Source organism: Rhodopseudomonas telluris (assembly GCF_042432815.1).
GTDB classification, from domain to species: Bacteria; Pseudomonadota; Alphaproteobacteria; order Rhizobiales; family Xanthobacteraceae; genus Rhodopseudomonas; species Rhodopseudomonas telluris.
In genome coordinates this window covers 227,185-282,866 of record NZ_JBHLWM010000004.1, presented here as the reverse complement: position 1 = coordinate 282,866, position 55,682 = coordinate 227,185, and the positions used below count along the sequence as shown (strand labels likewise).

Below are 55,682 nucleotides of genomic sequence, written 5' to 3'. Positions count from 1 at the left end.
GTCACTCCCGCCTGACCTTCCGACCATACCTCCACCTTCTGGCGGATGGCCTCGGCGATGCCCTGCGCGTCCGCCGCGTGCAGTTCGGGTAGCAGCACCGCGAACTCCTCGCCGCCGAGCCGTGCGGCGCAGTCGCCGGCGCGGTTCGCCGAATCGGCGATGCACAGCGCGATCCCGACCAGCACCTGATCGCCGGCCGGGTGCCCGAAGCTGTCGTTGAACGACTTGAAGTGATCGGCATCGATGATCAGCAGCGCGATCGGCGTCCGGGCCCGCACCGCCCGGCGCCATTCGCGATCCATCACCAGATCGAACTTGCGGCGGTTGGTGAGCCCGGTCAGCGCATCGGTGGTGGCGAGTTCCTCGAGGCGGCGCTCGGCCGCCGCCCGGCGGTCGATCTCACGGATGAAGAACACCGTGAAGCCGGCGACGATGATGGCCAGCCCGAGCAGGATGGCGCCGATCCGGAGCGCTTCGTTACGCCACATCTGGAAGACGTCGCTCCATGACCGGCCGACCAGCGCGATCAGTGGGCGGCTGCTGTCGGCCCAGACATACATCCGCGAAATCTTGTCGACCTTGCCCTCGCCGCTGAACCAGCCGCGGCGCTGGCCCAGCATCCTGTCCATGCCGATCCGGGCCATCATGTTCTTGCCCAGCAGTTCGGGGGCGAACGGCGTCCGCATGATCAGGGTGCCGTCTCGGGCCAGCACGGCGATCACGTCGTGCGGCGCGAGCCGCAGCCGGCTGAACAGGTCCTGGAAATAGCTGAACCGGATCGATCCGGCGACGACGCCCGCGAAGCTGCCGTCCGGGGCGGTGATCCGCCGACTGAGCACCAGCGCATAGGCATCGCCGTGCTGCATCGGCCGGCTGATATACAGGCCGAAGTCGGGCTGCGCGACATGGATGCGGAAAAACGGCTCGTCGGCCCGATTGATGTGCGCGGGCGTCAGGGTTCCCGAATCCAGCCGCAGGTCGCCTTTGGCGTCGAACACCTGCAGCTGACCGAAATGCTGCGCCGTGGCGGCGTGGTCGAACAGGATCAGGTTGCGGATGGTCGGATCGACCTGCGAAAGCTGCGGCAGCGCCAGACTGCTGATCACCGAGCGCAGCGACAGGTCGTACAGCTCGATGTTGCGGTTGACGTCGGCGCTGATCGTGGAGGCGAGATTTTCCTGGGTCTGGCGCGACAGCTCCTGGGCGCTGCGCCGCATCTCCAGCATGATGCTGCCGCATACGCCGGAAAAGCCCAGCACGGTGACGACGGACGAGATGATCAGCAGGCGGGCCGACATCAGCCGGCCCTGCCTGAGTTGGTGTCTGATCCGCTCGAAAAGGCCGCCGCTGTCCATCGTCCGAGGCTAGCCATCCAAAGCTTGCGGAGCGCTTAAGTTGCGACCATGACAGGGCCGGCGGTTAACGGTCGATTTCACCGACAGCCGCCGTCATTGCACCCAAAGTGCCCGCGCGTGCCGCCCGCGCCGCGGCCGGCCTCGCTCGAACAAGGACCTGCAGACGTGAGCAAATTCGATCCGCTCCGCGATCACCTCAAGCGGCAGACGGCACCCGAACTGGTGCTGAGCATCGACGAGATCGAGGAGATGCTCGGCTTCGCGCTGCCCCGTGCCGCGCAGCGCGCGTCGTGGTGGGATTCGACCCGCGCGCCGGAAGAGAAGATGCCGCAACGCGAAGCCTGCCTCGACGCCGGCTACATCGCCACGCGCCTGCCGGACGGCACCGGCGTCCGGTTCCGCAGGATCAAGGCGCAGCGACGGCCTTATTGACAGCAACAGGCTGGCCTTTCTCGCCATTTGCCCGGCCCCGCGCCCCGCACAAACCGCATTGACAGAATGCCGCACCCGGTCCCTGATGCGGCCCGCTGCCGCGCCTGCAGGACGAGCCGAAGGCTCCCCGGCCCGGCCTCTCGCTCCGGGGAAACGCTGATGCGCAGACTGCTTGCCGCGATTTTTGTTGCCGTCCTGTCCGTGCTGCCCGCGGCCGCGCAGACGCCGCTGAAGATCATGGTCGGCGGCATCGACAAGCAGATCTATCTGCCGGCCAAGCTCGCGGCGCAGCTCGGCTTCTTCAAGGAGGAAGGGCTCGACGTCGAGCTGTTCAACTCGACCTCGGGCTCGCAGGCCGCGACCGCGCTGCTGGCGCGCGAGGTGCAGGGCGTGGTCGGGTTCTACGACCACACCATCGATCTGCAGTCGAAGGGCAAGCTCATCACCGACGTGGTGCAGTTCGCCGTCGCGCCGGGCGAAGTCGTGCTGGTGAAGGCCGCCGAGGCCGACAAGCTCAAGGACCCGGCGAACTGGAAGGGCCAGGCGCTCGGTGTCACCGGGCTCGGCTCGGCGACCGATTTTCTGACGCGTGCGCTCGCCGCCAAGGCCGGGCTGAAAAATCAGGACTACACGCTGGTGCCGGTCGGCGCCGGAGACACGTTCCTGGCCGCGATGCAGCAGGGCAAGATCGCCTCCGGCATGACCACCGAGCCGACCGTGCAGCGCGCGCTGAAATCCGGCAGCGCCAAGGTGGCGATCGACCTGCGTTCGCCGGAAGAAACCCGCAAGGCGCTCGGCGGCGACTACCCGGCCGCCTGCCTGTACATGGAGCGCGGCTGGATGGAGGCCAACAAGCCGACCGTGCAGAAGCTCGTCAACGCCATGGTCAAGACGCTGAAATGGATGGCGGCGCACTCCGCCGACGAGATCGCTGACAAGATGCCGAAGGACTACTACGCCGGCGAGCGCGAGCTGTATGTGCAGGGCCTGAAGGACGGCAAGGTTCAGTACTCGGTCGACGGCCTGATGCCGGCGGGCGGCCCCGAGTCGGTCAACAAGATCCTGGCGAGCTTCTCGCCGAATCTGCAGGGCAAGACCATCGACCTGTCGAAGACCTACACCACGGAGTTCGTGGTGAAGGCGAATGCGGGGCAGTGAGGACTTGCTGAGTCAGCACCCGCGTCGCCCTCACCCCAGCCCTCTCCCGCACGCGGGAGAGGGAGCGGGCCGTGCCCTGCTCCCCTCCCCCTTGCGGGAAGGGGTCGGGGGTGGGGGTCCACACCGGGACGCCATCCTTGTGGCGCCCTCACCCCAACCCTCTCCCGCAAGCGGGAGAGGGCGCGCGCTGTGCAGCGGGGGAGACTCTGCGTCCCACCCCTGATCGCCTCTCGCACGCGCGCACCCCGGAATGACGAACGATAGGTCGGCGAACTCACGCGAGCTCCGTATCACTCATGACCCCTTCCGCACTCCCAACCGCCGCCCCTTCCGCCATCGAACTCCATCACGTTGCCCGGCGCTTCGTCACGCCGTCGGGCGATGTGTTGTCCGCGCTCGAGGACTTCGACCTCGCCGTCGCGCCGGGGGAGTTCTCCGCCATTGTCGGCCCAACCGGCTGCGGCAAGTCGACGACGCTCGGACTGATCGCCGGGCTGGCAAAGCCGCAGGCCGGGCGCGTCACGTTGTTCGATGCGCCGGTCGCCGGCGTCGATCGGCGGGTCGGCTTCGTGTTCCAGCAGGACGCGGTGTTTCCGTGGCGCGACGTGCTGCACAATGTGATGGCCGGGCCGCTGTTTCGCGGCGTCGGCAAGCAGCAGGCCGAGGCCGAGGCGCGCGACTGGATCGCGCGGGTCGGGCTGAAGGGCTTCGAGCATCACCATCCGCATCAGCTCTCCGGCGGCATGCGCAAGCGCGTGGCGCTGGCGCAGACCTTCATCAACAAGCCGCAGGTGCTGCTGATGGACGAGCCGTTCTCTGCGCTCGACGTCCAGACCCGCGAGCTGATGCAGGAGGAATTGCTGCAGCTCTGGGCCGAGGCGAAGTCCGCGGTGCTGTTCGTCACCCACGATCTCGACGAGGCGATCCTGCTGGCCGACCGCGTCGCGGTGCTGACCACGCGGCCGGCGCGCGTGAAGTCGGTGCACAGCATCGACCTGCCGCGCCCGCGCGACGTCGCCACGCTGCGCTACGACGAACGCTTCATCGCCATCGCCCGCAACATCAACGACGACCTGCGCGAGGAAGTGCTGCGCGCGAGGGCGGGGCAATGAGGAGGATTGACTTCGCCCGGCATCGCCACACGTCGCAGCATCCTCATCCTGAGGAGCGGCGTCTTCGCCGCGTCTCGAAGGATGAGGGCCGCACGCGCTCATGGTTCGAGACGGCGCTGACGCGCCTCCTCACCATGAGGGCCTCGCATGGGGCCGGCGATGCGCGAGGAATGTGCTGATGGCTGATACGACAATCAGCAAGCCGGAGACGGACATCCCCGCCGAATCGCTCGCGGTGCGGATGCGGAGGCGGGCGCGGCTTGTCCTGGCGTTGCGGCTCGCTGTGCTGATCGTGCTGGTGGCGGGCTGGGAATTCGGCGTGCGGTTCAGCCTGATCGATCCGTTCTTCTTCGGCCAGCCGAGCGGCATCGTGCTGAAGCTGATCGACTGGACGCAGAACGGCACCTCGATCGGGCCGCTGTGGAAGCAGATCTGGGTGACGATCTACGAGGCCGGCGCCGGCTTCCTGATCGGCGCGGTGCTGGGCGTGCTGTGCGGCATCGCGCTCGGCCGCAATCACCTGCTGTCCGACGTGTTCTCGATCTACATCAAGGTCGCCAACTCGATCCCGCGCGTGGTGCTCGGCTCGATCTTTATCGTCGCGCTCGGCCTCGGCGCGGCGTCGAAGATCGCGCTCGCTGTGGTGATGGTGTTCTTCGTGGTGTTCGCCAATGCGTTTCAGGGCGTGCGCGAGGCCGACAAGAACCTGATCGCCAATGCGCGCATCCTCGGCGCCAGCCCGTGGCAGGTCACGACCTCGGTGGTGATCCCCTCGGCGCTGTCGTGGATTCTCGCCAGCCTGCATGTCAGCTTCGGTTTCGCGCTGGTCGGCGCCATCGTCGGCGAATTCCTCGGCGCGCGCGAAGGCATGGGCCTGCTGATTGCCACCGCGCAGGGCTCGTTCGACAGTAACGGCGTCTTCGCCGCGATGATCGTCATCGCCGTGGTGGCGCTGCTCGCCGAATGGCTACTGACCACGCTGGAGAACAGGCTGCTGACCTGGCGGCCGGAGACCAACGTCCACGATTAGTTGCGGGCAAGCGCAGTGCTCGCGTCGCCCTCTCCCCAACCCTCTCCCGCGCGCGGGAGAGGGCGCGCGCTGGGCTCTTCTCCCCTCCCCCTTGCGGGGAGGGGTCGGGGGTGGGGGTCCCCAGGCACGGTGCTCGCGTCGCCCTCACCCCGGCCCTCTCCCGCGAGCGGGAGAGGGAGCGCGCTGGGCGACGGGGGGATGTCGTGCATCAATAAAGAAGAACTCATCAGTTCTGCAAGCGCACCCCGAGCATCACCACCGTGGCATTGTAGCTGCCGCCGGTGACGTTGGAGTCGAGCTGGTCGCGGCGCAGCGTGCCCTTGACCCAGACCTGGCGGCTCATCTTGTAGATCAGATTGCCTTCCAGCGAATTGAAGCGGTCGCTGCGGCCGGAGCCCTGATAGTCGTAGGTCGCGTAGGTGAACTTGCCGACCGCGGTCAGCCAGCGGCGGAAGTCGTGGTCGACTTCGGCCGTGTAGGTGCGGGTCAGCACGCCGGAGACGCCGGCGAGCGGCGATTCGTCGATCGAGGTGTCGGCGTTGATCTTGAACTTGGTCAGCGGCGTGACGGTCCAGATCAGCGACGCGCTGGTGAGCAGGCCTTCGAGCTTCAGCAGCCGCGGATCGCTGTAGGTGCGCGCCGCCCAGCCGATCGAGGCCTCGCCGGTCAACAGCCGGGTCAGCTCGAAGCTGGTGCCGCCCTTGACGTAGCCGCCATTGCTGTCGCGCATGTAGCCGTAGCGGTCGACCGGGGTATCGTGCGTGCGCGTATCGGCCTGACCTTCGACGAACGGCTTCAGGCCCGGCAGGATCTCGTAGCTGACGCGGCCGGTGCCGGCATATTGGTTGAAGTTACGATCATTGTTGGGATCGGTGCTGCCGTCGGTGAACACCGACTGCTGATAGGTCCGGCGGTCGGCGCTGCCGATCGCCGTGACCTGCAGGCGGTTGAAGGTCTGGTCGATGCCGCCGGACACGCCGGTCTGGGTGTAGATCGGAAATTTCTGCAGGCCGAACAGGTTGTTCGGGCTGCCGGGATTGTCGGTGCCGACGATCAGACGGCCCTGGCCGAGCAGCCTCGTGTCGCGGGTGACGTCGATGCGGCCGTCGATATGGCCGTCGAAATCCGGCCGGTCGAGCACGCGCGGCGCCGAGGTGACGCCGCTGGCCGGGGTGTTGAATTCGTGGCCGTAGCCGGTGAACGAGCCGCGCAGGTCGGCGACCAGCGCGTGGCGGTCCCAGTCCGACGTCACCATCAGTTCGGGCGAGACCTTATAGAAACCGGAGGCCTGCGGGGTGGCGATGCGGCCCGGATTGGTGTCGTAGCCGCCGTTGAGCTCGACCGCGCCCTTGATCAGGAAGCTGCCCGCATAGTCGCCGACCGGACCGAACGGATCGTCGTCGGCCTTGAGTCGGCGGCGCAGCGGCTGGCCGGGCAGCGTGCCGTTGAAGGCGGCCGCGACCGGCGGCTTGGCGGCGGCCTGCGACGGCGGCAGCGGGCGGGCCGGCGGCGGCGCCGGCGTCACCACCGGCGAGCCGGGGCCGATCGATTTGGGGCGGGGGGCGCCGGGGCGCAATTTGGGCTGCTGCCGCTTGCGGCCGAGCGCGTCATAGCCGGTGCCGGACGGGCCGAGGCTGGGCCGCTGCAGGCCGAATTCCGGCGTCGCGCCGAGCCGCGCGTTGCGGCTGCCGCGCATGTCATCGGTGTCGTAGGGATCGGCCCGGCCGGGGGGAACCGGCGCCGGCGTGTTTGCGGTCGCGGCCGTCGGCTGCAGCGGCAGGTTCTGTGGCGAGACGAAGCCGCCGCGCTCCGGCCTGAACAGGTCGCGGGTCAGGCTCTGCGCATGTGCATGACCGGCGGTGCCGGCCAGCAGGCACGTCGCCGCCGCCCGCAGCCAGGCCGCGCGGCGGAAGGGGCCTGTTGCTGACGACGCCGTCACGATCACAAAACCTCAGGAAAACAATTGCTTACGACGATCGACCGGCATCCTCGGCAAAGCCTGGGGACCGATCATCGTTAATGGAGTAAAAACGTTTATGGTTAAGGAGGGGTTGAGAAACGCCCCCAACGATCGGTTGAGAACCTTTCCGGACGGTATCTGGGCGCGTCGCTTCCCGTACCGTGGCATGCTAGGAAAGCGCCGGTCGCTTAATGGCTGAGGATTCGGGACCCCGATGGCTCTTTCCAAACCCCGCACCACGAAAACCGCGATGACCGAGTCCGCCGCTGCCGCCATTCCCTCGGCCCTGCGCACGCTGGAGTCCGAAGCCGAGGGCGTCACCGCGCTCGCCGCGGCGCTGCGCGGCGATCTCGGCAGCGCCTTCGTGGCCGCCGTCGAGATGATCCAGACCGGCAAGGGCCGCCTGATCATCACCGGCCTCGGCAAGTCCGGCCATATCGGCCGCAAGATCGCCGCGACCTTCGCGTCGACCGGCACGCCGGCGTTCTTCGTTCACGCCTCCGAAGCCAGCCACGGCGACCTCGGCATGATCACCGCCGACGACGTCATCCTGGCGATGTCGTGGTCGGGCGAGCAGCCGGAAATGAAGAATCTGATCAGCTACGCCAAGCGCTTCAAGATCGCGCTGATCGCCATGACGTCGGACTCCGGCTCGACGCTGGCGCAGGCGGCGGAGATCGCGCTGACGCTGCCGAAGGCGCGCGAGGCCTGCCCGCACAATCTGGCGCCGACCACCTCGTCGCTGATGATGCTGGCGCTTGGCGACGCGATCGCGATCGCGCTGCTGGAAAGCCGCGGCTTCACCTCGACCGATTTCAGCGTACTGCATCCCGGCGGCAAGCTCGGCGCGATGCTGAAATACGCCCGCGACCTGATGCACACCGGCGACGCCATCCCGCTGAAGCCGCTCGGCACCAAGATGTCGGACGCGCTGGTCGAGATGTCCGCCAAGGGGTTCGGCTGCGTCGGCATCGTCGATGCCAATGGTGCGATCGCCGGAATCGTGACCGACGGCGACCTCCGCCGCCACATGCGCCCGGACCTGATGACCGCCACGGTCGACGAGGTGATGACCAAGCGCCCGAAGACGATCAGCCCGAACCTGCTGGCCGGCGAGACGCTCGAACTGCTGAACTCCTCGAAGATCACCGCCCTGCTGGTCACCGAAGGCAAGAAGCCGGTCGGCATCGTGCACCTGCACGATCTGCTGCGCGCCGGGGTGGCTTAAGGGCGAGTCGGAAGTCTTCCGGTCCCTCGCCGCATTCTGCGCCGTCATCCTGAGGCGCCCGCCCGCAGGGCGGGCCTCGAAGGATGCGGATACGCGGGCGACGTCTTTCCCTTGGCCCATCCTTCGAGGCCGCCGCTGCGCGGCGGCGCCTCAGGATGACGCTGAGTGTTTGGCGAAGACCAAAGGCCGCTACACCGCCGCCACGATCAGGTTCACGCCGTCCGCCTGCACGATCTTGACCCGGCTGCCGGCCGGGGCATCCGGCCCGGTGACGCGCCAGAAGGTGTCGTCGATCCGCACCGTGCCGACGCCGCCGACGATCGGCTTTTCCAGCGTGAACTCGCGGCCGACCAGCGCGTCGGTGCGGCGGTTGAGGAACGGGTTGGTGGCGTTGGATTCGGCCTCGCCGCCGCGCGCCATCCGCCGCCACAGCGGCACGGCGGCGACCGCCAGCACCGCGAACAGCAGCGCCTGCGCCTGCCAGGACAGCGCCAACACGGCCCCGAACGTGAAGGTCGCGATCCCGGTCAGCAGCGCCGCGAGGCCGAGCCAGAACAGGAACACGCCCGGCGCCAGCAACTCAAGCGCCATCAGGATGAAGCCGGCGATCAACCAGTTCCAGGGGCCGAGCGAGATGAAGAGGTCGGTCATGGTCGCACCTTGCAGAGGCGCTCAGTGTAGACCGTCATTGCGCGCGAAGCGAAGCAATCCGGAGCCGTGCACGGGGCTGGATTGCTTCGTCGCTGCGCTCCTCGCAATGACGGGGAGAGGTGGTCGGCCCTGCTCGGACACTGCTTATTTCGCCTGCCTAACCCCGTCATGGCCGGGCTTGTCCCGGCCATCCACGCCTTTGTCGCAACTGAGGCAGCAAGGCGTGGATGCCCGGGACGAGCCCGGGCATGACGGTGGAGAGGGCTGCTTCACATCGAAAGGCGTCGCCTTTTGCGGGCGTCACGATGTCTTGGTCGTCGGCGGCACCGAGCCGCCGCGGCGGGCGGCGGCTTGGGCGGAGGCGGCGCTCTCGCCGAAGGTGGCCTTGGCGATTTCGCCGATGCCGGCGAGCGAGCCGAGCATGCTCATCGCCTCGACCGGCAGCATGATCACCTTCTGGTTCGGCGACTCGGCGAGCTGGCCGAACGCCTTGATGTATTTGTCGGCGATGAAGTAGTTCAGCGCCGCGACGTCGCCTTTCGAGATGGCCTCGCTGACCATCTGGGTGGCGCGCGCCTCGGCTTCGGCGCTTCGCTCGCGCGCCTCGGCGTCGCGGAACGCGGCTTCGCGGCGGCCTTCGGCCTGCAGGATCTGACCCTGCTTGGCGCCTTCGGCTCGCAGGATCTCCGACTGCCGCGCGCCTTCGGCCTGCAGAATGTCGGCGCGCTTGACGCGCTCGGCCTTCATCTGCCGGCCCATCGCCTCGACCAGATCGGCCGGCGGCACGATGTCCTTGATCTCGATGCGGTTGACCTTGACGCCCCACGGCGACACCGCGGCATCGACGACGCGCAGCAGCCGCTCGTTGATCTCGTCGCGATGCGACAGCACCTGGTCGAGATCCATCGAGCCCATCACCGAGCGGATGTTGGTCATCGTCAGCACGATGATCGCCTGCTCGAGATTGGCGACCTCGTAGCTGGCTTTCGCGGCGTCGAACACCTGGAAGAAGGCGACGCCGTCCACCGTCACGGTGGCGTTGTCCTTGGAGATGACCTCCTGCTGCGGGATCTCGATCACCTGCTCCATCATGTTGATCTTGCGACCGACGCGATCGAAATACGGGATGATCAGATTGAGGCCCGGCACCAGCGTGCGGGTGAACTTGCCGAACCGCTCGATCGTCCAGTTGAAGCCCTGCGGCACGGTCTTGACGCCGGCGAACAGCGTCAGGATCACCAGCAGCACGACGAGGATGGAGAAGATATCGAAGCCGGACAGGTTGTACATTCAGCGTCTCCTCGGGCCGGCCGCGCCTGCATCGGGCCGCCCGGGCGACGGTGACGATGCGATCACGGTGCCGGCGAAACCGGCCACATCACCGGCAGCTCAACAGCGGTCATGGGTCGTTGTTCAGGGATGTAAGGTTCGAGCGCGGCGAAAGCGAGCAGGATCATGACGACAGGGATCGCCTGCGTCAGCGCGGCGCAGCGGTTACAGCCAGCCTTGCAGCTCGCGCATCACCAGCTGATGGATGACGTCGATGCCGTCGTCGCTGTCGTTGAGGCAGGGGATCGCCGAGAATTCCTCGCCGCCATTGTGCATGAAGATCTCGGCGTTCTCCTGCGCGATTTCTTCCAGCGTCTCGAGGCAGTCGGCGGCGAAGCCCGGCATCACCACCGCGAGTTTGCGCACGCCGTCCTTGGCGAGCTTCTCGATGGTCTTGTCGGTGTAGGGCTGCAACCATTGGTCGAAGCCGAAGCGCGACTGGAAGGTCAGTAGCAGTTTCTTGTCGTCGAGCCCCATCCGCTCGCGCAGCGCCTCGACGGTGGCGACGCATTGCGACTGATAGGGGTCGCCCTTCTCGATATAGGCCTGCGGCATGCCGTGGAACGACGCGACGATCATTTCGGGCTCGAACGGCAGCGTCGCGAGGTGCTTGTTGATCGAGTTCGCCAGCGCATCGATATAGGCGACGTCGCGGAAATAGGGCGGCGTCACCCGCAGCGTCGGCTGGGCGCGCAGCTCGCGCAGCACGCGGAACGCCTGGTCGCAGACGGTCGCAGAGGTCGCGGCGGAGTATTGCGGATACAGCGGCACCACCAGCAGGCGCGAGCAGCCCTGACGAACCAGCGCCTCGATCCGGTCACGCATCGACGGGTTGCCGTAGCGCATCGCCCAATCGACCACCAGATGGCTGCGGCCGGTCAGCGAGGCACCCAGCTTCTCGGCCTGCGCGCGCGTGATGGTCTTGAGCGGAGACTCGTTCTTTTCGGTGTTCCAGATCTTCTGATAGTCCTTGGCCTTGCGGGCCGGACGGGTGTTCAGAATGATTCCGTTGAGCGCCAGCTTCCAGAAGATGCCCTGGTTCTCGATCACCCGCGGGTCCGACAGGAACTCGCGCAGATAGATCCGCACGCCCTTGGTGTCGCAGGTGTCGGGCGTGCCGAGATTGACCAGCAGCACGCCGACGCGCTCGGGCTCGGGGGCCGGAACGGGCGCGGGGCCGTGGATGGGAACAATCACCGTCATGATGCTGGTTGGCTTCGCGCTTTGGCCTATCGTTGTCAAGACGACGCAGTGACTTCGCAGTGACCTAACCACCGCGCTGATCGCGCCGCTCCGTAGTTACGAGAAGTCCTACGAACGACAATCGATCCGGTTTTGCTGCAGTCGCTCAATTGCTCGATTTTACGGCTCTGTGGTTAAAGACAGGTCACGCGTTCGGCCGCCACATAACCCAGTAGAAGCCCGATGCCGAACAGCAGCACGAGCCCGGCGGCGCCGAATTCGATGCCGCGCATCACCAGCGCGCCGCCGCCCGCCTGACCGGCCGACAGCCGCTGCGCCAGCCCCTTGGCCGACACCGCGATGGTGGCGATCGTCGCGACCGTGATGGCGGTGCCGAGCCCCATCATGAAGGTCGCGGCGACGCCGGCCCAGAACAGACCCTGCGCCAGCGCGAACACCAGCACCAGGATCGCCCCCGAGCACGGACGGATGCCGACCGTCAGCACCGCGCCGAGCCCGCGCCGCCAGCCGCCGGGGCCGGCGAGTTCCGCCGGCTCCGGGCCGTGCGAATGGCCGCAATGATCGCAGGATTCGCCATGGGCGTGGTGGTGATGATCGTGGCCGTGAGGATCATGATCATGGTGAGCGTGAGCATGACCGTGATCGTCATCGTGGTGATGATCATGACCGTGGGCGTGGCCGTGATCGTGACGATGGTCGTGCCCGGCATGGGCCTGCAGCGCGTGGCTGTGGCCATGGTCATGAGCGTGATCGTGGTGCGCATGGTCGTGGTGGGTGTGGCCCGCATGCGCCAGCGCCGGCGCCGGGGTGAGCGGCAGGCCCGGCCGCCGCATCGTGCCCTGCAGCGCGCGGAAGAAGCCGCCGCCCTTGCTCCACACCAGCCGGGCGCCGAACGCCGCGATCAGGCCATAGCTGGCGATCTCGATGACGCGCTCGGCGCTGCACATCGTCTTCGCGGTGGCGTTGAGCAGCCAGGCGCAGATGCCGACGATCAGCACCGCAACCAGCGCCTGCAGCATCGCCGAAACGAACGACAGCACGATGCCGCGCCGCGCGGTTTCCTCATTGGCGATCATGTAGGACGAGATCACCGCCTTGCCGTGGCCGGGGCCGGCGGCGTGGAAAATGCCGTAGGCGAACGAAATGCCCAGCAGCGTCCAGACCGCGGTGCCGTCCGCCTTGGCGGCCCGGATGGTCGCCGACATCTGCTTGTAGAATGCCGATTGCTGCGCCAGCAGCCAGCCGATCAGGCCGCCGGCCTGCGGCTCGGCCGCGGCCTTGGGCGCGCCGAACGGATTCTGCGCCAGGGCGCTGTGCAGCGCGGCGTCTGCGAAGAGGCCGGCGGCGAGCAGCGCAACGCAGAGCAGCGCCAACGACTGAACCGACCACCCCTCCCGGTCATTGCGAGGAGCACCCGGATCAGCGCGACGCGCTGTCCGGGCACAGGCTCCGCGACGAAGCAACCCAGCGCCGCCCGCGCTGCCCGTGGATCGCTTCGCTGCGCTCGCGATGACGGTAGGGGACCGTTGGGAGCTCAAGCGTCTGATGGCTTTGCTCGATCGCTTCACGGGCACTTGACCTCGATCTTGTTGGCGAACATCGCGCCGTAGTTCGAATTATCGCCGTTCAGGAAGTTGTCCTCGGACATCCGTTGCGCGTTGGCGCTGCCGTCGGTCGGGCGCTCGAATTTCATCGCGCAGCCGGCCGGCGCGCCGGCGAGCTTGACCGGATCCTTGTCGGCGAAGGTGAAGTCGATGAAGTAGGTCGGGTCGAACACTTCGACCGCGAGCTCGGGGCTCTTCACCGGCGTCTTCAGCGGCAGGTAGAAGTGCAGCATCAGCACGCCGTCCTTGTGGGTCAGGTAGTAGTCGACCGGCTCGCCGAACTTCTGCTTCTTGCCGTTCACCTTGGCGAAGGTGAAATACGCGAACTCCTTCAGCGACTCGACATTAGTCTGCGCCAGCGGCGCCAGATCCTCGCGGGTGTAGACGCCTTTCTGCTTGGTCTCGATGCCCTGCAGCGCATAGGTCGAGAACATGTCGTCGAACGCCCAGGCATGCCGCACGCCGGTGAACGAGCCGTCGGGCCCATAAACCAACTCGCTGGTCGCAGTGATCCAGACGTGAGGGTGGGCGTGGGCGGTGGCTTGCCCAATTCCAAAGGCGAGAATGATCGCTATCACCAACCGTCTCGTCATTGCGAGGAGCGAAGCGACGAAGCAATCCAGCGCCGAGCGCGGAGCTGGATTGCTTCGCTTCGCTCGCAATGACGGAGGAGTGCGCTGACCTGACGCGGACAACATCGCCTAAGCGGCCTCCGGCGTGTCGAGCAGGCCGCGGCGGCGCAGCAGCGCGTCGGGCTCCGGGGCGCGGCCGCGGAACGCGATGTAGGCCTCCTCCGGGTCGCGCGAACCGCCAGACGCATAGATGTCGTCGCGCAGCCGCTTGGCGACCTGCGGATCGAAGATGTTGCCGGCTTCCTCGAAGGCGCCGAACGCGTCGGCGTCCATCACTTCGCTCCACATGTAGCTGTAGTAGCCCGAGGCGTAGTGATCGCCGGAGAAGATGTGGCCGAACTGCGTCGGCCGGTGCCGCATCGCGATCTCCTCGGGCATGCCGATCTTGGCGAGCTCGCGCTGTTCGAACGCGCGGACCTCGCCGACGCTCGCGGCCGGCTGGGTGTGGAACTCCAGGTCGAGCAGCGCCGACGACACGAACTCCACCGTGGCAAAGCCCTGGTTGAATTTCCGCGCGGCGATGAAGCGCTTCAGCAGATCGTCGGGCAGCGGCTCGCCGGTCTGGTAGTGGCGGGCGAACTGTTGCAGCACCTGCGGCTGCTCCTGCCAGTGCTCGTAGAGCTGCGACGGCAGCTCTACGAAGTCGGTGAACACGCTGGTGCCCGACAGCGACGGATAGGTGACGTCGCTCAGCATGCCGTGCAGGCCGTGACCGAATTCATGGAACAGCGTGCGGGCATCGTCGGGCGACAGCAGCGACGGCTCGTCGCCCGAGCCCTTGGCGAAGTTGCAGACGTTGATGATCAGCGGCGAGACGTTGCCGTCGAGCTTCTGCTGGTCGCGCAGCGAAGTCATCCAGGCGCCGGAGCGCTTCGACGGCCGGGCGTAATAATCACCATAGAACAGGCCGCGATGGCCGCCGTCGGCGTCCTTCACTTCCCAGACGCGGACGTCGGGGTGCCACACCGGCACGTCCTTGCACTCTTCGAAGGTGACGCCGAACAGCCGCGTCGCGGTGTCGAACGACGCGGCGATCATGTTGTCGAGCGACAGATACGGCTTGATTGCCGCGTCGTCGAAATTGGCGCGGCGCTGCCGCAGCTTCTCGGCGTAATAGCGCCAGTCCCACGGCGCCAGCTTGAAGTTGCCGCCTTCCTCGGCGACCAGCTCCTGCAGCGCGTCGCGGTCGGCGAGCGCGCGGGCGCGCGCCGGCTTCCACACCCGCTCGAGCAGGCCGCGCACCGCCTCGGGAGTCTTGGCCATCGAATCGGCGAGCCGATAGGCCGCGAAGGTCGGATAGCCGAGCAGCTTGGCGCTCTCCTCGCGCAGCTTCAGGATGTCGCCGATCAGCGCGTTGTTGTCGTTGGCGTTGCCGTTGTCGCCGCGGGCGATGAAGGCGCGATACACCTTCTCGCGCAGGTCGCGGCGGCTCGACATCTTCAGGAACGGCTCGACCGAGGAGCGCGACAACGTGATCACCGCCTTGCCGGGCATGCCGCGTTCGTCCGCCGCGGCCTTGGCGGCGGTGACGAAGCTGGCCGGCAGGCCCTCGGTGTCGCCCTCGCCCAGTTCCATGAACCACTCCTGCTCGTCGCCGAGCAGATGGTGGCTGAAATTGGTGCCGAGCTGCGCCAGCTGCTCGTTGATCTGCGCCATGCGCGCCTTGGCGGCGTCGTCGAGACCAGCGCCGGAGCGGTGGAAGCGGGTGTAGGTGCGCTCCAGCAGCCGCTGCTGCTCGGGCGTCAGGTTCAGGTCGTTGCGCTTGTCGCGCAGCGCGGCGATGCGGCCGAACAGCACCGCGTTCATCATGATCGGATTCCAGTGCCGCGCCATCCGCAGCGACACCTCCTTGTCGATCTCCAGCAGCGCCGGATTCGAGTGCGCCGAAACCAGATCGTAGAAAACCGCCGCGACGCGGTTCAGCAGCTTGCCGGAGCGCTCCAGCGCCGTGATGGTGTTGTCGAAGTCGGGCTCGGACGGATCGTGGGTGATGGCGGCGATCTCCGCCGCATGATCCGCAAAGGCCTGCTCGAACGCCGGCATGAAATGCTCCGGCGCGATGGCGGTGAACGGCGGCGTCTCAAATGGCGTGGTCCAGGCATCGAGCAGCGGATTGTCCGCGCGCGGGGCTGCGGCAATCGGTCCGGAAGCTTCAGACATCAAGAAATCCTGCGTTGGCGTCGCGACTTGCGAACATATAGCACCCGGTGGGGCTTTTTTGCGCCATCCGGCCCGACTGGCGCGCGATTATTCATCGCAGTGCCCGGCGCCCCGGTTGAGCGCCCAAGTGCTGACACTTTGGAGGATCATCGCCTTGCGCTTGCCGCGGCGGCCATTTTCGGAGAGATTGCGCGCCGCCCGAGAGGATTTGAGACCGATGAGCAAGACTTCCGCCCCGACCGCCTCCCGCCAGATCGCCTGGCCGAGTGTCGTCACCGTCATCAGCGCCGCGATCCTGATCGGCGCGGAGGTGTTCGGCGCTGCTTTCGCCGGCGGCTGGGCGCTCTCGATCCTGTTCGGGCTCGACACTGTCTCCGAGCATATCCTGCAGGCGGTGCTGTTCATCCTCGGCGTCGTCGTGATGGCCGGCTTCATCCGCAACGCACAGCGCATCGAGCCGTTCTTCAAGCGCTCCTGAGCACGCAGCCGCGCGAAGCCGCCGCTGTTAACTTCATCTTCATTCCTCGGCCGGGAAACTCCGCGCTAAGCGTGAGTTGTGCCTGTGGCACAGCGATTTTCTGAGACTGCGCGCGCGACCACGCGCCTCCGCAAACACCGCCATCTGTTAGTCATCTTGAACAGACGTTCATGTTGAGCCGTGTTGTTCGTGGCTCATTAGCAACGCTGAGCAACGACGTCGGAAAAAACGCCGCGGCGACCAAAAAAATTGTTGCGGACCCGGACTGAAACACCTATCTCCCGTCTTGCCCAATTTCGCACGTGCCTGTGGTCGTGTGTCGATCGGTAGGTATCCGGACAAGAGGCCGGACAGCCGCCAAGGGATGAAGAAGCCGAGGGTCGTTCGATCGTGAGATCAAAGCGGCCAGCATCTCTCTCAAGAGATGCCGTTGAAGGTAACTTCTTCTCTTGCAACCGTGATCGGCAGCCGGAGGCGAACCGGCGCACCCCGCTCTCAACGGGGGACGCGACTTAAAGCAACGACGGAGCGGGCTTTTTTGGTCTCTGCTGGCTTTCCATCAGCCAGCGCGAATACCGAAGAGGCTTGTCCTTCATTGCCAGGCGAGCGGGCGGGATCACTCCCAACCAATCGACGGCAGCACTGTCTACCCGAGCTGATCGCTCGTCGCGCCTCCATCGCGTGACGGCGCCGCAGTCGTCGGGCCGACGTCACTGTTGAACGCGTCCGTCGCTGGGCGTTTGGGAGAGTGCCATGACCGAACGTATTCGGGAATTTCTGCGCGACCGTCGCACCCAGGGTCTCGATGTCGAGCCGTGCCTGGTCGTCGATCTCGACGTCGTGCGCGACAACTTCACCAGCTTCGCCCGGGCGCTGCCGGACAGCCGCGTGTTCTACGCCATCAAGGCGAACCCGGCGCCGGAAGTGCTGTCGCTGCTGGCCTCGCTCGGCTCGTGCTTCGACTGCGCCTCGGTGCAGGAGATCCAGATGGCGCTGGCCGCGGGCGCGACCCCGGACCGCATCTCCTTCGGCAACACCATCAAGAAGGAGCGTGACATCGCGCGCGCCTACGAGCTCGGCATTCGCCTGTTCTCGGTCGACTGCACCCCCGAGGTGGAGAAGATCGCGCGCTCGGCGCCCGGCTCGAAGGTGTTCTGCCGCATCCTGTACGATTGCGCCGGCGCCGAGTGGCCGCTGTCGCGCAAGTTCGGCTGCGATCCGGAGATGGCGGTGGACGTGCTCGACAACGCCAAGCGTCTCGGCCTGGAAGCCTATGGCATCTCGTTCCATGTCGGCTCGCAGCAGCGCAAGGTGAAGGCGTGGGACCGTGCGCTGGCGATGGCCGCGCAGGTGTTCCGCGACTGCGCCGAGCGCGGCATCACGCTCTCGATGGTCAACATGGGTGGTGGCTTCCCGACCAAGTATCTGAAGGAAGTCCCGCCGGTGGTGCAGTACGGCCGCTCGATCTTCCGGGCGCTGCGCAAGCACTTCGGCAACCAGATCCCGGAGACCATCATCGAGCCGGGCCGCGGCATGGTCGGCAATGCCGGCGTGATCGAGACCGAAGTCGTGCTGATCTCGAAGAAGAGCGACGAGGACGACGTGCGCTGGGTCTATCTCGACATCGGCAAGTTCGGCGGCCTCGCCGAGACGATGGACGAGTCGATCCGCTACGCCATCAAGTCGCGCCACGACGGCGCCGAGATGACGCCCTGCGTGCTCGCCGGCCCGACCTGCGATTCGGCCGACGTGCTGTACGAGAAGATGCCGTACCCGCTGCCGGTGACGCTCGAGATCGGCGACAAGCTGCTGATCGAAGGCACCGGAGCGTATACGTCGACCTACTCGTCGGTGGCCTTCAACGGCTTCCCGCCGCTGCGGACCTACCACATCTGAGGACCGATCCTCCGCGCCGCGGAGGTCGGATACCAGGGTGAGTCGGCGACTCGTGTCGTCCTCACCCGGCTCTCTCCCGCGAGCGGGAGAGGGAGCAGAAGAATTGAGGCCGGCTTGCCGGCCTCTCCCTGTCACATCGCTGTTTGCTGACAACATGCTGCCGGCGCGGTTCGCCGGACAGCGTGGGGATCGACGTGCCATGACGAACGCACTCGCCACCTTGACTGCCTTGGACGTCGCAGCCGTTCCGTTCGCGATCCGTGCGGAAAAGAGCTCCGACATTGCTGCGCGTGAGCGCCTGTTGGATGCGTGCTTCGGCGAAGGCCGACATGCGCGCACCTGCCAGCGTTTGCGTGATGGACGCGCGCCCGCGGAAGGCCTCGCCTTCTCCGCGGTCCGCCAAGGCCGCCTGGTCGGCACCGTTCGGCTCTGGCATGTCGACGCAGGGGGCCGGGCCGCACTCGTGCTCGGCCCCCTCGCCGTCGATCCGTCGTGCCGCGAATTCGGCGTCGGCGGCGCGCTGATGCGCGCGGCGCTGGCGGAGGCTGCCGCGCGCGGCCACGGCGCGGTGATCCTGCTCGGCGACGCGCCGTACTACGTGCGGTTCGGCTTCACGACTAATAAGATGGGCGCTCTGGCGCTGCCGGGTCCGTTCGAACGCGACCGCCTGCTCGGGCTCGAGCTGCGGGAGGGCGCGCTCGATGGCGCGGCCGGCCTGATCGTCGCCACCGGCGCGGTTGCCAAGCCGGCGCGCGCCGAGCGGGCGCGTCTTCGTCGCGCCGCCTAAGGAGGGTCCAATGCGTTTTCTGCGTTTCCCACGCCCGACCCATCGCGTCTTCGCACCGCGCGATCCGGCCAAGCGGCCGCGCGTCACGGTGCTGGTGCTCACCGTGTTCGTGCTCAAGATCGCCGTCGATGCCTGGCGCCGGCGTCGGACCCGTGGGGCCGAGACAAGCGCAGCCTAACCCAATCGTATGTCAGGGCTGAGACAGTCTCGGCTCTGATTGGCTTGGCCTTGATTTGCCGGACCAGACGCGGCATTGGCTGCCGATCTCCCCTCAGTTCCAGGATTGTTTCGATGTCGCGTCGCCTGATTTCCACCGGATCGCCGTTCGAGAAGACCGCGGGCTACAGCCGCGCCGTGGTCGATGGCGATTTCGTCTTCGTCTCCGGCACCACCGGCTACGACTACTCCACCATGACGCTGCCCGAGGACGTCACGTCGCAGACCCGCAACTGCTTCAAGACGATCGGCGCCGCGCTCAAGGAAGCCGGCTTCGCGATGGAAGACATCGTGCGCGCCACCTACTACATCACCGACCCGAAGGACGCCGACGCGGTGTTCGCGGTGTGCGGCGAGAACCTCGCCGAGATCCGGCCGGCCGCGACGATCGTGGCGGTCGCGGGCCTGTACAAGCCCGAAATGAAGATCGAAATCGAAGTCACCGCCAAGCGCCGCAGCTAAGCCACGCTACTTGTTCGATAATCGGCTCCCCGTTGACTTTGCGGCGGGGAGCCCCCAGGTTTCCTGAACCATGACGAATTTGCCCCGCAACCGTTTGACGCTGCGCGCTGGTCGCCTTCAAGCAGGAAGGTGACCCGGACGCGCGTGCGCGCGATCCGGGCAACTGCAATTTCGTCGCTCTCTCCAATCCCATCGCATTCGTTTTGACACCATCCCGAGATGCCGGCGCTCGCGCGTCCGGCATGACAGGAGCCGTAAAATCATGATCCAGTCACTTGCCCATCGGCGCCCGCCGATCACACTGCGCAATCGCGACGCCGAGCGCCTCGGCCAGCTCGCCGAAGTCGCCGCGCAGCGCCATCCCGCGACCGCCGATTTTCTCGCCGGCGAAGTCGCGCGCGCCAAGGTTGCGCCGGACAGCGCGCCGCTTCCCGGCGTTGTCTGCATGGACTCCGAGCTGACCTTCCGGGACGACTCGACCGGCAAGGAGAAGCACGTCACGCTGGTCTATCCGCCGGAGGCCGACGTCGAGGCTGGCCGCATTTCGGTATTGACCCCGATCGGAGCCGCGCTTATCGGCCTCTCCGTCGGGCAGTCGATCACTTTCGAAACCCCGTCGGGCGAGCGGCGCTCGCTCACGGTGCTGAGCGTGTCCGAACCGAACTGACTGCACGAATAGCTGCTGCAAGAGCCGACTGCTGCCCGAGGTGACATCCGAATTTCACCCCGCCGTCGTATTCCCTTACCGAGCTGACTGCCAATCGCGGCGGTCTCCTGCCGACCTACCCGTCAACCCCTTCCTCAACCCTTGCCCCGGAGTTCATCCCTGATGTCGTCCACTTCGAAGATCCACGCCAAGATCACCGGCCCTATCGTCATGATCGGCTTCGGCTCGATCGGCAAAGGCACCCTGCCGCTGATCGAACGGCACTTCGAGTACGACAAGACGCGGTTCGTGATCATCGATCCGCACGAGGACGGCGAACTCGCCAAGAAGCACGGCGTGCGCTTCATCAAGCAGGGCGTCACCAGGGACAACTACCGCGAGCTGCTGATCCCGCTGCTGACCGAAGGCGGCGGCCAGGGCTTCTGCGTCAACCTGTCGGTCGACACCTCGTCGGTGGACATCATGACGATGTGCCGTGAGATCGGCGCGCTCTACATCGACACCGTGGTCGAGCCGTGGGCCGGCTTCTACTTCGACAAGAGCGCCGGCCCGGAGAAGCGCACCAACTACGCGCTGCGCGAAACGCTGCTCGCCGCCAAGGCGAAGAACCCGGGCGGCACCACCGCGGTCTCCACCTGCGGCGCCAACCCCGGCATGGTGTCGTGGTTCGTCAAGCAGGCGCTGGTCGATATCGCGCGCGACACCGGCACCGAATTCAACGAGCCGAAGAGCCGCGACGGCTGGGCGCAGCTCGCCCACAAGCTCGGCGTCAAGGGCATCCACATCGCCGAGCGCGACACTCAGCGCGCCAAGACGCCGAAGCCGATGAACGTGTTCGTCAACACCTGGTCGGTCGAGGGCTTCGTCTCCGAGGGCCTGCAGCCGGCCGAACTCGGCTGGGGCACGCACGAGACCTGGATGCCGGACAACGGCCGCACCCACACCGAGGGCTGCGGCGCGGCGATCTATCTGCTGCAGCCCGGCGCCAACACCCGCGTCCGCACCTGGTGCCCGACGCCGGGCGCGCAATACGGCTTCCTCGTGACTCATAACGAGTCGATCTCGATCGCCGATTACTTCACGGTGCGGGACGGCCAGAACGTGGTGTACCGCCCGACCTGCCACTACGCCTATCACCCGGCCAACGACGCCGTGCTGTCGCTGCACGAGATGTTCGGCGCCACCGGCAAGATGCAGCCGAAGTGGCATATCCTCGACGAGAACGAGATCGTCGACGGCATCGACGAACTCGGCGTGCTGGTCTACGGCCACGCCAAGAACGCCTACTGGTACGGCTCGCAGCTCTCGATCGAAGAGACCCGCGAGGTCTGCCCGTATCAGAACGCCACCGGCATGCAGGTGTCGTCGGCGGTGCTGGCCGGCATGGTGTGGGCGCTGGAGAATCCCGAAGCCGGCATCGTCGAGGCCGACGAGATGGACTACAAGCGCTGCCTCGAAGTGCAGATGCCGTATCTCGGCCCGGTCAAGGGCTACTACACCGACTGGACCCCGCTGACCGACCGCCCCGGCCTGTTCCCGGAGGACATCGACACCAGCGACCCGTGGCAGTTCCGCAACGTGCTGGTGCGCTGAAGCGCCTCCCCGACCGCTACGCGCTCCCTCTCCCGCTTGCGGGAGAGGGCTGGGGTGAGGGCGACGCGGGCACTGACTCAGCGACTCGTTGATAGGAGTGCCCTCCCGGGATCGCTGCGCGATCCGGCCTCTCCGGCAAAGCGGAGAGGTTACGCGGTGCCTCGGGCGAGGCTGGGTGCCATCTCATCAGCGCCAAAAAAAAGCCGGGCTCGCAATGCGAGCCCGGTGAGGTGGTATTCGGTCGTTTCTTGGTGCCGGCGATTAGCCGCCCTTCGGTTGAATGGGTTCGCCGACCTTCTCGGGCGGTGCCGGCGGCAGCGCCGGCTTGGCGCCGGACTGCACGGCGTCCGCATCGGGGCGTGCGGGCTGCGGCGCGATGTCGTGGGGGCGGGATTCCGACTTGTTGGTTTCGGCCGACGGTGCCGCCGGCTTGCTGTCGGCCCCCGGAGTCGATTGCGGGGGCTGCGGAGTCGCCTGCGCGAATTGCTGGGGCGCCGACTGGACCAACGGAAGCCGACCGCTCCGGTCGAGCTGCGTCAGCGCCATTCCGGAGATGGCGACGCCGGCCACGATCAGCGCTCCGGCGAGCAGCAGATCCCGCTTCAAACCGCTTTGTTTCTCGATCTGGGTCATTGTCCTCATCCCTTGCACGGGAGGACAACCGGAGCGGCGGGGCATCGTTCCGGGTTCCTCGACCGCAGACCGGGAACCAGCGGCCGCATTTAGCGACAAAGTGAATCAATCTTTAGTGCTGGTTTCCCAGCTGGCGTGATCGACATCCGGGCGGCGCTCGAGATCGGCCACGACCGCGTCGAGTTCGTCCGGCTCCACTGCGGTGGAGACCAGCGTCGCGACGATCTCGACCTTGTCGTCGCCGTGTTCCACGGCTTCGACCTCGACATCGGCGACCGGATAGTCGGCCTGTTCGAGGCGTTCCTCGAGCTCGTCACGCAGCCTGTCGGCCGCGGCGCTGCCGGCGGTGAGCCGCACCGAATAGGTCGCCTCCGAGGTGCGCTCGTCGAACGGGATGCGGTTGATGGCGTTCACCAGCGGCCGCAACAGCGTGTTGCCGGCGATCACGAACACCGTCACGGCGACCGCCTGTGCGGCAAGATCGGCGCCGGCGCAGGCGCCGACCGCGGCCGAACTCCACAACGTCGCGGCGGTGTTGAGACCGCGGACGTTCATGCCTTCCTTCATGATCACACCGGCGCCGAGAAAGCCGATGCCCGACACCACATAGGCGATCACCCGGACCGCGCCGTCAGCGCCGGCCAGATGCATCGCGAGATCGACGAAGGCGGCGGCGCCGACCGCCACCAGCACATTGGTCCGCAGCCCTGCGGCGCGCGTCCGATACTGGCGTTCGGCACCGATCAGCATGCCGAGCACGAAAGCGACGGCGAGGCTGAACAGCGTGTCGAAGAAGTCGGTCGTCTGGAAGGTCGCGAGGAAGCGCATGAGAACCGCCGGTCTTTGGAACCGGCTTTCTCTTACAGCGGAAGAATGCCCGCCGCACCCTCTTCGTCGGCAAAAGCCAGCAGCGTGCCCTTGGCGTTCCAGGCGAGCGCCGAGATCGGCGCGGTGCCGTTGCGGCGGACCAGGATCTCGGCGCCGTCAGTGAGCCGCACCATCAGCACCGTGCCGTCGGCGTAGCCGCTGGCCATGATGTCGTTCCTGGGATGACACGCCACCATGCTGACGCGCGCCTGCAGCGGCGCCAGCATCGCCGGCTCCTTGCCCATCGGCCCGTCCTTGCTGGCGAACGGCCAGACGATCACCGCATCGGCGCCAGCCGTCGCGAGGCCCTTGCCGCCCGTCGTCCAGGCCATCGAGCGCACGCGGCCCGGATAGCCGGTCATCCGCATGTGGCGCGAATCGGCGAGCCGCCAGCCGTGCAGCGCCGGCTCGTGCATCGCGGTGACCAGGAAACGGTTGTCCGGACTGAACATCACGCCGAGATGCGAGCCGGCCCATTCGAGGAATTCGGCATTCGCCGCCATGTTGGGAAACCACAGCGTCACGCCGTTGTAATGCGCGATCGCCAGCCGCATGCCCTTGGGCGCAAAGGCGAGACCGCCGACGGTCGAGGGCACCTCGAAGAACTTCTCTTCGGCCTTGGGCGCGCGGACGTAAGCGACCTTGCCGACCGACCACGCGACCGCGCCGTCCGGATGCAGCGCGACATTGTCGACCCAGCGCCGCTTGGCGTCGGTGGCCAGCACCTCCGTCTTGCCGGAGGCATCGAGCTGCATCACCTTGCCGTCGTCGCCGCCGCTGATCAGGCGCTTGCCGTCGGTCACCGCGCTCAGCACCGCGCCGCCGTGCAGCGCGACCGTGGAGGTCTCACCGCTCAGCGTCGCCAGCGTGGCGTTCTCCTCGGCGCCGACGAACACCGCGGTGTCGCCCAGGAAATGCGCAGCCGTTACGGCGCCGCCGGTCGCAACTTCCACCACGCGATCGGTGACGGAGGCGATCGAGGCAGCCTCGCCCGAAGCCTCGAACCCGCTCATTGCACGATGCACTTGGCGAAGCCGTCGCGGATCGCCTGTTCGGGCAAATCGCGACCGATGAACACGACGCGGCTCTCGCGCGGCTCGCCCTCCTTCCACGGACGCTGATGATCGCCTTCGAGCATCATGTGCACGCCCTGGAACACGTAGCGGTCGTCGTCGCCCGCGAAGGCGAGGATGCCCTTGGAGCGCAGGATCTTGCCGCCCTCGGTCTGCACCAGCTGCTGCAGCCAGGGCATGAATTTCGACGGGTCGAGCGGCTTGTCGCTCTTCAGCGACAGCGATTGCATGTCCTCGTCGTGATAGTGCTTCAGGCCGTGGCCATGGTCGTGGTGATGATGGCCGTGACCGTGGTCGTGATCATGATGATCGTGATCGTCGGCCTCGAGGAATTCCGGCTCGATTTCGAGAATGCGGTCGAGATCGAACGCGCCGCGCTCCAGCACGTCGGCGAGCGCCACCTGGCAGCGCTCGGTCCGGTGCAGCTTGGCGTAGGGATTGATCGCGCGGATCCGGGCTTCGACCTCGGCGAGTTCGGCCGGGGAGACGAGATCGGTCTTGTTGAGCACGATGACGTCCGCGAAGGCGATCTGGTTCTTGGCCTCGGGCGCGTCCTTGAGACGGTCGCTCAGCCATTTCGAATCGGCGACGGTCACCACCGCGTCGAGCCGCGAGCTCGCCATCACGTCCTCGTCGACGAAGAAGGTCTGCGCCACCGGCGCCGGATCGGCGAGGCCGGTGGTCTCGACGATGATCGCGTCGAACTTGCCCTTGCGCTTCATCAGGCCGCCGAGGATGCGGACCAGGTCGCCGCGCACCGTGCAGCAGACGCAGCCATTGTTCATCTCGAACACTTCTTCGTCGGCGCCGATGATCAGATCGTTGTCGATGCCGATCTCGCCGAACTCGTTGACGATCACCGCGTACTTCTTGCCGTGGTTCTCCGACAGGATGCGGTTGAGCAGCGTCGTCTTGCCGGCGCCGAGATAGCCGGTGAGCACGGTGACGGGGATCTTCGAGGAAGCGGACGTCGTCGACATCAGGCAGGCACTCCAGCGCGAGGCCCAGACCCGAGGCGCACACGGCTGCGCGCATTGTCACGGGACGAGGCCGGAAACGGGGGCCGCCATCCGCAGCGACGCCCGCCGGGCGGCGGACCTCGCGGGATCGGGCGGGACGAGCCCGCCTAGCCGGCGAGGGCGCTCGTCAGCGTCCTTATATTGTGCCTGACCATGTCAATGTAAGTGGGGGCGTCGCCGTTTTCGGCCGTCAGGCTGTCGGAATACAGCGTGCCGCCGATCTTGGCGCCGGTCTCGGCGGCGATCCGCTGGATCAGCCGCGGGTCGCTGATGTTCTCCAGGAATACGGCCGGGATCTTGGACGCGCGGATCTGCTTGATGATCCGGGCGACGTCGCGGGCGCTGACCTCGGATTCGGTCGAGACGCCCTGCGGCGCGATGAAGGTGATGCCATAGGCGTCGGCGAAATAGCCGAACGCGTCGTGGGTCGAGATCACCTTGCGGGCCGTGGGCGGAATCTTCGCCACCTGCTCGCGAACGTCGCGGTCGAGCGCGTCGAGCTTGGCCAGATAGGCCTCTGTGTTGGCGCGATAGCTCGCCTCACCGGCCGGATCTGCCGCGATCAGCGCATCGCGGATGTTCGCCACATAGATCCTGGCGTTCGGTACCGACTGCCAGGCGTGCGGATCGGTGTGTTCGTCGTCACCGTGGCTGTGGCCATGGGCCTCGCCGTCCTTGTCGGCCTCGCGGGTCTTGATGCCCTTGGTGACGGTGACGATCGTCGCCTTGCCGCCCGACGACTGCACCAGCCGCGGCAGCCAGCCTTCGAGGCCGAGTCCGTTCACCACCACCAGCTTGGCGTCGGCGATCTGCTTGGCGTCGCGGGGCGACGGCGTGTAGACATGGACGTCGCCGGTCGGCCCGACCAGCGTGGTCACCGCGACCCGGTCGCCGCCGACGCTGCGGACGAAATCCCCGAGAATCGAGAAGCTCGCCACCACGCCGATGCGCTCCTGCGCACCGGCGGGCAGCGCCGCGGCCAGCAGCGAAAGAACGACGACGGCAATTCGGATCATGGCATCAGGCCTCGAGGTGGCGGCCGGTGAACAGCTTGTGCACCACGCCGCCGTTCCGGCCGAACAGCAGCGAGGCGAGATACAGCAGCGCCGCGATCAGGATGATCGCCGGCCCCGACGGCACGCGGGTGAGAAACGACAGCACCAGCCCGGCATAGCCGGACAGCATGGCGCTGCCGACCGCGACCATCATCATGCCGGTGATGTCGCGCGCCCAGAATTTGGCGATGCCGGCCGGCAGAATCATCAAACCCACCGCCAGCAGCGTGCCGAGAGCGTGGAAGCCGTTGACGAGGTTGATCACCACCAGCGCCATGAAGGCGAGATGCGCCGGCGCGCCGGCGCGGCTCACGGTGCGCAGAAACAGCGGATCGACGCATTCGATCACCAGCGGCCGATAGATCACCGCGAGCACGATCAGCGTCAGCGTGGCGTTGAAGGCGATCACCAGCAGGGTGCGATCGTCCATCGCCAGGATGTTGCCGAACAGCACGTGCAGCAGATCGATATTGGTCCCCTTCATCGACACGATGGTGACGCCGAGCGCCAGCGACACCAGATAGAACGCCGCCAGCGAGGCGTCCTCCTTCAGCTCGGTGACGCGCGACACGACGCCGGCGAGAATCGCCACCGCGAAGCCGGCGATCAGTCCGCCGAACGTCATGGCGAACAGATTGAGGCCCGACAGCAGAAAGCCAATCGCCGCGCCGGGCAGGATCGCATGCGCCATCGCGTCGCCGACAAGGCTCATCCGCCGCAGCATCAGAAACACGCCGATCGGCGCGCCGCCGAGCGACAGCGCGATCACGCCGGCAAGCGCCCGGCGCATGAATTCGAATTCGGTGAAGGGCGCAATCAGCGTCTGATAAGCCAGCATCGATCAGGCTGCCCGCGATGGCGACACGTCGGCGGTGCAGGCGGCAGCGCCGTCGTCGAACGCCTCGCACATCCGCCGCGCTTCGGCCTGGTTGGCGGCGGTCAGCACCTCGTCGGTCCGGCCCCACGCCACCGCGGTGCGGGCCAGCAGCAGCGTGTCGGGAAAACTGGCGCGAACCAGATCCATATCGTGCAGAGCGGCAATCACCGTGCGGCCCTCGGCGTGCCAGCGTCCGACCAGCCCCACCAGATCGTCGATCGTGCGCGCATCGACGGCGTTGAACGGCTCGTCCAGCACGATCACGCGCGCATCCTGCAGCAGCACCCGCGCAAACAGCATGCGCTGGGTCTGACCGCCGGACAGCGTGCCGATGTTGCGATTCTCGAAGCCCGACAAGCCGACGGCGCCGAGCGCCTGCACGATCTTCGATCGCGCCGCTTTGCCGAGGCCGCCGAACGCCCCGCTGGTGCGCCACAGGCCGGTGCCGACGAAATCGAACACCGAGATCGGGAAGCTGCGGTCGATGTCGGCCGATTGCGGCAGATAGGCAATGTCCCGGACATCCAGGCCGCCGCGATCGATCGAGCCGGACAGCGGCTTGAGGATGCCGACGATGCCCCTGAACAACGTGGATTTTCCCGCCCCGTTGGGGCCAACCACCGCCAGCAGCGCCCCGCCCGGGACCTCGCCGCTCAGATGGTGGACGGCGGGATGGCGGTCGTAGCCCAATGTGACATTATTAAAACGGAGCTGCGCGGCCACAGGTCACCTCATCGCCAGCAGGACGATCGCCCACAACACGGCGCTCACGGCGACCGCGGCCGCCAAACGCGTGGCCAGCGTCATCCGCAGAATCGACCACGGTGGCGTTTGCCCAGGATGCGGCAAATTGGCGCCATGAACGTGCATGTGGACAGACTTTGCCGCCGCTGAGGGCGGCAAATCGGGGTTTGAAACGTCCATTTTCGACCGTTTGCGTGCGAGGCCTGTCGGCCTCTCTGTTACACTATAACAGCAAAATGCACAGGCTGATCAACCGGCCCGGTATTTGAGGAATGAGACGGCCTCGTGGACTAGTTCCCTATGCCTTAACCATGTGCATTTAGAAAAAAATGGCCAAAAATGCACTGCCGGTAGGCAATTTTTCGGGAACCCGATTAAGGCAGATTTAAGGTTTCTTTTAGGTTCCATTAAGCAAGAAAAATTGTTGAAACTCATGCGGTTAGTTCAACCCCCACTGTTGCCTCTTGGTGACAGCATTTTGCGCAGGACCGCGCTAATCCTGATGCAGATGGTGACGACACACGTCGCCTCTGTTGAAGACTCCTGGAGAACCACAATGAAAAAGATCCTTCTCGGCACCGTCGCGCTGGTCGCCCTCGGCGCGGCTCCGGCTCTCGCCGCCGACCTCGCGGCTCGCCCCTACACCAAGGCCCCGGCCTATGCGCCGCCGGCCCCGATCTACAACTGGACCGGCTTCTACATCGGCGGTCACATCGGTGGTGCGTTCGCCGGCGACAACAGCATCGGCACTGGCGTCACCGCCAGCAACAACGGCAAGTTCCTCGGCGGTGTGCAGGCCGGTTACGACTGGCAGTTCGCCCCGAACTGGGTGCTCGGTGTTGAAGGCCAGTACTCCTGGCTGAGCGGCACCAACCAGTCGGTTAGCTTCGCCGGCTTCAACGGCGTCGTTCCCGGCACCTACACCTACGCCGACAACCAGCGCGGCCTGGCTTCGGTCACCGGCCGTCTCGGTTACACCTGGGGTCCGGCGCTGCTCTACGTCAAGGGCGGTTGGGCCTACGCCGACTACACCTCGAGCCTGACCTTCGCTGCCGTTGGCGGCGGTGCTGTCGGCGTCGCGGTGGACAGCAAGACCGACGGTTACACCGTTGGTGGCGGTCTCGAATACCTGTTCGCTCCGAACTGGTCGGGCAAGATCGAGTACCAGTACTACGACTTCGGCAACGTCACCCTCGCTCCGGGCTTCACCGCCAAGAACGACGAGCACGTTGTCAAGGCCGGCCTGAACTACCGCTTCAACTGGGGTGGCCCGGTCGTCGCCAAGTACTGATCTCTTCTGAGATTACCCTCTCGGGGGTTGAGAAGGGCCGGCCTCGCGCCGGCCCTTTTTATTTGGCCAAACACGTAGCAGCCGGTACGTGCTTGCCGAAAACCTAGGATTTTCCCGAGCAAATTGTTCAAAACGACACGCCCAAAATCGCACAAAAATTAACGCCCTACCCCGATAGTGCACTCAGCCTGGTCACACACCGGCACAGATAGAGTGGAAGCGTTTGGGGGCGGGAATGTTTGGACGACAAGGAAAGGGCGCGCGTGGGCGCGTTCGAATGCCGCAATTCGGAATCCGCGGCAGTCTGTTCGCAGCCTTTGCGGTGATCGCCGGCATGGCGATCCTGATCAGCGCCGGCGCCGGCGTCAGCCTGCGGAGCCTCGGCATCACGATGTCGGACCTGAGCGGCCGTGACATCCCGAAGCTGACCGCGAGCCTGCAACTCGCAACCGAAAGTGAGCGACTGGCCAGCCTGGCGCCGATGCTGCTGGTGTCGGCCACGCCCGACCAGCTCAAGGAGCGCTCCGCGCAGATGAAGCAGGCGCAGGGCGTCGCTTCCGAAAAACTCGCCGAACTCACCAATTATGGGTCCGACAAGGCCGTGGTCGCGGCGATGTCGGAAACCCTGCGCAACATCGCGGACACGATTCGCAGCCTCGGCGCGGCCGCCCAGGAGCGGCTCGATCTCGCCCAGACTCACAACAAGGTCTACGACGCCCTGCGCAAGTCGCACGACGAGTTCATCGCGGTCGCCAATCCGGCGATGCTGAACGCGCAGACCCAGATGAACGCGGTGCTGTCCTCGGCCAACCTGTCGCAGGACGACGCCACCGAGGCCGGCCAGCGAATCGAGCAGCTCGGCAACGTGATCGCGCTCAGCAATCTCGCCGCCTCCAACCTGATGGCTGCGCTCTCGGCCCGCGACGCCGACGCGATCGAGCCGGTGGAAACCTCGTTCAAGGAGGCGAGCCAGCAGGTCCGCGCCAACCTCGACGCGCTTCCAGCCGGCGAAACCACCGCGGCCATCAAGACGGCGGCGCAGAAGCTGCTGGCGCTGGGCGAAGGCAAAACCAGCATCTTCAAGATGCGCCAGAAGGAGCTCGACGCCAGCGACTACGGCGACCTGATCCTCGACGAGACCCGCAAACTGAATATCGGCCTCGGCATCAGCGTGAGGCAGCTGGTCGACAATGTCCGCACCGCCACGACCGATGCGGCGGCGGAAGCCCAGCAGCAGATCACGCTGTCGACGCAGATCATGATCGGCCTCGGCGCGCTGACGCTGATCGGCTCGGCGATGTTCGTGTGGCTCTATGTCGGCCGCAGCATCCTGCGCCGGATCGGCGGCCTGCAGCGCTCGATGCAGTCGCTGTCCGCCGGCAATCTCGACACCGCGATCGACCGCGGCAACCGCCGCGACGAGATCGCCGTGATGGCCGAATCGCTCGAAGTGTTCCGCGACAACATGATCCAGGCGCGGACGTTGAGCGAGGAGCAGGACAAGGATCGCGTCGCCAAGGCCGAGCGCACCGCCCGGATCGAAGCCCGGATCGCCGAATTCGAGGCCGCAGTGCGGGCCGCGATGGCGAAACTCGAAGCCTCGACCAATGCGATGCAGCAGACCGCCGAGAGCATGGCGACCACCGCCGAGCGCTCCAGCGCGATGATCACCGCGGTCGCCTCCGCGGCCGAGGAGACTTCGGTCAACGTCCAGACCGTCGCCTCCGGGACCGATCAGCTCACCTCGTCGATCAACGAGATCAGCCGTCAGGTGACCACCTCGGCCGAGATCGCCAACCGCGCGGTGCAGGAGGCCGGCGCCACCGACGCCACGATGCAGGGTCTGGCCGAAAATGCCGAGCGAATCAGCGCGGTGATCGACCTGATCCAGAGCATCGCGTCGCAGACCAACCTGCTGGCGCTGAACGCCACCATCGAGGCGGCACGCGCCGGCGATGCCGGCCGCGGCTTCGCCGTCGTCGCCGCGGAGGTCAAGGATCTGGCCAGCCAGACCGCCAAGGCGACCGAGGAAATCCGCGCCCAGATCGTCGATATGCAGGGCGTCACCACCACGGCGGTCGGGGCGATCCGCAACATCAGCCAGACCATCACCTCGATCAACGAGGTGACCACCGCAATCACCGCCGCGGTCGAGCAGCAAGGCGCCGCAACCCGCGAGATCGCGCGCAACATCCAGCAGGCCGCCGGCGGAACCACCGAGGTCTCCGGCAATATCGTGGGCGTCAGCGCGGCCTCGACCCAGGCCGGCTCGACCGCCTCCGAGGTGCTGGCGGCGTCCGGCGCGCTGCGGGAGGAAGCCGGCCTGCTGCGCGGCGAGATCGACACCTTCCTGGCCAGCATCCGCGCGGCCTGATCGACGACGCATGAACTTAAAGCCGGCGGCCCCGTGCCGCCGGCTTTTTTCATGTGGCGGTCGTCGATCCAGGCAGGTGGCTCCTGCGGTTTTTCGGCTGGCGCCTGCGGGCTTGCCCGGTTAAGCCGGGTGTGGGAGCCTGCGCCAAATGCATAAGAAAAACGACGCCCTCGACCACTCACACGACGACCTGCGCTTTCCGCTGGAAAGCCATCCCGGCCCGGACCAGGCCATCGAGATCGCGCCCGGCGTGCTGTGGCTGCGGCTGAACCTGCCGTTCCGGCTCAACCACGTGAACATCTACTTGCTGGCCGACGGCGACGGGTGGGCGATGGTCGACACCGGCTTCGGCAACGACGCCACGATCGAAGCCTGGGAGACGCTGTTCGCCGGCGCGCTGCAGGGCTTCCGGATCAGCCGCGTGATCGTCACACACGCCCATCCCGATCACGTCGGCATGGCCGGCTGGATCGTCCAGCGCTTTCGCTGTCCCTTTTATATGTCGCAGATCGAGTATCTGCAGGGCGTCTACCACCAGAACCGGCGCACCGAAGAGCGCGTTGTCAATTCGCGCGAATTTTTTCAGCGCCACGGCATGGACGAGGCGATCACCGCGCAGCTGCTCGGCCGCGGCCAGGACTATCTGAAAAAGACGGTGCCGCTGCCTGCCGCGTATCGACGCCTCAGCGCCGGCGACGACATCCGGATCGGCGCGCGCACGTTTCGCGTGCTTACCGGCGCCGGACATTCGCCCGATCAGGTGATGCTGTATTGCGCTGCGGAAAAATTGTTCCTGTCCGCCGATCAGGTGCTCAGCAAGATCTCGCCGAATGTCAGCGTCTGGGCGCACGAGCCGGAGGAAAACGCGCTCGGCTCCTACCTGAAATCGCTCGCAGCATTGACGGCGGTGTTACCCGACGACGTGCTGGTACTTCCGGGCCATGGCCTGCCGTTTTATGGCGCCAAGACCCGCATCAAGCAGCTCGCTGATCATCACCAGGAACGCTGCGGCGTCATTGCCGACGCTTGTCGCGATGCACCAAAAACCTCGGCGCAGCTCGTCCCGGTGGTGTTCCACAAGCACGTGCTGGATCCGCATCAGACCGGCTTCGCAGCCGGCGAGCTGATCGCGCATGTCAACTACATGCTGGCGGAAGGCCGACTGACGCTGGTCGACAGCGGCGACGGCGTGCTGAGGTTCAAGAGCAGTTAACGCCTGTCCGAATGATTCCGGACAAATCACCTCCTGCTGCAATTCATTGATCTTCATCAAGCTTTGACCTGCGCGAAGCGCAGTATAGGTCGCTGCGGGCGCAGACAAATGGTCCAATTGCGCCTCGACATCGTCGGTGGAAGAGTTCTAATTAGGCGGTCACTTATATCGCTTGGTCCCTCGAAAACCTTCGTTGTTCGGCCCCGTTCGTTCCCAATCAGGTCATCGCGATGCAGTACAATCAGTTCTTTCAGGACGCTCTCACCCGCCTGCATGACGAGCGTCGCTACCGCGTGTTCGCCGATCTCGAACGGATCGCAGGCCGGTTCCCGCACGCCGTCTGGCATTCCAATTCCGGTCCTCGCGATGTCGTGATCTGGTGCTCGAACGATTATCTCGGCATGGGTCAGCACCCCAAGGTGATCGGCGCGATGGTCGAGACCACCACTCGCATCGGCACCGGCGCCGGCGGCACCCGCAACATCGCCGGCACCCATCATCCGCTGGTGCAGCTCGAGCAGGAAATCGCCTCGCTGCACGGCAAGGAAGCCTCGCTGCTGTTCACCTCGGGCTACGTCTCCAACCAGACCGGCCTGTCCACGCTCGGCAAGCTGATCCCGAACTGTCTGATCCTGTCCGACGCGCTCAACCACAACTCGATGATCGAAGGCATCCGCCAGTCGGGTTGCGAGCGCGTGGTCTGGCGCCACAACGACACCGTGCATCTCGAAGAGCTGCTGATCGCCGCCGGTCCCGACCGGCCGAAGCTGATCGCGTTCGAGAGCCTGTACTCGATGGATGGCGACACCGCGCCGCTGGCGAAGATCTGCGATCTCGCCGAGAAGTACAACGCGATGACCTATTGCGACGAAGTCCACGCCGTCGGCATGTACGGCCCGCACGGCGCCGGCGTCGCCGAGCGCGATGGCGTGATGGCGCGGATCGACATCATCGAGGCGACGCTCGCCAAGGCGTTCGGCTGCCTCGGTGGCTACATCACCGGCAAGGCCGAGGTGATCGACGCGGTGCGCTCCTACGCGCCGGGCTTCATCTTCACCACCGCGCTGCCGCCGCCGATCTGCGCCGCTGCGACCGCCGCCATCAAGCATCTGCGCGCCTCGACCTGGGAGCGCGAGCGCCACCAGGACCGCGCCGCTCGCGTCAAGGCCGTACTCAACAACGCCGGCATCCCGGTGATGCCGACCGACACCCACATCGTCCCGGTGTTCGTCGGCGATGCCGAGAAGTGCAAGAAGGCCTCGGATCTGCTGCTCGAACAGCACGGCATCTACATCCAGCCGATCAACTATCCGACCGTCGCGCGCGGCCTCGAGCGTCTGCGGATCACGCCATCGCCGTATCACGACGACAAGCTGATCGACGCTCTGGCCGAAGCGCTGGTCTCGGTCTGGGGTCAGCTCGGCCTGCCGCTCGGCGCCAAGGCGATCGCGGCGGAGTAATCCGTCGCGCCACTGCGCCTGGGTTTTCGGCGGGGCGCCCGCGACCGGGACAATCCGGTTGCCGGCGCCCTTCGCATTTTTGGCGTTTCGCACGCGACCGCCGTGGCCGGCCAAAGACACAGACAGCGCCCGCCTCCGTAATCCACCGCTCAGGTTCTGATACAAACGGGACTTCAGCTCGGTTAAACTGCCGGGCGCTCCCGCAGCCAAGTGTCCGATCCGCGGAGAGTTTCTGGCCGGCTTTCGGCCGAGGGCCTGACGCGAGGGAGCACGACCGCGATGCTGCACGATTGGGGCGTGATCGCAGCGGCGCTCGCCTATATCGGCTTCCTGTTTTACGTCGCCAGTTTCGGCGACCGGCTGTCGCAGCAACAGCGCGAGCGCGCCGGCGGATTGATCTATCCGCTGTCGCTGGCGATCTACTGCACCTCCTGGACGTTCTTCGGTTCGGTCGGCTTCGCCAGCCGCACCAGCGCCGACTTCCTCGCGATCTATGTCGGCCCGATCCTGCTGATCGCCGTGGCGACGCCTTTGCTGCGCCGCGTGATCCGGCTGGCGAAGTCGCAGAACATCACCTCGATCGCCGACTTCATCGCCGCGCGCTACGGCAAGAGCCAGCGCGTCGCCGCCACAGTGGCGCTGATCGCGATCGTCGGCTCGGTGCCGTATATCGCGTTGCAGCTCAAGGCGGTGGCGTCGTCGCTGCAGACGATCCTGGGCGACGACCACAACATCGCCGACATCCCGATCGTCGGCGATATCGCGCTGATCGTCGCGCTCGCGATGGCGCTGTTCGCCGTGCTGTTCGGCACCCGGCGGGCCAGCGCCACCGAGCATCAGCACGGCCTGATGCTGGCGATCGCCACCGAGTCGATCGTCAAGCTGGTGGCGTTTCTCGCCGCCGGGATCTTCGTCACCTTCTGGATGTTCAGCCCTCACGAGCTGATCGAACACGCCTTGAAGATGCCGGAAGCGATGCGCGCGCTGGAATCCACGCCGTCGCCGGCCACTTTCGTGACCATGACGGTGCTGTCGTTCTGCGCCTTCCTGATGTTGCCGCGGCAGTTCTATGTGGGCGTGGTCGAGAACACCAATGACGCCGAGGTCAGCCGCGCGCGCTGGCTGTTTCCGCTGTATCTGGTGTTGATCAATCTGTTCGTGATTCCGATCGCGCTGGCCGGGCTGGTGCGGTTTCCGTTCGGCGCGGTCGACAGCGACATGTTCGTGCTGGCGCTGCCGATCGACGCCAATGCGCCGATGCTCAGCGTCGCGGTGTTCATCGGCGGCCTGTCGGCCGCGACCGCGATGGTGATCGTCGAATGCGTCGCGCTGGCCGTGATGGTCTCCAACGATCTGGTGATGCCGCTGGTGCTGAAGCGCCACGGCGCGCCGCGCGACGATCAGCGCAGCTTCGGCAGCTTCCTGCTGACGGTGCGGCGGGTCGCGATCTTCGCCATCCTGATCCTCGCCTATTTCTACTACCGGGCGCTCGGCAACACCCAGCTCGCGGCGATCGGTCTGCTGTCGTTCGCGGCCATCGCGCAGTTCGCCCCGGCCTTCTTCGGCGGCCTGGTGTGGCGGCGCGCCACAGCCCAAGGGGCGATCGGCGGCATGATCATCGGCTTCGCCGTCTGGGCCTATACGCTGTTCATCCCGAGCTTCATGGAGAGCAACACGGCCGGACTGATGCTGCTGCAGCACGGGCCGTGGGGGATCGAGGCGCTGCGGCCGCAGGCGCTGTTCGGCGCCGATCTGCCGCCGCTGGTGCACGGCGTGGTGTGGAGCCTGTCACTCAACCTGCTGCTCTATGTGGCGCTGTCGCTGCTCAGCCAGCCGTCGTCGATCGACCGGCTGCAGGCGGAGGTGTTCGTCCCCGATACGCTGACGCCGATGACGCCGGCGTTCCGCCGCTGGCGCACCACCGTCACGGTGCAGGACATCGTCGGCGCGGTGGGCCAGTATCTCGGCCCTGAACGCGCCCGGGAATCCTTCCGGACATTCGCCATCGGTCGCGGCCTGACCCTCGATCCGACCGCGCCGGCGGATTTCGAACTGCTGAAACACGCCGAGCACCTGATCGCCTCGTCGATCGGCGCGGCGTCGTCGCGTCTGGTGCTGTCGCTGCTGCTGCGCAAGCGCACGGTGTCGGCCGAGGCCGCGCTGAAGCTGCTCGACGATTCCCACGCGGCGCTGCATTTCAACCGCGAGATCCTGCAAACTGCGCTGAATCACGTCCGCCAGGGCATCGCGGTGTTCAACCCGAGCCTGCAACTGATCTGCTCCAACCGGCAATTCGGCGAGCTGCTCGGGCTTCCGCCGCACATCGTGCAGATCGGCATTCCGCTGATCGAGATTCTCGAATTCCTGGCCACCACCAGCGGCAGCCAGGTCGACGCCGAAGCGCAGACCCAGATGCGGCTCGCCTCCTACACCACCGAGGGCGAGCCGTTCCTGGAACGGCTGCACGACCGGCATCTGGTGATCGAAGTCCGCGCCAACCGCATGCCGGACGGCGGGCTGGTGATCACCTTCTCGGACGTGACGCCGAGCTTCGAAGCCGCCGAAGCGCTGGAGCGCGCCAACGCCACGCTGGAACGGCGCGTCCGCGAACGCACCGAAGAGCTGACCCGGCTGAACTCGCAGCTCGCGCTCGCCAAGAGCACCGCCGAGGAAGCCAACATCTCCAAGACGCGCTTCCTCGCCGCCGCCAGCCACGACATCCTGCAGCCGCTCAACGCGGCGCGGCTCTACGCCACCAGCCTGGTCGAGCGCCAGCAGGGCGGCGAGGATTCGCGGCTGGTCGAAAACATCGACGAGTCGCTGGAGGCGATCGAGGAGATCATCGGCGCCCTGCTCGACATTTCGCGGCTCGACGCCGGCGCGATGACGCCGTCGCTGTCGAACTTCGTGATCGGCGACCTGATGCGCTCGCTGGAAATCGAATTCACCCCGGCGGCGCGCGCCAAGGGGCTGAAGCTCAGCTTCGTGCCGTGCTCGCTGCCGGTGCAGTCCGACCGGCTGATGCTGCGCCGGCTGCTGCAGAACCTGATCTCCAACGCGATCAAATACACCCCGCAGGGCCGCGTGCTGGTCGGCTGCCGGCGGCAGGGCCAGTCGCTGCGGATCGGTATCTACGACACCGGCGTCGGCGTTCCGATCCTGAAACGCGGCGAGATCTTCAAGGAGTTTCACCGGCTCGAACAGGGCGCGCGGATCGCCCGCGGCCTCGGGCTCGGCCTGTCGATCGTCGAGCGGCTGGCCAGGGTGCTGAACCACGGCATCGCGCTCGATGGCAATCGCGGCGGCGGCTCCTGCTTCTCCGTCACCGTTCCGGTGGCCGAGGTCGTCAACCACACCACGGCCGTGACCAGCGCGACGCCGCTGTCGCGCGCCTCGATGAGCGGCAGCCTGGTGGTGTGCATCGAAAACGACCCGGCGATCCTCGACGGCATGAAGACGCTGCTGACCACCTGGGACGCCAGCGTGATCGCGGTCGCCGATCCGGAAGCGGCCATCAAGGCGATCGAAGCCGCCGACCGCCGCATCACCGGCCTGCTGGTCGATTATCACCTCGATCGCGGCAACGGCATCGCGGCGATCCGCGACATCCGCCAGCGCTTCGGCGCTCACATGCCGGCGATCCTGATCACCGCCGACCGCAGCCCCGGCGTCCGGGCCGCCGCCCGGCAGGAGGAGATCGCGGTGCTGAACAAGCCGGTGAAAGCGGCGTCGCTGCGCGCCCTGCTGAGCCAGTGGCACGCACAGCAATCGGTCGTGGCGGCGGAATAGGCTCCGTCGGCCTCGCCACCGACATTGCGAGCGGAGCGAAGCCACCCAGCGCGGCATCTGCCGGATTCTGGATTGCTTCGTCGCTTCGCTCCTCGCCATGACGGACGTCCGTGCCTGATCGTGCGGCAAAGGCTTGCTCACAGCTCATGATTCGAGACGGCGTCACGCGCCTCCTCACCACGAGCAGCCGACGCTGGGTTCAAACTCTGCCTATGCAAGTGATCGTGTGCATCTCGCCGTCATGGCCGGGCTCGTCCCGGGCATCCACGAATTCTGCCGAGAGGCTGCAAAAACGTGGATGGCCGGGACAAGCCCGGCCATGACGAATTTGATGAGCACAGAAAGCCACTTGACCGACACCGACGCCGGTCGGGCGCTCAGCGGCGAGCCGGGGTCGCGATCGCTACGCTACCGGCTCGTCCTGGCGCCACTGGCTGCCGGAGATCTTGGCGGCGGCGATCACCGCCTGGGTGCGGCTTTCGACGCCGAGCTTTTGCAGGATCGCCGAGACGTGGGCCTTGATGGTGGCCTCCGAGACGCCGAGCTCGTAGGCGATCTGCTTGTTGAGCAGCCCCTCGGACAGCATCATCAGCACCCGGACCTGCTGCGGCGTCAGCGTCACCAGACGGTCGCGCAGCTTGCTGGTCTCCGGATCGGCGGCCGCCGACAGATCGACATCCGGCGGAACCCAGACATCCCCGTCCAGCACCCGCAGGATCGCGTCGCCGAGCTTCTCAACCCCGAACCGCTTGGGCACGAAGCCCGAGGCGCCGAAATCGAGCGAGCGGCGGATGGTGTCGACGTCATCGCTGGCCGAGACGACGACCACCGGGATGGCGGGGTACTGTGCCCGCAGGTAGATCAGTCCGGAGAATCCGCTGATCCCCGGCATTTTGAGATCGAGCAGGACCAGATCGACGTCCCCCTCGCGCTCGAGCAGCGCGGTGAGGTCCTCGAAAGAACCGACTTCGCCGATTTTTGCGCCGGGAACCACGCCGGAGACAGCGAGCCGGAGGGCATCGCGGAACAGCGGGTGATCGTCGGCGATGATCAAATGCGTGCTGGCGGGCGTGCTCATGATGTCCCTTGTGCGCAAGCGATAATCAACAGTCTCGCATTCAGGCCCGCGCGCGCGCAGGTCGGATGAAGTGTCGCCCTAAAGGTCGACGGCTGGCAAGGCGTCATCGGCTGCCTTGGCTTACCATCCTGCCCCTAGTTGCGACCCAAAACATTGAGCAAGCGCAAGAACGGAGACGGAACACGGGCCGAAAGTCGTAATGCCTGACAATCTTGGCGATGTTACCTTGCATCTAACGTACTGTGTCCGGCTACTGCCGCACGGCAAGAACAAGAAAAACAGCATGGTTTCAATGTCAGAGGGAGGTATTCGCTAATGTCGACTTATGCCGCGACCCCGGTGCGGTCTGGCGGGATGACGAAGGACGAACGTTTCGTCATTGTCGCTTCGTCGCTCGGTACTGTTTTCGAGTGGTACGACTTCTATTTGTACGGGTCACTTGCCGCCATTATCGGCGCGCAGTTCTTCAGCGCCTATCCGCCGGCCACCCGGGACATTTTCGCCCTGCTGGCGTTCGCCGCCGGGTTCCTGGTGCGTCCCTTCGGCGCCATCGTGTTCGGCCGGGTCGGCGACCTCGTCGGCCGTAAATACACCTTCCTGGTCACCATCCTGATCATGGGTCTGTCGACCTTCATCGTCGGCCTGCTGCCGAATGCGGCGACGATCGGCATTGCGGCGCCGATCATCCTGATCGGCCTGCGCCTGCTGCAGGGCCTCGCGCTCGGCGGCGAATATGGCGGTGCGGCGACCTATGTGGCGGAACACGCGCCGCCCGGCAAACGCGGCTACTACACGTCGTTCATTCAAACCACGGCCACGCTTGGTCTGTTCCTGTCGCTGCTGGTGATCCTGGCGACCCGAACGATCCTCGGCGAACCCGAATTCGCCGCCTGGGGCTGGCGCATTCCGTTCCTGGTGTCGGTGGTGCTGCTCGGCGTGTCGGTCTGGATCCGGCTGCGGCTGAACGAATCGCCGGTGTTCCAAAAGATGAAGGACGAAGGCAAGAGCTCGAAGGCGCCCTTGACCGAAGCCTTCGCCAACTGGGGCAACGCCAAGATCGTGCTGATCGCGCTGCTCGGCGCCGTGATGGGCCAGGGCGTGGTGTGGTACACGGGCCAGTTCTACGCGCTGTTCTTCCTGCAATCGATCCTGAAGGTCGACGGTTACACCTCGAACCTGCTGATCGCCTGGTCGCTGCTGCTCGGCACCGTGTTCTTCATCTTCTTCGGCTGGCTGTCGGACAAGATCGGCCGCAAGCCGATCATTCTGGCAGGCTGCGCGATCGCGGCGCTGTCGTTCTTCCCGATCTTCAAGGCGATCACCTCCAACGCCAACCCGGCGCTGGAAAAGGCGATCGAGACCGTCAAGGTCGAGGTCGTGGCGGACCCGGCGCAGTGCGGCGACCTGTTCAACCCGGTCGGCACCCGCGTCTTCACCGCCCCGTGCGATACGGCGCGCGCTTACCTGTCGCAGTCGTCGGTCAAGTACACGACCGCGAAGGCGCCGGCGGGCTCGCCCGTCAAGGTGGTGGTGAACGGCACGGATATCCCCTACGCCGACGCCAAGACCTCCAACCCGGCGGTGCTGGCGGCGATCCAGGCGGCGGGCTATCCGAAGGCCGGCAACCCGGACATCATCAAGATGTCGAACCCGTTCGACATCTTCAAAGCGCGCACCGCCGCGGTGATCGGGCTGCTGTTCGTCCTGGTGCTGTTCGTGACGATGGTCTACGGGCCGATCGCCGCGATGCTGGTCGAACTGTTCCCGACCCGCATCCGCTACACCTCGATGTCGCTGCCCTACCACATCGGCAACGGCTGGTTCGGCGGCCTGCTGCCGGCGACCGCCTTCGCGATCGTGGCTTCGACAGGCGATATCTACGCCGGCCTCTGGTACCCGATCATCTTCGCGTCGATCACCGTGGTGATCGGCCTGATCTTCCTGCCCGAGACCAAGAACGTCGATATCAGCAGAACCTGATCTCGCGCGGTCCGGCGCCCTGCGCGCCGGACTATCCGGATAACCGAACGGCCGCGGAGCAATCCGCGGCCGTTTCGTTTGAAGCAAGCGTCGCGCCTTGGGGCGCCCTCACCCCTGCCCTCTCCCGCAAGCGGGAGAGGGAGCGCGCTGCGGCTGATTTGGGTTCTGGCGCCAACAACCATCGCCTCGTCATTGCGAGGAGCGAAGCGACGAAGCAATCCAGGAGCGCCTAACGTGGCGCTGGATTGCTTCGCTCCGCTCGCAATGACGCCAGGACCTTGGCGACGATTACTCCATCGTCCCCAGAAACTGCAGCACCACCTCACGCCGGTGCGGGCGGCGGCGGTGTTCGATCAAGTAGATGCCCTGCCAGGTGCCGAGCGCGAGGCGCCCCTGCACTACCGGGATCTGTAGCGAGGTCGCGGTCAGCATCGACTTCACATGCGCCGGCATGTCGTCCGGCCCTTCGGTGTCGTGCGCCCAGCCGGCGTTCTCCGGCGCGAGCCGGTTCAGCACCGTGGTGAGATCGACCAGCACGGTCGGATCGGCATTCTCCTGGATGGTCAGCGATGCCGAGGTGTGGCGCACGAACAGCGTCAGCGCGCCATCACGCGCCCCCGCCTCCGCCACGAACTTCGCGACCTCATGGGTGATATCGAGAAAGCCGGCCCCAGCGGTCTGCACCGTCAGCAGCGACGATGCGACATGCGTCACGGCGGCGGCCGCGACGGGACCGCGGGTCATCGTGCGGGCTGAACTCATCGGAACCTCGTGAGCCGAACTAATAAACTCTGCGAGCGCCGCCGGCTCCCGGCCTCACCCCTCTTGCGGCAAGACCATCGCCAGATCTGGCGCTCAGGTTTTGCCGTCGCCGGTGGTGTCGCGCTGGATCCGGTTGGCCATGTCGATCAGCCGCCGCCAGGCGCGCTCGAGGAAGCCCATCACCCGGTCAACGTCCTGATCGCTCGGCAGCGGAATCTCGAGCTTGCGCTGTCCGTCCTTGGTGGTGACTTCGGGCACCGGCAGCTTGTCGGTCTTCGGCATCGCCTCGTCGATCTTGCCGGACACGCCAGGGCCTCGCTGCGCGAGCTGCGCCTTGAGGCTGTCGTTCTCGACCCGAAGCGCCTCGGCTTCCTTCTTCAGCCGGTCGTTGTCGGTCTGCAGCCGGCCGACCTCGGCGTCGAACGCGGCGCGCTCGTCGGCGACCTCATAGCAGGCCCAGCCGTTGCCCTTGTCGGTGCAGGTCGAGACCTTGCCGGTGCGGGTATCGAGCCGCGTCACGCCGTCGGCATTCGGGGTGAAGGTATAGCGGCCGTTCTCGCTGTCCGGCAGGGTGTCCGCCAGCGCCCCGCCGCCGCCGAGCGCGATCACGGCGGACAGGGCTGCGATCCGCAGCCGGCGCTGCGCCGGGGCGGCGGCGATCGCTTCAGGAAAGGCGAGGATCATCGGAAGCTCCGCAGACAGATGAAGACCCGCCCGATATGGGATCTCAGGCCGGCGCGCGGTACGGCCCGCGACCGGATTTCAACGCATCGCCCAGAAGTTCGATCCGGTCCTGGCCCCAGAACACCTCGCCGTCGAGCACATAGGCCGGCGAGCCGAACACCCCGACGGCGATCGCGTCCTGGCGGTTCTGTTCATAAACGGCGCGGATCTGATCGGAGGCGGCGTGCGCCACCAGCTTTTCGCCCGGCAATCCGGCCGCGTCCGCGATCTCGGTCAGCACCAGCGGATCGGCGAGATCGCGCTCGGTCTGCCACACCGCCGAATAGGCGCGCTGCATATAGGGCTCCGGATCGAGCCCCGCGGCGAGCGCGGCCAGCACCACGCCGTCGGCGAGGCGCGCGTCGAACGGCCAGTGCTTCGGCCACAGCTTGAAATCGAGGCCGCGCTTGTCGCGCCAGCGCTGCAGTTCGATCAGCCGGTAGCGCTGCCGCGCCGGATGGCGCTTGGCGAGCGGCAGCCCGCCGGTTTCGGAGAACAGCCCCGTCAGCAGCACCGGCTTGTAGTTGACAGCGAGGCCATGGGCCTCGACGAGCTGCCGGAACGGCGCGTGACCGATATAGGCCCAGGGGGACTGGAACGAGAAATAGTAGTCGATCTGACGCGCCATGCGTGCTCCGGCTGAAGGCGGCCGGACAAGGAATGCGAAGCGGTCGCCGAGTTCGTCATATCGGATCAGAGCCGATCCCGCCGCGCAAGCCGGATCGTCGGCGAAATGCCGTCGCAAACGCTGCGGACAAGTTATCGCAGAGAGTCGCGAATCCTCAATAAAATCAGCCAAAACAACAATGTAATAGGCTGCGACCGAATCTTGACTTGCCAACAGGCGGTCAGTATGGTCCGCCCGGCTTTTCAAGGGTCACGGGGCGTTAACTCACTATCTACGGCACCTTTTTCGGGTCTCCACGACATGGCGGACGACACGCATAAGGACAGCCGACGGAGTGACGGGAGCAGCACCGGGTCGCCTGAGGAAGCTGCGCTTTCCGCTAGGCTCGGAAGCCTGGAACAACGGCTCGCCCATTCTCGGGAGAATCGGAAACTCCAGACGGATCAATCCGGATCAGGAAGTGAAGACGGACCTGCCAGAGCCTCGGCCATGGCACTCGGTTTTCGCCTTTCCTCCGAATTGGTCGCGGGCGTTCTCGGCGGGGCGGCTCTCGGCTGGGGTTTCGATCGTTTGTTGTCGACCTCTCCCTGGGGCCTCATCGTGTTCTCGCTGCTCGGCTTCACCGCCGGCGTGATCAACGTGATGAGGGCAGCGGGTGTGATGGCGAAGCAGTCCGAGCGGCTCTGAACGGGACCGAAGTGCACGCAATCGTTCGAATCCCGCGCAAGCTCGCGACACCGACAGACTGAGAAACGAATGGCCGCCGATCCGATCCATCAGTTCCAGATCACCAAGCTCTTCTCCCTCGGTCACATTGGCGGACAGGAAATCGCGTTCACCAATTCGTCCGCCTACATGTTCGGCACCGTGGCAGTGATCGCCGTGCTGATGCTGGCGCCGGGCCGTCAGCTCGTTCCGGGCCGCATGCAGTCGGTCGCCGAGCTGTCCTACGAATTCGTCGCCAACATGATCCGGTCGACGGCCGGCAAGGAAGGCCTCAAGTTCTTCCCGCTGGTGTTCTCGCTGTTCATGTTCATCGCGGTGTCGAACCTGATCGGCATCATCCCCTACACCTTCACGGTCTCCAGCCACCTGATCGTCACCGTCGCGCTGGCGATGCTGGTGTTCCTGACGGTGCTGATCTACGGCCTCTCCAAGAACGGCCTGAAGTTCTTCAAGCTGTTCGTGCCCTCCGGCGTGCCGATCTACATCCTGCCGCTGGTCGTGTTCATCGAAGTCATCTCCTTCTTCCTGAAGCCGGTTTCGCACTCGGTGCGTCTGTTCGCCAACATGCTGGCGGGCCACATCGCGCTGAAGGTGTTCGCGAGCTTCATCGCGATGCTCGGCGCCCTGGGCGTGATCGGCTGGTTCGGCGCGGTTCTGCCGCTCGGCCTGACCATCGCGCTGACCGCGCTGGAGCTGCTGGTCGCATTCCTGCAGGCCTATGTGTTCGCCATCCTGACTTGCATCTATCTCAACGATGCAATTCATCCGGGTCACTAAGGCCCATTCCTCGACGTCAAACCAAAACCCCAACAGGAGTTCGTTACATGGATCCGATTGCCGCGAAGTACATTGGCGCTGGTATTGCCTGCATTGGCATGGGCGGCGCCGGCGCTGGCGTGGGCATCATCTTCGGCAACTATCTCGCCGCTGCGGTGCGTAATCCCTCGGCTGCCCAGGGCCAGTTCGGCAACCTGATTTTCGGCTTCGCGGTGACGGAAGCGCTCGGCATCTTCTCGCTGCTGATCGCGCTGCTGCTGCTGTTCGCCCTCTAAGATCCAACCCGGTCGCAGCTCTGCCGAGCATGTGACCGGCCCCCGAACAGGAGAAGCCCGTGGCTACAGGTCATGGCGACGCCAAGGGAACCACTGCTCACACGACGGCGGATGGCCACAAGGCCCCGTTTCCGCCGTTTCAGCAGGAGACCTTCGCTTCGCAACTCGTGTCGCTGGCGATCGCGTTCGTCGCGCTCTACCTGCTCGTTTCCAAGATCGCACTGCCGCGCGTCGGCGGTGTGATCGAAGAGCGGCAGAAGACGATCGAGGGCGATCTGGCAGCTGCGCAGAAGCTGAAGGTCGAATCGGACGAGGCGCTCAAGGCGTACGAGGCCGAACTCGCCCAAGCCCGCGCCCGAGCCCAGGCGATCGGCGCGGAAACGCGTGAGAAGCTCAATGCGCAGGCGGAAGCCGAGCGCAAGACTCTGGAAGAGCGGCTGGCGGTCAAGCTCGCCGACGCCGAGAAGACCATCGCAGCGACCCGCGCGACCGCGATGGGCAACGTCCGCGGCATCGCCGCCGACGCCGCCTCCGCGATCGTGCAGCAGCTGGCCGGCGTTCAGCCGGACAGCAATGCGCTGAACAGCGCGGTCAACGCGTCGCTCAAAGGTTGAGGCTGATGGAAATCTTCGCTGAAGCAGAAACCTGGGTCGCCATCGCGTTCATCATCCTGATGGGCGTGTTCGCCTATCTGGGCGTGCACCGGACGGTGATCAAAGCGCTCGACACTCGTCGTGACCGGATCAAGGCCGAGCTCGACGAGGCCCGCAAGCTCAAGGACGAAGCCGCCAAGCTGCTCGCCGACTATCGCTCCCGCCGGGCGCAGGCCGAGCGGGAAGCCGAAGCGATCGTCGCCAGCGCCAAGGCTGACGCCGAGCGCATCGCGGCCGAATCCAAGGCCAAGCTGGAAGACTTCGTCGCCCGCCGCACCAAGACCGCGGAAGGCAAGATCGCGCTGGCGGAGGCTCAGGCCCTCGCCGACGTGCGGGCCGCAGCGGCCGAGGCCGCCGTCTCCGCCGCCGCGTCGATCCTGTCGCAGTCGGTCAAGGGCCCGGTCGCCGACGACCTTCTGAGCAAGGGCATCCAGGACGTCCGCAGCAAGCTCAACTGAGCTTCCCGTCTCTGAACAATCAAAGCCGGCGCGAGCAATCGCGCCGGTTTTTTTATGTCTGATTGTCTTCAATTGCGGCTCCCTACCCGCGCACAGCGCAACCTCTCCCGCTTACGGGAGGGGGTCGGATCGCGCAGCGATCCGGGTGAGGGCACTCCCATCAACGAGTCGCAGAGTCACTGCCCGGGTCGCCCTCACCCCAGCCCTCTCCCGCAAGCGGGAGAGGGAGCGCGCTGTGCCGTGTGGTGAAGGTCAATGGCTAAAGGTCAGGAAACGCGGCGGGCCGCCATCGTGCCGACCGCCCGTACAACGCGGCTACTTCTTCTTCCGCGCTCTCGGCTCGGGCTTCAGGGCCTGTGGATCGAAGCCGATGTAGAAGACGTAAGCGTCGTTCGCGGCCGCAGACGGTGCCGGATACACGACGTCTTCGGTCACGAGGCTGAACGGCACGCTGCCGTCGGTGCCCATGTTCACGACGGTGCGGTAGGCCTTGGTGAACACGGTCTTGGGTGAGACGCCGTCCTGGACCACGGCGACGCGGATCGGGACTTCAACCGTTCCCGGCGCGCCGGCGGGCCCGGCGATCACCCGCCCCTGAATGCCGATATGCGCCGTGATGGTGCCGCTGTTGAGATTGCATTCGCGCGCCGTGCGGCCGATGACGACCTGGTAGCGCAGATCATTGCCGCTGGCTTCCTTGCCGGGCAGCCCGACCGCGTAGGTCGCAGCGCCGGGCCGGATCGTGACGGGCGGACAGGTCAGGTCGGTTTCCGGCGCCGGCCCGTTGGAGATGGTCGGCGCCGGCTCGGACGAACTGCCGCCGAACAGGCTCTTGAAGCGGTCCGTGAAGGACTGCGACCAGGCAGGCGTCGCCAGCATGGCGCCGAAGGCCGCGGCCCCGGCCGCCAGCAGCACGGCGCGTCGCGCCCCACGCCCCGCGGGCGCTCGTTTCCCATCGTGTCTCATCACTCTACCCGGGCTGTGAAGGTCCAGACCATGCCGCACGGCTCCCCACCGTGCGGCGGTCATCGCTACCGAAACGCTTTCGCGCGCGGCGTTATAGCAAACCAAAGCCGGCGAACCAAAGGCGACAATGTCGCCGCCGGTCCACGACGCAGGAGTTGTTCAGCCGCGGAAATCCTCGTGCAGCAACCCGAACAGCAGGTGGTCCTGCCAGACGCCATTGATGCAGAGATAGCGCCGCGCCAGCCCTTCGCGGGTGAAGCCGCATTTTTCCAGCACACGGATCGACGGCGTGTTGGTCGGGATGCAGGCGGCCTCGACCCGGTGCAGGTTGAGCTCTCCGAACAGCGTCGGCAGCAGCACCCGCAGCGCCGCCGTCATGAAGCCGCGGCCCGCATGCGGCTCGCCCATCCAGTAGCCGATCGTGCCGGCCTGGACGATGCCACGGCGGACATTGGCGAGCGTGACGCCGCCGAGCATCTCGCCGGTACCCTCCCGGAAGATCAGGAACGGGTACGACCGGTCGGCGGCGATGTCCTCGGCGTAGCGGCGCAGCCGTCGGCGAAAGCCGGAGCGGGTGAGATCGTCCGAGGGCCAGATCGGCTCCCACGGCGTCAGATAGGACCGGCTGCGGTCGCGCAGCTCGGCCCATTGCACGTAGTCGGCCATCTGGGGGGCCCGCAGCAGCAGCCCGTAGCCCCGCGGCGCCAGGGCGGCAGGGGCTGCGGACGGCATTCGAAACAGCGCCATGACGACACTCCGATGCGCGCGGGCGGGGGCGCTCAGCCTCCGCGCACGGCGCGCGGCATCAATGATACGACGTTTTGGCCCTGGATTGTGTCAATCCTTCCGCAAAACCCACCGCGCTGTCCAGACCACGCCCGGTGCCGAGCGCGACCACCGCGGGCTGGCCGCGCGACATCAACTGCCTTGCGGCCGCGCGGGTGGTCTCGATGCTGACCGCATCGATCCGTGCCACCAGCTCCTCGACCGGCAGCGGGCGGCCATAGGCCAGGATGTGCCGGGCAAGCTGCTCGGCGCGCGACGAGCAGCTTTCCAGCGCCATCAACAGGCCGGCCTTCATCTGCGCCTTGGAGCGGGCGATCTCCGCGTCGGTCAGGGTCTCGACCGCGTCGTTGATCACATCGACGATCACTTCCATCATCTCCGGCGCGTCGTCCGGATCGGTGCCGGTGTAGAGCCCGAAGAACCCGGTGTCCGCATAGGGCGCGTGGAAGGTGTAGATCGAGTAGCACAGGCCGCGCTTCTCGCGGACCTCCTGAAACAGCCGCGACGACATTCCGCCGCCGAGAATGTTGGTGAACACCTGCAGGCTGAAAAGCGACTCGTCGCGTTGCGGCAGGCCTTCCAGCGCCAACGTCAGATGCGCCTGTTCGAGGTCGCGGCGCACGACGCGCGAGCCGCCGGCGCCGAACATCGCCGGCTGCGGCTTTGGCGCCGGCGTGCCGTCGAAGCTGGCGAAGCGGTGCTGGACTTCCTCGACGACCCGCTTGTGATCGACCGCACCGGCTGCGGCGACCACCATGTCGGGGCCGCGATAATGCGTCGACAGATAGGACTGCAGCTTATCGCGATTGAAGCCCTTCAGCGTCTTGGCGGTGCCGAGCAGCGAGCGGCCGATCGGCTGCTCCGGGTAGCAGAGCTCGTTGAGATATTCGAACACGACGTCGTCCGGCGTGTCCTGCGAGGCGCCGATCTCCTGCACGATCACGCTCTTCTCGCGCTCCAGCTCCTCGGCCTCGAACGACGGATTGGCCAGGATGTCGCTCAGCACGTCGAGCGCCAGCGGCACGTCGGCCTTCATCACCCGCGCATAGTAGGCGGTGGTCTCGGTCGAGGTCGCGGCGTTGAGGTCGCCGCCGACCGCCTCGATCTCCTCGGCGATCTCGCGCGAGGTGCGGCGCGTGGTGCCCTTGAAGGCCATGTGTTCGAGCAGATGCGAGATGCCGTGCTCATCCGGCTTCTCGTCGCGGCCGCCGACACCGGTCCATACGCCGAGAGCGGCGGTCTCGAGATGCGGCATGGTGTCGGTGACGACGGTCAGGCCCGAGGGAAGCTTGCTGACTTCGACGCTCATCCGACAGCTCCTTGCTGCGCCGCGCGGCTGACGGACAGCACGTGGCGTTCGATCGCCACCTGATCACGGGGCATGATTTTGAAAGTTTCGGTCCGGCTCATCAGTCCGTCGAGCCAGGCCGGGAGCTTCGGCCGCATCCCGCAGGCGGCTTCCACCGCATCCGGGAATTTGGCCGCATGCGCCGTGGATAGAACGATGTTGGGCACGGATGGGTCCGTCGTGTCGCGATCGGCGACCGCCAGCGCCACCGCGGTGTGCGGATCGACCAGATCGCCGGCCTCGCGCCAGGCGGCGCGGATCGCCGATTCGGTCTCCGCCTCGTCGGCGCGGCCGGCGTCGAATTCTGCGCGCACGGCGGCCAGGAGGGCATCGGGCAGCACGAAGCGGCCGGATTGGCCGAGCGAGCCCATCAGCGACCGGATCAGCGCCGCGTCGCGCCCGGACGCCTCGAACAGCAGCCGCTCGAAATTCGACGACACCTGGATGTCCATCGACGGCGACGTCGTGGCATGGACCTCACGCACCTCGTAGATGCCGGTCTTCAGCGTGCGAGCCAGGATGTCGTTGATGTTGGCGGCGATCTTCAGCCGGCGTACCGGCAGGCCCATCTTCTTGGCGACGTAGCCGGCGAAGATGTCCCCGAAATTCCCGGTCGGCACCGTGAAGTCGACCAGGCGAGCGGGCGCGCCGAGCGCGACCGCGCTGGTGAAGTAGTACACCACCTGCGCAACGATGCGGGCCCAGTTGATCGAATTGACGCCCGACAGTGCCACCTGATCGCGGAACTTGTGGTGATTGAACAGCCCCTTCACGATCGCCTGGCAATCGTCGAAATGGCCCTCGATCGCCAGCGCATGGACGTTGGCCGCGCCCGAAGTCGTCATCATCATTCGCTGCACGTCCGAGACCCGGCCGTGCGGAAACAGCACCACGAGATCGACCGCCTCGCGACCCGCGAAGGCATCGACCGCGGCGCCGCCGGTGTCGCCCGAGGTCGCGACCACGATGGTGGTGCGCTGGCCGCGCTTCTGCAGCGCGTGATCCATCAAGCGCGAGATCAGCTGCATCGCGACGTCCTTGAACGCCAGCGTCGGACCGTGGAACAGCTCGAGCACGAACTGGCTGGACCCGCTCTGGCGCAGCGGGACCACCGCCGGGTGGCGGAAGGTGGCGTAGGCCTCGTTGGCCATCCGGCCCAGCTCGGCGTCCGAGATCTCGCCGGCCACGAACGGCCGGATCACCTCGACGGCGACCTCCCAATACGGCCGGCCGAACAGGCTGGTGATGGTGTCCGGCGCAAGCTGCGGCCAGACTTCGGGTACGTACAGGCCGCCGTCACGGGCCAGCCCGGTCAGCATCACATCGCAGAAGCCGAGGCGCGGGGCCTCGCCCCGGGTCGAAACATAGGTGGTCAAGGGATCCTCCAAAGACCTGGGCGGACCAAGCCTTTGATATCGATTGGGATTACTCACGCGCGGGCGAAATCACCGGCACCATAAGGGTTTTGCCGCGCAGGGGAAACCGCTCTCGACGAAAAGACCCGCAGGGTCGGGATTGCCCGTGGACCGCGGCGCTTCTAGGCAATGCGCCGCGACGCCCTGGGCTGCGCCGCCGCCGGCGCGGCCCGGCGCTGGCCCCAGAGCCAGACCAGGAAGGCCACGCCGACGGCCAGCGCCAACCCGAACCAGGTGACGGCGTATTGCATGTGCTGGTCGCGCAGATGGACACCGAGCGGCCCGGGCTTGGGCAGGCCGCTCGCCGGCACGGGCGTTTCCAGATCGATGTAGAAAGGCGCGACCGCGCCTCCCCAGCCGAGCTGCGCGGCCATCGTCGGCACGTCGCGGCTGAACCACAGCCGCTTGGCCGCGTCCGGATTCGGCGTGAACATCCCGCCGGCCTCCGGGAAGCGCAGATAGCCGGTCATCGCAACCGGCTGGCCGGCATGCAGCGGCTTGACGATGCGGTCCTGATAGGCGCGGTCCTGCATGGTGTTGGGCACGAAGCCGGCATTGATCACCACCGTCGTACCGTCTACCCGCGCCGGCAGGAACGCCCAGGTGCCGGGCCCGGCAACGTCGTCGCGGATCGCCGAACCGGACGAATACACCATCGCGTCCGGCAGCTCCGCGTAGCGCGCGGTGAAGCCGACGCGGCGGAATTCGTCGGCGGCGGGCGTCAGCGTCGGCCATGCGCTGGCCGGTGGCAGCGCGGCCGGCGGCGCCGCGAGGCGCTCGGTCAGCGCCGCGATCAGGGCGTGCTTGGCGGTGCGGCGCTGCAACTGCCAGAAGCCGAGCGACAGCAGCACCGCGACGATCAGCAGCGCGATCAGGCTCATCCCGGCGATGCCGCGCCGGCGCGACGAGAGGCTTGTCATTTCGGTTCGCGCCCGACCAGGCGCCCTTCCTGGGCCTTGTGATGAAACTGCAGGGCGATCAGCAGCGCCTTCATCGAGCGCAGCGGCAGCAGCGTGGTGGCGATCACCATCGGAATCCACAGCGCCGCATGCAGCCAGAATGGCGGCTGATACTTGATCTCAACCACCAGCGCGCAGCCGACCACGATGGCCCCGCCGATCAGAATCATGAACACCGCCGCGCCGTCACCGACGTCGATGAACGCGTAGTCGAGCCCGCAGGCCTCGCAGCGCGGCGCCAGCGTCAGGAAGCCCGCATAGAGCTTGCCCTCGCCGCAGCGCGGGCAGCGGCAAGTAATGCCGCGCAGCGCGCTTTGCAGGAGCGTGGGAGCAGGCTTCTCCACGGGCGTCATTGCGAGGAGCGGAGCGACGAAGCAATCCAGAGGCCACCATCCGCGGCCCTGGATTGCTTCGCTTCGCTCGCAATGACGGAGTGTTGCTGGCACATCATCGTTCAGCCTCGAAAGCAAAGGGCGGCCGCTCGGGCCGCCCTTGTCTAGCACGGTTCGGGCGGCCGCGGTCAGTGCGCGCCATGCGCCATGGTCGAGGCGCCGTGGCCCCAGACGTAGATGCAGACGAACAGGAACAGCCAGACCACGTCGACGAAGTGCCAGTACCAGGCGGCGAATTCGAATCCGAGATGCTGGGTCGGGGTGAAGTGGCCCTTGTAGACGCGGATCAGGCAGACCAGCAGGAAGATGGTGCCGACCAGCACGTGGAAACCGTGGAAGCCGGTCGCCATGAAGAAGGTCGCGCCGTAGATGTTGCCGGCGAACGAGAACGCGGCGTGGCTGTATTCGTAGGCCTGCACGCAGCTGAAGGCGGCGCCGAGCAGCACGGTCAGGATCAGCGCCTTCTTCACGGCGGCACGGTCGTTGTGCAGCAGCGCGTGGTGCGCCCAGGTGACGGTGGTGCCCGAGGTCAGCAGGATCAGCGTGTTGAGCAGCGGCAGATGCCAGGGATCGAAAGTCTCGATGCCCTTCGGCGGCCACACGCCGCCGAACAGCGCGTCGCGGGTCGCATGCACCGGATCGCCGGGAAACAGCGCCGAATTGAAGTAGGCCCAGAACCAGGCGACGAAGAACATCACCTCGGAGGCGATGAACAGGATCATGCCGTAGCGATGGCTGATCTGCACCACGCGGGTGTGGTCGCCCTTGAACTCGGCCTCGCGGATCACGTCGCTCCACCAGCTCGCCATGGTGTAGAGCACGCCGATGACGCCGATGCCGAACACGATCGGCGCGCCCTGATACATGTGATGCATCCAGGACACCGCCCCGAACGCCATGATGAAGGCGGCGACGGAGCCGACGAACGGCCACGGACTGGGATCGACGAGGTGGTAGTCGTGTTGTTTCGCGTGCGCCGTGGCCATGTTCGTGCTCTCCGTTGCAAAACCGATGCGGTGTTTCCCCTGTCCGCCCGGCCGTCGTCTCTCAGCGTTTCCGTTGTTGTTATAAGTTGCCTTTGCGCGCCCCGGTTTCGCTCGAAGCCACCGGCTTCGGCGCCGGATCGCGCATCGGGTAGAAGGTGTAGGACAGCGTGATGTTGTTGACGGTGTCGTTCTCGCTGTCGGCCGCGAACGCCGGATCGACGTAGAACACCACCGGCATCTCGCGGGTCTCGCCCGCCGCCAGCGTCTGCTCGGTGAAGCAGAAGCAGTTGATCTTGGTGAAATACGAGCCGACCGTCAGCGGCGTGACGTTGTAGGCGGCCTGCCCCGTCGTCTCGTGCTTCGCGGTGCTGGTGACGGTGTAGTACACGGTCACCACCTTGCCGATCGGCACCTCGATCTCGCGCTGCTCCGGCTCGAACTTCCACGGCAGGCCGTTGATGTTGGAGTCGAACCGCACCGTCACCGTGCGGGCCAGCGGCTCGGAGGTCGGCGCCGCGCCGACCTGGGTGGTGCCGTTGAAGCCGGTGGTGCGGCAGAACCAGTTGTAGAACGGCACGGCGGCGAATGAGGCGCCGACCATCAGCGCCACCACGAGCCCGCAGATCGACGCCACCATCGCGTCACGGCCGAGTCCGCGGCGGGGAGCCGGCTGCGGCGCGGGACTGGACGGGACCTGCGGCATCGTTGATCGCTCCCTACATCGGCCGCTGCAGCACGATCGGACCCTTGACCATGGTCACGGCGAAGAACAGCGCCACCAGCACGGCGAGCGCGAGGGCGATGGCGATCGAGCGCTCACGCTGGCGCTTCTTCTGCGCTTCGGTGAGCACCACGCCCGGCCTCCTCTGCGGCTCCATCCGGTGCCCTCCTCAGGCGAACAGCGACCAGATCGCCTTCGCGGCGACCTCGACCAGCAGAATCGAGAACAGCGCGAACAGATACAGGATCGACACCTTGAACAGATTGCGCGAGGCGCGCAGCGCGGCGCTGCCGGTGCGGTTGCGATAGACCCGCACGGCGAGCACCAGCATCCAGGCGCCGAGCGCCAGCGAAGCGATGCCGTACACCGCATCGAAGTAGCCGAGCGGCCACGGCGCAGCCGCCACCGCCACCAGCACGATGGTGTAGAGCAAAATCTGCAGCCGGGTGTGATCCGGCCCGGCAACCACCGGCAGCATCGGCACGCCGGCGCGGGCGTAGTCGTCGTTGCGGAACAGCGCCAGCGCCCAGAAGTGCGGCGGCGTCCAGAAGAAGATGATGGCGAACAGCAGCAGCGGCTCGACCGCCAGCGATCCTGTGACCGCGGCCCACGCCACCACCGGCGGCAGCGCGCCGGCGGCGCCGCCGATCACGATGTTCTGCGCCGTCGAGCGCTTCAGCCACATCGTGTAGATCACGACGTAGAAGAAGATCGTGAAGGCGAGCAACGCGGCCGACACCCAATTCACCAAGATGCCGAGCGTCAGCACCGAGAAGAACGCCAGGATCAGGCCGAACGCCAGCGCCTCGGGCCTGGTGACGCGGCCGCGCGGGATCGGCCGATTGGCCGTGCGGGTCATCTTGCCGTCGATGTCGTCCTCGTACCACATATTCAGCGCGCCGGAGGCGCCGCCACCGACCGCGATGCACAGGATGGCGGTGATCGCCAGCACCGGGTGGAAGCTGCCCGGCGCCATCAGCAGGCCGACCAGCGCCGTGAACACGACCAGCGACATCACCCGCGGCTTGAGCAGCGCGATGTAGTCGCGGACGCCCGCCTCGGAGATGCGGGGAGCAGCGAATTCGACCTGGTTGGAGTCGATGACCGACAATTCGGGACCTCTTGGGCTTCAGACCGCATCCGCCATCGGCACAGCCACGGCGGATGCTCGTTGATATCGGTGCCTCAGCGAACCTGCGGCAGCACCTCGAACTGATGGAACGGCGGCGGCGACGACAGCGTCCATTCCAGCGTGGTGGCGCCAACGCCCCACGGATTGTCCGCCGCCTTCTCCTTCTTGATGAAGGCCAGCGCGACGCCGTACAGGAAGATCAGCACCGCGAAGCCCGAGATATACGAACCGATCGACGACACCAGGTTCCAGCCCGCGAAGGCGTCCGGATAGTCGACGTAGCGGCGCGGCATGCCCGACAGGCCGAGGAAGTGCTGCGGGAAGAACACCAGGTTGACGCCGATGAAGGTCGTCCAGAAGTGCAGCTTGCCGATGGTCTCCGAATACATGTAGCCGAACATCTTCGGGAACCAGTAGTACCAGCCGGCGAAGATCCCGAACACGGCGCCGAGCGACAGCACGTAATGGAAGTGCGCGACCACGTAATACGTATCCTGCAGCACGCGGTCGACGCCGGCATTGGCCAGCACCACGCCGGTGACGCCGCCGACCGTGAACAGGAAGATGAA

53 protein-coding genes (2 of these 53 only partly in view) are annotated in these 55,682 nt (G+C 66.3%); 23 read left to right on the top strand and 30 right to left on the bottom strand.

Annotated features, from left to right (window positions below; translation table 11 throughout):
- A protein-coding gene (locus tag ACFFJ6_RS11185) for a sensor domain-containing diguanylate cyclase (protein ID WP_378387564.1) crosses the window boundary here: on the bottom strand, positions 1-1,355 show its 5' portion. Its footprint begins 157 nt before the window's first position; the window shows 1,355 of its 1,512 coding nt (coding positions 1-1,355); it begins with the start codon at positions 1,353-1,355; its stop codon lies beyond the left edge, outside the window.
- Positions 1,356-1,520: 165 nt separating this feature from the next.
- On the opposite strand from ACFFJ6_RS11185, the gene ACFFJ6_RS11180 reads away from it, so the two are divergent.
- The 4 genes from ACFFJ6_RS11180 to ACFFJ6_RS11165 all read left to right on the top strand — a co-directional run bounded on the left by ACFFJ6_RS11180 (position 1,521) and on the right by ACFFJ6_RS11165 (position 5,087).
- Positions 1,521-1,787, top strand: a complete 267-nt coding sequence (locus ACFFJ6_RS11180; RefSeq protein ID WP_378387562.1) for a DUF7662 domain-containing protein — start codon at positions 1,521-1,523, stop codon at positions 1,785-1,787.
- A gap of 159 nt (positions 1,788-1,946) precedes the next feature.
- Entirely contained in the window at positions 1,947-2,945 is a 999-nt protein-coding gene (locus tag ACFFJ6_RS11175) for an ABC transporter substrate-binding protein (protein WP_378387560.1), read from the top strand.
- A gap of 296 nt (positions 2,946-3,241) precedes the next feature.
- On the top strand, positions 3,242-4,057 hold the full coding sequence (locus tag ACFFJ6_RS11170; protein ID WP_378387558.1) for an ABC transporter ATP-binding protein: 816 nt from the start codon (positions 3,242-3,244) through the stop codon (positions 4,055-4,057).
- Positions 4,058-4,235: 178 nt separating this feature from the next.
- Positions 4,236-5,087 (top strand): ABC transporter permease, encoded by an 852-nt coding sequence (locus ACFFJ6_RS11165; RefSeq protein ID WP_378387556.1) that lies wholly within the window; start codon positions 4,236-4,238, stop codon positions 5,085-5,087.
- 226 nt (positions 5,088-5,313) lie between these two features.
- On the opposite strand, the gene ACFFJ6_RS11160 is transcribed toward ACFFJ6_RS11165, so the two are convergent.
- Positions 5,314-7,026 carry an outer membrane beta-barrel protein gene (locus ACFFJ6_RS11160; RefSeq protein ID WP_378387554.1) on the bottom strand — a complete coding sequence of 571 codons (1,713 nt, stop codon included), beginning with the start codon at positions 7,024-7,026 and terminating at the stop codon, positions 5,314-5,316.
- Between the two features lie 235 nt (positions 7,027-7,261).
- Between ACFFJ6_RS11160 and ACFFJ6_RS11155 the strand changes: the two genes are divergently transcribed.
- Positions 7,262-8,275: a KpsF/GutQ family sugar-phosphate isomerase gene (locus tag ACFFJ6_RS11155; RefSeq protein WP_378387551.1), complete on the top strand. Its 1,014-nt coding sequence runs from the start codon at positions 7,262-7,264 to the stop codon at positions 8,273-8,275.
- 189 nt (positions 8,276-8,464) lie between these two features.
- Here ACFFJ6_RS11155 and ACFFJ6_RS11150 read toward each other — a convergent pair whose 3' ends face one another.
- The 6 genes from ACFFJ6_RS11150 to ACFFJ6_RS11125 form a co-directional block, all read right to left on the bottom strand.
- A complete protein-coding gene (locus ACFFJ6_RS11150; protein WP_378387549.1) occupies positions 8,465-8,926 on the bottom strand; it encodes an NfeD family protein in 462 nt (153 codons plus the stop codon).
- A 300-nt stretch (positions 8,927-9,226) separates the two neighbouring features.
- Positions 9,227-10,207 carry an SPFH domain-containing protein gene (locus ACFFJ6_RS11145; RefSeq protein ID WP_378387734.1) on the bottom strand — a complete coding sequence of 327 codons (981 nt, stop codon included), beginning with the start codon at positions 10,205-10,207 and terminating at the stop codon, positions 9,227-9,229.
- A gap of 213 nt (positions 10,208-10,420) precedes the next feature.
- Positions 10,421-11,458: a ferrochelatase gene (gene hemH / locus ACFFJ6_RS11140; RefSeq protein WP_378387547.1), complete on the bottom strand. Its 1,038-nt coding sequence runs from the start codon at positions 11,456-11,458 to the stop codon at positions 10,421-10,423.
- Positions 11,459-11,631: 173 nt separating this feature from the next.
- The gene (locus tag ACFFJ6_RS11135) at positions 11,632-12,831 is read right to left on the bottom strand and encodes a nickel/cobalt transporter (protein ID WP_378387545.1); all 1,200 of its coding nucleotides are present in this window, start codon (positions 12,829-12,831) and stop codon (positions 11,632-11,634) included.
- A gap of 191 nt (positions 12,832-13,022) precedes the next feature.
- Positions 13,023-13,655, bottom strand: coding sequence for a DUF1007 family protein (locus ACFFJ6_RS11130; protein ID WP_378387543.1), 633 nt, complete (start codon positions 13,653-13,655; stop codon positions 13,023-13,025).
- A 108-nt stretch (positions 13,656-13,763) separates the two neighbouring features.
- Positions 13,764-15,854 (bottom strand): M3 family metallopeptidase, encoded by a 2,091-nt coding sequence (locus tag ACFFJ6_RS11125; RefSeq protein ID WP_378387541.1) that lies wholly within the window; start codon positions 15,852-15,854, stop codon positions 13,764-13,766.
- 217 nt (positions 15,855-16,071) lie between these two features.
- Here ACFFJ6_RS11125 and ACFFJ6_RS11120 point away from each other — a divergent pair, with 217 nt between their 5' ends.
- The 7 genes from ACFFJ6_RS11120 (at position 16,072) to ACFFJ6_RS11090 (ending at position 21,953) form a co-directional block, all read left to right on the top strand.
- A complete protein-coding gene (locus tag ACFFJ6_RS11120) occupies positions 16,072-16,332 on the top strand; it encodes a hypothetical protein (RefSeq protein ID WP_378387539.1) in 261 nt (86 codons plus the stop codon).
- Between the two features lie 753 nt (positions 16,333-17,085).
- Complete coding sequence (locus ACFFJ6_RS11115; protein ID WP_378387537.1) at positions 17,086-18,228, top strand: type III PLP-dependent enzyme; 1,143 nt, start codon at positions 17,086-17,088, stop codon at positions 18,226-18,228.
- Positions 18,229-18,427: 199 nt separating this feature from the next.
- Positions 18,428-19,015 carry a GNAT family N-acetyltransferase gene (locus ACFFJ6_RS11110; RefSeq protein WP_378387535.1) on the top strand — a complete coding sequence of 196 codons (588 nt, stop codon included), beginning with the start codon at positions 18,428-18,430 and terminating at the stop codon, positions 19,013-19,015.
- Positions 19,016-19,025: 10 nt separating this feature from the next.
- Positions 19,026-19,193, top strand: coding sequence for a hypothetical protein (locus ACFFJ6_RS11105; protein ID WP_378387533.1), 168 nt, complete (start codon positions 19,026-19,028; stop codon positions 19,191-19,193).
- 113 nt (positions 19,194-19,306) lie between these two features.
- Complete coding sequence (locus ACFFJ6_RS11100; protein WP_378387531.1) at positions 19,307-19,693, top strand: RidA family protein; 387 nt, start codon at positions 19,307-19,309, stop codon at positions 19,691-19,693.
- 262 nt (positions 19,694-19,955) lie between these two features.
- Positions 19,956-20,360 carry a nucleoside diphosphate kinase regulator gene (gene rnk, locus ACFFJ6_RS11095; RefSeq protein ID WP_378387529.1) on the top strand — a complete coding sequence of 135 codons (405 nt, stop codon included), beginning with the start codon at positions 19,956-19,958 and terminating at the stop codon, positions 20,358-20,360.
- A 162-nt stretch (positions 20,361-20,522) separates the two neighbouring features.
- Positions 20,523-21,953 carry a homospermidine synthase gene (locus ACFFJ6_RS11090; RefSeq protein ID WP_378387527.1) on the top strand — a complete coding sequence of 477 codons (1,431 nt, stop codon included), beginning with the start codon at positions 20,523-20,525 and terminating at the stop codon, positions 21,951-21,953.
- 261 nt (positions 21,954-22,214) lie between these two features.
- Here ACFFJ6_RS11090 and ACFFJ6_RS11085 read toward each other — a convergent pair whose 3' ends face one another.
- From ACFFJ6_RS11085 to ACFFJ6_RS11055, 7 genes are all read right to left on the bottom strand, one after another.
- Complete coding sequence (locus ACFFJ6_RS11085; protein ID WP_378387525.1) at positions 22,215-22,586, bottom strand: single stranded DNA-binding domain-containing protein; 372 nt, start codon at positions 22,584-22,586, stop codon at positions 22,215-22,217.
- Positions 22,587-22,691: 105 nt separating this feature from the next.
- Positions 22,692-23,414 carry an MgtC/SapB family protein gene (locus ACFFJ6_RS11080; RefSeq protein WP_378387523.1) on the bottom strand — a complete coding sequence of 241 codons (723 nt, stop codon included), beginning with the start codon at positions 23,412-23,414 and terminating at the stop codon, positions 22,692-22,694.
- Between the two features lie 32 nt (positions 23,415-23,446).
- Entirely contained in the window at positions 23,447-24,466 is a 1,020-nt protein-coding gene (locus tag ACFFJ6_RS11075; protein WP_378387521.1) for a WD40 repeat domain-containing protein, read from the bottom strand.
- The gene (locus ACFFJ6_RS11070; RefSeq protein WP_378387519.1) at positions 24,463-25,506 is read right to left on the bottom strand and encodes a CobW family GTP-binding protein; all 1,044 of its coding nucleotides are present in this window, start codon (positions 25,504-25,506) and stop codon (positions 24,463-24,465) included. Before ACFFJ6_RS11070 ends, ACFFJ6_RS11075 begins: the two co-directional genes overlap by 4 nt.
- A 146-nt stretch (positions 25,507-25,652) precedes the next feature.
- Entirely contained in the window at positions 25,653-26,561 is a 909-nt protein-coding gene (locus tag ACFFJ6_RS11065; protein WP_378387517.1) for a metal ABC transporter substrate-binding protein, read from the bottom strand.
- 4 nt (positions 26,562-26,565) lie between these two features.
- Complete coding sequence (locus tag ACFFJ6_RS11060) at positions 26,566-27,438, bottom strand: metal ABC transporter permease (protein WP_378387514.1); 873 nt, start codon at positions 27,436-27,438, stop codon at positions 26,566-26,568.
- Between the two features lie 3 nt (positions 27,439-27,441).
- Positions 27,442-28,200 (bottom strand): metal ABC transporter ATP-binding protein, encoded by a 759-nt coding sequence (locus ACFFJ6_RS11055; protein ID WP_378387512.1) that lies wholly within the window; start codon positions 28,198-28,200, stop codon positions 27,442-27,444.
- Positions 28,201-28,777: 577 nt separating this feature from the next.
- On the opposite strand from ACFFJ6_RS11055, the gene ACFFJ6_RS11050 reads away from it, so the two are divergent.
- From ACFFJ6_RS11050 to ACFFJ6_RS11030, 5 genes are all read left to right on the top strand, one after another.
- Positions 28,778-29,512 carry an outer membrane protein gene (locus ACFFJ6_RS11050; RefSeq protein ID WP_378387510.1) on the top strand — a complete coding sequence of 245 codons (735 nt, stop codon included), beginning with the start codon at positions 28,778-28,780 and terminating at the stop codon, positions 29,510-29,512.
- Between the two features lie 235 nt (positions 29,513-29,747).
- Entirely contained in the window at positions 29,748-31,886 is a 2,139-nt protein-coding gene (locus ACFFJ6_RS11045; protein ID WP_378387508.1) for a methyl-accepting chemotaxis protein, read from the top strand.
- A gap of 148 nt (positions 31,887-32,034) precedes the next feature.
- Positions 32,035-33,099 carry an MBL fold metallo-hydrolase gene (locus ACFFJ6_RS11040; protein WP_378387506.1) on the top strand — a complete coding sequence of 355 codons (1,065 nt, stop codon included), beginning with the start codon at positions 32,035-32,037 and terminating at the stop codon, positions 33,097-33,099.
- 230 nt (positions 33,100-33,329) lie between these two features.
- Positions 33,330-34,559 (top strand): 5-aminolevulinate synthase, encoded by a 1,230-nt coding sequence (gene hemA, locus ACFFJ6_RS11035; protein ID WP_378387504.1) that lies wholly within the window; start codon positions 33,330-33,332, stop codon positions 34,557-34,559.
- Positions 34,560-34,838: 279 nt separating this feature from the next.
- A complete protein-coding gene (locus ACFFJ6_RS11030; RefSeq protein WP_378387502.1) occupies positions 34,839-38,348 on the top strand; it encodes a PAS domain-containing hybrid sensor histidine kinase/response regulator in 3,510 nt (1,169 codons plus the stop codon).
- Between the two features lie 403 nt (positions 38,349-38,751).
- On the opposite strand, the gene ACFFJ6_RS11025 is transcribed toward ACFFJ6_RS11030, so the two are convergent.
- Entirely contained in the window at positions 38,752-39,426 is a 675-nt protein-coding gene (locus ACFFJ6_RS11025) for a response regulator (RefSeq protein ID WP_378387500.1), read from the bottom strand.
- Between the two features lie 315 nt (positions 39,427-39,741).
- Here ACFFJ6_RS11025 and ACFFJ6_RS11020 point away from each other — a divergent pair, with 315 nt between their 5' ends.
- Complete coding sequence (locus ACFFJ6_RS11020; RefSeq protein ID WP_378387498.1) at positions 39,742-41,406, top strand: MFS transporter; 1,665 nt, start codon at positions 39,742-39,744, stop codon at positions 41,404-41,406.
- Positions 41,407-41,694: 288 nt separating this feature from the next.
- On the opposite strand, the gene ACFFJ6_RS11015 is transcribed toward ACFFJ6_RS11020, so the two are convergent.
- The 3 genes from ACFFJ6_RS11015 to ACFFJ6_RS11005 form a co-directional block, all read right to left on the bottom strand.
- Positions 41,695-42,168: a secondary thiamine-phosphate synthase enzyme YjbQ gene (locus ACFFJ6_RS11015; protein WP_378387496.1), complete on the bottom strand. Its 474-nt coding sequence runs from the start codon at positions 42,166-42,168 to the stop codon at positions 41,695-41,697.
- A gap of 93 nt (positions 42,169-42,261) precedes the next feature.
- A complete protein-coding gene (locus tag ACFFJ6_RS11010; RefSeq protein ID WP_378387494.1) occupies positions 42,262-42,852 on the bottom strand; it encodes a coiled-coil domain-containing protein in 591 nt (196 codons plus the stop codon).
- Between the two features lie 43 nt (positions 42,853-42,895).
- Positions 42,896-43,519, bottom strand: coding sequence for a 2-hydroxychromene-2-carboxylate isomerase (locus tag ACFFJ6_RS11005; protein WP_378387492.1), 624 nt, complete (start codon positions 43,517-43,519; stop codon positions 42,896-42,898).
- A 300-nt stretch (positions 43,520-43,819) separates the two neighbouring features.
- Here ACFFJ6_RS11005 and ACFFJ6_RS11000 point away from each other — a divergent pair, with 300 nt between their 5' ends.
- The 5 genes from ACFFJ6_RS11000 (at position 43,820) to ACFFJ6_RS10980 (ending at position 46,408) form a co-directional block, all read left to right on the top strand.
- A complete protein-coding gene (locus ACFFJ6_RS11000) occupies positions 43,820-44,206 on the top strand; it encodes an AtpZ/AtpI family protein (RefSeq protein WP_378387490.1) in 387 nt (128 codons plus the stop codon).
- Positions 44,207-44,275: 69 nt separating this feature from the next.
- Positions 44,276-45,022 (top strand): F0F1 ATP synthase subunit A, encoded by a 747-nt coding sequence (locus tag ACFFJ6_RS10995; RefSeq protein WP_378387488.1) that lies wholly within the window; start codon positions 44,276-44,278, stop codon positions 45,020-45,022.
- A gap of 47 nt (positions 45,023-45,069) precedes the next feature.
- Positions 45,070-45,297: a F0F1 ATP synthase subunit C gene (locus ACFFJ6_RS10990; RefSeq protein WP_009796340.1), complete on the top strand. Its 228-nt coding sequence runs from the start codon at positions 45,070-45,072 to the stop codon at positions 45,295-45,297.
- Between the two features lie 59 nt (positions 45,298-45,356).
- Positions 45,357-45,911, top strand: coding sequence for a F0F1 ATP synthase subunit B family protein (locus ACFFJ6_RS10985; RefSeq protein WP_378387484.1), 555 nt, complete (start codon positions 45,357-45,359; stop codon positions 45,909-45,911).
- 5 nt (positions 45,912-45,916) lie between these two features.
- On the top strand, positions 45,917-46,408 hold the full coding sequence (locus ACFFJ6_RS10980) for a F0F1 ATP synthase subunit B family protein (RefSeq protein ID WP_378387482.1): 492 nt from the start codon (positions 45,917-45,919) through the stop codon (positions 46,406-46,408).
- Between the two features lie 315 nt (positions 46,409-46,723).
- Here ACFFJ6_RS10980 and ACFFJ6_RS10975 read toward each other — a convergent pair whose 3' ends face one another.
- The 11 genes from ACFFJ6_RS10975 to ctaD all read right to left on the bottom strand — a co-directional run.
- Positions 46,724-47,374 carry a hypothetical protein gene (locus tag ACFFJ6_RS10975; RefSeq protein WP_378387480.1) on the bottom strand — a complete coding sequence of 217 codons (651 nt, stop codon included), beginning with the start codon at positions 47,372-47,374 and terminating at the stop codon, positions 46,724-46,726.
- 159 nt (positions 47,375-47,533) lie between these two features.
- Entirely contained in the window at positions 47,534-48,121 is a 588-nt protein-coding gene (locus ACFFJ6_RS10970) for a GNAT family N-acetyltransferase (protein WP_378387477.1), read from the bottom strand.
- 58 nt (positions 48,122-48,179) lie between these two features.
- Complete coding sequence (locus ACFFJ6_RS10965) at positions 48,180-49,469, bottom strand: M16 family metallopeptidase (protein ID WP_378387475.1); 1,290 nt, start codon at positions 49,467-49,469, stop codon at positions 48,180-48,182.
- Positions 49,466-50,884 (bottom strand): threonine synthase, encoded by a 1,419-nt coding sequence (gene thrC, locus ACFFJ6_RS10960; protein ID WP_378387473.1) that lies wholly within the window; start codon positions 50,882-50,884, stop codon positions 49,466-49,468. The genes ACFFJ6_RS10965 and thrC overlap by 4 nt, the downstream gene beginning before the upstream one ends.
- A 161-nt stretch (positions 50,885-51,045) precedes the next feature.
- Positions 51,046-51,843, bottom strand: a complete 798-nt coding sequence (locus ACFFJ6_RS10955) for an SURF1 family protein (protein WP_378387471.1) — start codon at positions 51,841-51,843, stop codon at positions 51,046-51,048.
- On the bottom strand, positions 51,840-52,235 hold the full coding sequence (locus tag ACFFJ6_RS10950) for a DUF983 domain-containing protein (RefSeq protein ID WP_378387469.1): 396 nt from the start codon (positions 52,233-52,235) through the stop codon (positions 51,840-51,842). The genes ACFFJ6_RS10955 and ACFFJ6_RS10950 overlap by 4 nt, the downstream gene beginning before the upstream one ends.
- 167 nt (positions 52,236-52,402) lie before the next feature.
- Entirely contained in the window at positions 52,403-53,260 is an 858-nt protein-coding gene (locus ACFFJ6_RS10945; protein ID WP_378387467.1) for a cytochrome c oxidase subunit 3, read from the bottom strand.
- Between the two features lie 79 nt (positions 53,261-53,339).
- Positions 53,340-53,963: a cytochrome c oxidase assembly protein gene (locus ACFFJ6_RS10940; RefSeq protein WP_378387465.1), complete on the bottom strand. Its 624-nt coding sequence runs from the start codon at positions 53,961-53,963 to the stop codon at positions 53,340-53,342.
- Positions 53,964-53,976: 13 nt separating this feature from the next.
- Positions 53,977-54,138, bottom strand: a complete 162-nt coding sequence (locus ACFFJ6_RS10935; protein WP_378387463.1) for a cytochrome c oxidase system small membrane protein — start codon at positions 54,136-54,138, stop codon at positions 53,977-53,979.
- A gap of 12 nt (positions 54,139-54,150) precedes the next feature.
- Positions 54,151-55,092, bottom strand: a complete 942-nt coding sequence (locus tag ACFFJ6_RS10930; protein ID WP_378387461.1) for a heme o synthase — start codon at positions 55,090-55,092, stop codon at positions 54,151-54,153.
- Positions 55,093-55,166: 74 nt separating this feature from the next.
- Positions 55,167-55,682 carry the 3' portion of a cytochrome c oxidase subunit I gene (gene ctaD, locus ACFFJ6_RS10925; protein WP_378387459.1) on the bottom strand. It continues 1,110 nt past the right edge of the window, so only the last 516 of its 1,626 coding nucleotides appear in the window; its start codon lies off the right edge, out of view; it ends in the stop codon at positions 55,167-55,169.

What these genes read in the sequence shown, in the direction of transcription:
- ACFFJ6_RS11175 (WP_378387560.1), top strand. Translation starts at nt 1,947, where the DNA reads ATGCGCAGACTGCTTGCCGCGATTTTTGTTGCCGTCCTGTCCGTGCTG.
- ACFFJ6_RS11170 (WP_378387558.1), top strand. Translation starts at nt 3,242, where the DNA reads ATGACCCCTTCCGCACTCCCAACCGCCGCCCCTTCCGCCATCGAACTC.
- ACFFJ6_RS11165 (WP_378387556.1), top strand. Translation starts at nt 4,236, where the DNA reads ATGGCTGATACGACAATCAGCAAGCCGGAGACGGACATCCCCGCCGAA.
- ACFFJ6_RS11155 (WP_378387551.1), top strand. Translation starts at nt 7,262, where the DNA reads ATGGCTCTTTCCAAACCCCGCACCACGAAAACCGCGATGACCGAGTCC.
- ACFFJ6_RS11150 (WP_378387549.1), bottom strand. Translation starts at nt 8,926, where the DNA reads ATGACCGACCTCTTCATCTCGCTCGGCCCCTGGAACTGGTTGATCGCC.
- hemH (WP_378387547.1), bottom strand. Translation starts at nt 11,458, where the DNA reads ATGACGGTGATTGTTCCCATCCACGGCCCCGCGCCCGTTCCGGCCCCC.
- ACFFJ6_RS11130 (WP_378387543.1), bottom strand. Translation starts at nt 13,655, where the DNA reads ATGACGAGACGGTTGGTGATAGCGATCATTCTCGCCTTTGGAATTGGG.
- ACFFJ6_RS11125 (WP_378387541.1), bottom strand. Translation starts at nt 15,854, where the DNA reads ATGTCTGAAGCTTCCGGACCGATTGCCGCAGCCCCGCGCGCGGACAAT.
- ACFFJ6_RS11120 (WP_378387539.1), top strand. Translation starts at nt 16,072, where the DNA reads ATGAGCAAGACTTCCGCCCCGACCGCCTCCCGCCAGATCGCCTGGCCG.
- ACFFJ6_RS11115 (WP_378387537.1), top strand. Translation starts at nt 17,086, where the DNA reads ATGACCGAACGTATTCGGGAATTTCTGCGCGACCGTCGCACCCAGGGT.
- ACFFJ6_RS11110 (WP_378387535.1), top strand. Translation starts at nt 18,428, where the DNA reads ATGACGAACGCACTCGCCACCTTGACTGCCTTGGACGTCGCAGCCGTT.
- ACFFJ6_RS11105 (WP_378387533.1), top strand. Translation starts at nt 19,026, where the DNA reads ATGCGTTTTCTGCGTTTCCCACGCCCGACCCATCGCGTCTTCGCACCG.
- ACFFJ6_RS11100 (WP_378387531.1), top strand. Translation starts at nt 19,307, where the DNA reads ATGTCGCGTCGCCTGATTTCCACCGGATCGCCGTTCGAGAAGACCGCG.
- rnk (WP_378387529.1), top strand. Translation starts at nt 19,956, where the DNA reads ATGATCCAGTCACTTGCCCATCGGCGCCCGCCGATCACACTGCGCAAT.
- ACFFJ6_RS11090 (WP_378387527.1), top strand. Translation starts at nt 20,523, where the DNA reads ATGTCGTCCACTTCGAAGATCCACGCCAAGATCACCGGCCCTATCGTC.
- ACFFJ6_RS11085 (WP_378387525.1), bottom strand. Translation starts at nt 22,586, where the DNA reads ATGACCCAGATCGAGAAACAAAGCGGTTTGAAGCGGGATCTGCTGCTC.
- ACFFJ6_RS11080 (WP_378387523.1), bottom strand. Translation starts at nt 23,414, where the DNA reads ATGCGCTTCCTCGCGACCTTCCAGACGACCGACTTCTTCGACACGCTG.
- ACFFJ6_RS11075 (WP_378387521.1), bottom strand. Translation starts at nt 24,466, where the DNA reads ATGAGCGGGTTCGAGGCTTCGGGCGAGGCTGCCTCGATCGCCTCCGTC.
- ACFFJ6_RS11070 (WP_378387519.1), bottom strand. Translation starts at nt 25,506, where the DNA reads ATGTCGACGACGTCCGCTTCCTCGAAGATCCCCGTCACCGTGCTCACC.
- ACFFJ6_RS11065 (WP_378387517.1), bottom strand. Translation starts at nt 26,561, where the DNA reads ATGATCCGAATTGCCGTCGTCGTTCTTTCGCTGCTGGCCGCGGCGCTG.
- ACFFJ6_RS11060 (WP_378387514.1), bottom strand. Translation starts at nt 27,438, where the DNA reads ATGCTGGCTTATCAGACGCTGATTGCGCCCTTCACCGAATTCGAATTC.
- ACFFJ6_RS11050 (WP_378387510.1), top strand. Translation starts at nt 28,778, where the DNA reads ATGAAAAAGATCCTTCTCGGCACCGTCGCGCTGGTCGCCCTCGGCGCG.
- ACFFJ6_RS11045 (WP_378387508.1), top strand. Translation starts at nt 29,748, where the DNA reads ATGTTTGGACGACAAGGAAAGGGCGCGCGTGGGCGCGTTCGAATGCCG.
- ACFFJ6_RS11040 (WP_378387506.1), top strand. Translation starts at nt 32,035, where the DNA reads ATGCATAAGAAAAACGACGCCCTCGACCACTCACACGACGACCTGCGC.
- hemA (WP_378387504.1), top strand. Translation starts at nt 33,330, where the DNA reads ATGCAGTACAATCAGTTCTTTCAGGACGCTCTCACCCGCCTGCATGAC.
- ACFFJ6_RS11030 (WP_378387502.1), top strand. Translation starts at nt 34,839, where the DNA reads ATGCTGCACGATTGGGGCGTGATCGCAGCGGCGCTCGCCTATATCGGC.
- ACFFJ6_RS11025 (WP_378387500.1), bottom strand. Translation starts at nt 39,426, where the DNA reads ATGAGCACGCCCGCCAGCACGCATTTGATCATCGCCGACGATCACCCG.
- ACFFJ6_RS11020 (WP_378387498.1), top strand. Translation starts at nt 39,742, where the DNA reads ATGTCGACTTATGCCGCGACCCCGGTGCGGTCTGGCGGGATGACGAAG.
- ACFFJ6_RS11015 (WP_378387496.1), bottom strand. Translation starts at nt 42,168, where the DNA reads ATGAGTTCAGCCCGCACGATGACCCGCGGTCCCGTCGCGGCCGCCGCC.
- ACFFJ6_RS11010 (WP_378387494.1), bottom strand. Translation starts at nt 42,852, where the DNA reads ATGATCCTCGCCTTTCCTGAAGCGATCGCCGCCGCCCCGGCGCAGCGC.
- ACFFJ6_RS11005 (WP_378387492.1), bottom strand. Translation starts at nt 43,519, where the DNA reads ATGGCGCGTCAGATCGACTACTATTTCTCGTTCCAGTCCCCCTGGGCC.
- ACFFJ6_RS11000 (WP_378387490.1), top strand. Translation starts at nt 43,820, where the DNA reads ATGGCGGACGACACGCATAAGGACAGCCGACGGAGTGACGGGAGCAGC.
- ACFFJ6_RS10995 (WP_378387488.1), top strand. Translation starts at nt 44,276, where the DNA reads ATGGCCGCCGATCCGATCCATCAGTTCCAGATCACCAAGCTCTTCTCC.
- ACFFJ6_RS10990 (WP_009796340.1), top strand. Translation starts at nt 45,070, where the DNA reads ATGGATCCGATTGCCGCGAAGTACATTGGCGCTGGTATTGCCTGCATT.
- ACFFJ6_RS10980 (WP_378387482.1), top strand. Translation starts at nt 45,917, where the DNA reads ATGGAAATCTTCGCTGAAGCAGAAACCTGGGTCGCCATCGCGTTCATC.
- ACFFJ6_RS10975 (WP_378387480.1), bottom strand. Translation starts at nt 47,374, where the DNA reads ATGAGACACGATGGGAAACGAGCGCCCGCGGGGCGTGGGGCGCGACGC.
- ACFFJ6_RS10970 (WP_378387477.1), bottom strand. Translation starts at nt 48,121, where the DNA reads ATGGCGCTGTTTCGAATGCCGTCCGCAGCCCCTGCCGCCCTGGCGCCG.
- ACFFJ6_RS10965 (WP_378387475.1), bottom strand. Translation starts at nt 49,469, where the DNA reads ATGAGCGTCGAAGTCAGCAAGCTTCCCTCGGGCCTGACCGTCGTCACC.
- ACFFJ6_RS10955 (WP_378387471.1), bottom strand. Translation starts at nt 51,843, where the DNA reads ATGACAAGCCTCTCGTCGCGCCGGCGCGGCATCGCCGGGATGAGCCTG.
- ACFFJ6_RS10950 (WP_378387469.1), bottom strand. Translation starts at nt 52,235, where the DNA reads ATGACGCCCGTGGAGAAGCCTGCTCCCACGCTCCTGCAAAGCGCGCTG.
- ACFFJ6_RS10945 (WP_378387467.1), bottom strand. Translation starts at nt 53,260, where the DNA reads ATGGCCACGGCGCACGCGAAACAACACGACTACCACCTCGTCGATCCC.
- ACFFJ6_RS10940 (WP_378387465.1), bottom strand. Translation starts at nt 53,963, where the DNA reads ATGCCGCAGGTCCCGTCCAGTCCCGCGCCGCAGCCGGCTCCCCGCCGC.
- ACFFJ6_RS10935 (WP_378387463.1), bottom strand. Translation starts at nt 54,138, where the DNA reads ATGGAGCCGCAGAGGAGGCCGGGCGTGGTGCTCACCGAAGCGCAGAAG.